The following is a 56022-nucleotide window of genomic DNA, read 5'->3' on the forward strand; positions in this document are numbered from 1 at the left end:
CGGCGTCCTCGTCGCCGACCAGGGCGGAGGCAGGCAGATCGAGGCCGGTCGGATTGGCGGTGCCGTCCACAAAGCCCAGGAGATCGCGCGCGTCGAAATAGCGAAAGCCCGCGACTTCGTCGACGACGGCCACGCCGTCACCCAGGCCGTTCAGCAAAATGCGCTCGAACTCGAAGCACATGTCGGGCCGTTCGGCGCGGATGTGGAAGAGCAGATCACCGGGCGTCGAGGGCGCCGAATGCGCCGAGCCCTTGATCGGCGCGAAGGGTTTCAACTCGAGCGGCCGCCGGTCGGGCGACAAGCGGTTCCAGAGATCGGCGCCGATGCCGGCGATGCAGGACAGCCGGCCCGACAGGTCGCGGAAGCCGACATTCTTGACGAGGTCGTCAAGTTGGCCGAGCACCGAGGCGACGTTCGAAAGCGCGGCCTTGTCGCCACTGACCGTCACGACAAGGAAAATCGCGGCCGTCGACAGCGGAGCGTCGACGCTCTGGGCGTCGATGGGCACCCTGTCCCAGTTCTTGGCTGACATCGGGAATGCTCCGTGCTCGGTTGAGATGGGCGGTCGGGGACATGACCGCTGGGGCAGGGGTGGTCTAAAAAAGATACCGCGACCGCAAGCGGTCGTGCAACAGCGGACATTGCCCGGGACTGCGCCCGCCACGAATGGAATTGCCTCTTTATCGACACGCGGATGCGGGTAGAGTGCGGCTGAATTTCAATCAACCTGTTCGGAGCTGATGCTCGCACGCCTGTTCGTGATCTTTGGTGGCCTGTTCGTGCTGGTGCTGTGTGCGGCGCTGGTGGGGCCGTACTTTATCGACTGGACCGGCTACCGCGCCGAGTTCGAGCGCGAGGCGAGCGCCATTCTCGGCCGCAAGGTGACCGTGCAAGGGGATGCCACGGCGCGGCTGTTGCCGTTTCCCTCGGTGACCTTCTCCAACGTCGCCGTTGCCGGCGGCCCCGGCGGCCAGCCGGCGATGACCGTAGAGACGTTTTCGATGGACGCTGAGCTGGCACCCTTCCTGCGCGGCGAGGTGCTTATCTTCGACATGCGGCTGGTGCGGCCGAAGGCGACCATCGACATCGCCGATGACGGCACAGTCGACTGGGCGATACGGCCGTCCTCGCCCTTCGACCTCAACCAGATCTCGATCGAGAAGCTGACGGTGACGGAAGGGCAGATCGAACTGCGCCATGCCGCCGGCGGGCGCAGCCATCTCATGTCAGAGATCAATTCGACCATCTCGGCCAAGTCGCTGGCCGGGCCATGGCGCATGGACGGCACATTACGGCTGGACGGGTTGCGCACCGCCATTGCCGCTTCCACCGGCAAGGCCGAAGGCAGCGGCCAGATGCGTCTTCGGCTGAAAGCCGATCCAGACGCCTATCCGCTGGTCATCGAGACCGACGGCAATGCCGGCATCGTCAACGGCGCTGCCGTCTATTCCGGCCAGTTCAAAATCTCCGGCGCCGACAAGAACAGCGCCGGCAGGAACAGCGCGGAGCTGCGCGGCACCGATGGCGAGACGGTGAAGGTCAGCGCCGGCAAGCCCGATCCGGGCTTTCGGCTGAACGGCAAGTTTTCGCTCGACCACCAGAAGCTCGGTGTCGATGAATTCCGTTTCGAGACGGGACCGCTGGACAATCCCTACACCGCCGATGGCAAGGCTTCGGTCGATCTCGGGCTGAAGCCGAGCTTCGCCATCGAGGCCAGTGGCGCACAGGTGCAGTTCGACGAGGCGGTGGGGGCCGAGGCCGGCGCCGGGCTGACACTGGATCAGCGCATTGCCGGGCTGGAGCAAGCCTTGCTCGACCTGCCGAAGCCGACCATACCCGGCACGGTCGAGGTCAAGCTGCCGGCAGTGGTGGCCGGCGACACCACGGTGCGCGACGTGCATCTTTCCGCCGAACCGACCGATGGCGGCTGGGCGGTGAAATCGCTGGCCGCGACCTTGCCCGGCCGAACCACGCTGGAAGCCAGTGGCATGCTCAGCGTCGAGGATCATTTCGGTTTCACCGGCTCGCTGCTGCTGGCGGTGGCACAACCTTCCGGCTTTGCAGCCTGGCTGTCGAAGGATGTCGACGAGGCGATCCGCCGTTTGCCCGCCGCCGGCTTCAAGGCCAAGGTCGATCTCTCGGAAAGGCGTCAGGCCTTCAGCGATCTCGAGTTGATCCTTGGCAAGGCGAAGTTCTCTGGCCGCATTGATTCCAGCCAGCCTGACGACGCCAAGCCGTCCGTGCTGATGCGGCTCGAAGGCGGCGAGCTCGATGTCGACGGGCTGGCGGCCTTCGCCTCGATCTTCGTCAGCGACAAGGGCACCAACCGTTTTTCCGACCGCGACCTCGACTTCCAGATCAAGGCCGGGCCGGTCAGCGCCGGCGGCCTGACCGCCGACACGGTCGACACGGCGCTCAGGCTGCGCGACGGGCTGCTCGAAATCGACAGGCTTTCGGTGGGCGGGCTGGCCGGTGCCTCGATCAGCGCTACGGGCAGGGTCAAGGATTTTCCGGCGAGCCCGACCGGCAAGCTCGATGCATCGGTGGTCGCCGTCGATCTGAAGCCGCTGATCGACGTGGCAGCCCAGCATTATCCCGACAATGCCGTGCTGAAGGGGCTGGCGAGCCGGGCTTCAGCCTATCCCGAGCTGTTCCAGGATTCGCGGATCGATCTCGTGGCGAGTGCCGCCGACAATGGCGACGGCACCACGGGCCTGGCGGTGAGTGGCCAGGGCAAGGCCGGCGGCTCGGCATTTTCGGCGTCGCTTTCGGGAAAGGGAGCGCTGGACGGGCTTCTCGATGCGCCGGTGACGCTGACCTTCAATGCCAGGAATCCTGATGCCACCGCGCTGCTGGCGCTCTACGGCCTGCCGGCGCTGCCGCTCGGCATGCTGGGTGAGGCAAGCACGGATATTTCGGCCAAAGGTACACTTGGCGGCGGCCTTGCGACGAGTTTCAGCCTCGCCGGCAACGACTTCAAGGCCGGTTTCGAGGGGACGATCGCCGATACGCCGCAAGGACCGACCGCCAAGGGCAAGCTCAGCCTCGATGCCGCCGACATCGAGCCGTGGCTGATGACAACCGGCATCGGCCTTCCCGGCATGGGGGCCGGCATGTCGACATCACTGACGGCACAGGGCGACTATGGCAACGGCCTGCTGGTGCTGGACGGCCTCAGCGGCGCCATCAACGAGGCGGCGGTGTCCGGCGACGTCAATGTCGACGTCAAGGATGGCGTGCCGCATCTTGCCGGCGCACTTGTGCTCGACGAACTCGACTTTGATCCGATGGCGGTGGCGCTGTTTGGCGACTCGGCTTTCCTCGTCGACAAGGGTGCCAAGGGTGGCGCGTGGCCGGCCGCCCCCTTCAGCCAGAAATCCAGCCTGCCGTTCACCGCCGAACTCGATCTGACGGCGGCGGCGCTTGCCGCCGGGCCGTTCGCCGCTGCCTACGATGCCGCGTTTTCGCTCAAGCTCGACCAGGAAGGCATCCGCGTTTCGGATCTGAAGGCGAAATTCCTTGGCGGTGCGCTGACCGGCCTGTTCGAACTGAAGAACACTGACGGCACCGGACTTTTCACCGGCCAGATGAAACTGGCGGGCGCCGATCTCGCGAACGTGCTGCCGGATGCCGGCATCAGCGGCAACGGTGATTTCTCGACGACGCTTTCGACCAGTGGCAAGTCGGTCGATGCGATGGTGGCGGCGTTGTCCGGCTCCGGCACGGCGACGCTGAAGAGTTTGCGAGTCGCCGGTGTCAATCCCGATGCGTTCAGCGCGTTCCTTGCCAAGGCGGATGCGATCGGGCGCGACATCGACGCGGCCAAGACAGCCGGCTTCGCGCCGCAGATCGCCGCCGATGGCAGCTTTGCCGCGAAGGATAGCGACGTTGCCTTCACGGTTGCCGGCGGCACGCTGAGGGTGCCGCCGATCAGCCTGGAGAATCCGGCGGCGACCTTGTCCGCCGACATCACGGCGGATCTCAACACCAGCACGGTTTCGGCCAAGGGAGCAGTCACTTATCGGCCCGGCGACGAGGCGCTGGTCGGCTCCGAGCCGATCGTGAATTTCACCGCCGAGGGGCCGATCGGCGCCGTGAAACGGCAGTTCGACAGCGAGCCGCTGGCGCAGTTCCTGACCCAGCGCGCGCTGGAAAAGGAGCAGCAGCGCGTCGAGGCGATGCAGGCCGCGCTGCTCGAAAAGCAGCGGCTGCGGCGCGAAGTGCGCTACTACGCGGCGCTGCAGGACGCGCGCGACAAGGCCGCCGAGGAACTGCGCAAGCAGGAGGAAGCAGCGCGCCTGAAAGCCGAAGCCGACGCCAAGGCCAAGGCTGAAGCGGACGCTCGGGCCCAGGCTGAAGCGGAGGCAAAGGCGAAGGCCGATGCGGAAGCCAAGGCCAAGGCGGACGCGGATGCCAAAGCAAAGGCGGATGCGGACGCGAAGGCCGCGGCCGAGCAACAGGCCGCCGACGAAGCGGCCAAGGCGCAGGCCGAGCAGGATCGCCAGAAGGCGGAAGAGGCGATGCGCACTGCGCAAGAAAAGGCAAGGCTCGAGGCCGAGCGCAAGGCCGCGGAACAGGCACCGAAGGTCGAGCGAGTGCCGCTGCCGGAGGCCAACGACAATCCGCCGCCGGCGAAGCCGAAGCCCAATCCGTTCACGATCGACAATCTGTTGAAGTCGTTGCAGTAGCGCGGACTGCTGCCATCGGGCAGAACAATCGCTTCACAGGATGGACATTTCGGCGCCGTCCGCGACGTAGCGGGCGTGTCGAAAATCGCGGATGGTCAAGAGCTTGCCGGCCTGCCATCCCAGCAGCAGGAAATAGGATGGCCGCGCCGCCGCATCGTCGCGATCGCGGACAAGGACCGCCGGCTTGGCTTCGACAAACCCCGGCACCAAACGCCAATCCTGGACCCTGGAATAATTGTGGAAGTAGGTGCCGACTTCCTTGCGCCCGGCGAGCCGCGTCCTGGCCACCAGTTCCAGTCGCACTTCGTCCGCCAGCATGTCGCGCACCGCGTCGAAATCGCGAGCGTTGAAGCGATCGACGTAGGCGTCGAGCATCTGACGTTCAGCCGCACTGAGCCTGGGAGGCGGACGGTCGTCGGGCTCATCGGCGAGCTGGCGCAGCCGGCCGCGGCCTCGGTGCAGCGCCGCCTTGATGGCCGGGATGCTGGTGTCGAGGACAGTGCCGATCTCCTGCAGCGAATAGCCCAGAACGTCCATCATGATGACGCTGCTTCGTTGCGTGACGGGAAGGCGCATGAAGGTATGCAGGCCGGCGGCCGCGGCCTGACGGTCGACGGTGGGGTTTGCCGGGTCGACGATCATGTCCGGATCCTCATCGGAAAAGGTCTTTTCACGGGCGCGACGGCGCAGGAAATCAAGAGCCGCATTGTGCGCGATGCTGAACAGCCAGCCTTCGGGATTGGCGATCGGGCCGGCGTCGGGTAAAGCCTCGACCGCCTTGGCCAGGGCCTCCTGCAACACGTCCTCGCCATCGACGACCGAGCCCGTCATGCGGGCGCAGTAGCGGTGCAATTTGGGGCGCATTTCGCCGAACAGGCGATCAAAGGGCTCGCGGATTTCGCCGGGGATGCTCATGCGCCTGCCGTTTTTTGATCCGCGACTACTCGTCCAACATCCGATAATGGCCCACCACGGTCATCTCCGCGCGATGCGGACGTTCGCTGCAGCGATCCCTGATACCGTTCTGAAAGGCCTCGAATGCCGCCAGCCCGGTGATGATGTCGGCATGGGCCTCGGTTTCCGTCTCGACCAGATGCACAAAAGTGCCGTCGTCGGATCGCCAGGTCATATAGCGAACGCCGTCCGGCGATTTGTCCCGCAGCTCCTGGAAGACGGCCTTGACCAGCCGCTCGTTCTCGTCGGCCCGCTCCGGCTTCGTCTTGTAGCGTATCAGGTGGTGTTTCATCTCGGTTGTTCCTTTGGGTGCCCTGCGCCTTGAAGGCTGCTCATCTTCGAGACGTTATCGTGAGGCCAAAGGATTCGGGCACCGGAAAATAATTCGTGTCACACCGCAAAGACGCTGGAGCGTCACTCGCTGACGAGCAGGCGCTTCAACATCGGTTCGATGCGTGAAAGCTCGTCGAGATGCGCGGCCGACAGCTCGGCCAGGCAATCGTCGGCGCGCTCGGTCAGCCGCAGCAGCACGCGGCGATGGTCGTCCTTGTCCTGATCCCGCGCGACCAGTCCTGCCTCGCTGAGACGGTTGACCAGCTCGACGGCGCTGTGATGGCGGATGCGCAGGCGCTCCGCCAGATCGCCAATCGCCACCGGTCCGCCGCCCGGGAAACCCTTGATCGCCAGCAGGGCCTGGTGCTGGCGTGGCGTCAGGCCGGCATCTTCCGCCTGCAACTGGCTGAATTCGAGGAAACGGCGGATCAGGTAGCGAAACTCGGACAGCCGCTGGTAGTCGGACTGCTTGATGGCGGGGCGTGGTTTCTGCGGCTGCGTCATACCCGACATTTGTTCGTTTTCGGCGAAAGCTCAAACGGATTTCGAGCGAAACCGGCTTGAATATTTATATCGTGTTACGATACATAGCCGCCGACAACCCGGCTGGCCGCTTCGGCCGTGCCGCATATCCAGATCCGGCCGCCGCCAGAAAGCCACCCCCATGAAGACCAATCACCCAAATCCCGGCCATCTCAGGGATTTCACCACCGATGCCAGGGTGCTGTTCATCGCGGCAATAGCCGTCGTGGTCGCCACGGCGGGCCTGTTTGCCGGCATCGGGCTTTTGAAGCTGATCCGTCTGGCCACCAACATTGCCTATTTCGGCCAGTTCTCGCTCGCCGATTTGAAGCTGCGGGACACGCCGCTCGGGCTTGCCGCCGTCATCGTCCCGGTGATCGGCGCGCTGATCATCGGCCTGATGGCGCGCTTCGGCAGCGAGAAGATACGCGGCCACGGCATTCCCGAGGCCATCGAGGCGATCCTGCTCGGGCGCTCCAAGCTCGACGCCAAGGTTGCGATCCTGAAGCCGCTGTCGTCGGCGATCTCGATCGGCTCCGGCGGCCCATTCGGCGCCGAGGGTCCGATCATCATGACCGGCGGGGCGATCGGCTCGCTGATCGCGCAGATGCTGCCGGTCAGCGACAATGAACGCAAGACGCTGCTGGTGGCGGGTGCGGCGGCGGGCATGACCACGGTGTTCGGGACACCGATCGCCGCCATCATGCTGGCGGTCGAACTGCTGCTCTTCGAATGGACGCCGCGCAGCTTCATTCCCGTGGCTGTGGCGGCAATCATTGCCGAGGTGGAGCGCACTATGCTGCACTTGCCTGGCCCCATCTTTCCGTTCCAGGGCGGTATGGAGGTCTCCTTTGTCGGCCTTGCCGGCTGGGCCTCGATCGGTGTCGCGGCCGGGCTGTTGTCGGGGCTGCTGACGCAGATGGTCTATGCCTGCGAGGACGGCTTCCAGAAGCTGCCCATCCACTGGATGTGGTGGCCAATGATTGGCGGTCTGGTGGTCGGCATAGGCGGGCTGATCGAACCGCAGGCGCTCGGCGTCGGTTATGACAACATCGCCGACATGCTGGATGGCCGCACTGTCGCCACCGCGGCGCTCATCCTCTTGGTGGTGAAGGCCATCATCTGGTCGGTTGCACTCGGCTCGGGAACATCCGGAGGCGTGCTGGCGCCGCTGCTGATCATGGGCGGTGCGATGGGGGCGGTGCTCGCCGGCGTTCTGCCGGCGGCGGATCCGGGCTTCTGGGCGCTTCTGGCGATGGCCGCCACGATGGGCGGTACGATGCGGGCGCCGCTGACCGCAACCTTCTTTGCCGTCGAACTGACCGGCAATACGCACATGCTGGTGCCGCTGATCGCGGCCTGTGCCGCGGCGCACGCGGTCACAGTGCTGCTGATGAAGCGTTCGATCCTGACCGAGAAGATCGCCAGAAGGGGACACCATCTGGTTCGCGAGTATCGCGTCGATCCTTTCGCCCTGACAAGGGTGCGCGAGGTGATGACCTCCGAGGTCGAGAGTGTGCCGGCGACGATGACGCTGCACGGCGCCGCGGCATTCCTGACCGCGCCGGAAACGCGGCATCCGAGCTTTCCGGTGGTCGACGAGAACGGCCATGTGCTCGGCCTCATCGACCCGCCGGCGATCCTGCGCTGGAGACGCGCCGGCACCCACCGCACCACGACGCTTGGCGAGTTGCTGGCCGGCAGCAAGGTCACGCTGGCCTATCCGGATGAGTATCTGGAAGGTCTCTCCGACAAATTGCTGATGGCCAATGTGTCCCATCTGCCCGTCGTCACCCGTGAAGGCTTGCAGCTGGTCGGCTATGTCGGCTGGAAGGATCTAATGCGCGTGCGGTCCAGGAAACAGGCCGAGGAGCGCGACCGCTCGGCCTTGCTTGGCTTCGGCACCAGACGCAGGAAAAAGGAAGAGGCGGCCGAGAGCCTCTAGCTCAAGGAGCTGGTTCCGCGCTTCGCCCACTCCAGGACATGGAGCCGGAGAGCCGAGGACAGGTTGGTGTCGCGGGGCCGCGTTTCGTCCACTTCGGCGACAAGGGCGGCGAGCGTCAGCTTTCTGGTCGCCGCGATCGCCACGAGATCGTCATAGAAGGGTTTCTCGAGCGAATAGCTGGTGCGGTGGCCGCGAATGGTCACCGAACGCTTTTCGACCGCGCTCACCGTTCGCTCGGTTCGCCGGGCTTTTCACGGCGGTGGCCGGCAACGAATTTGTCGCTCTTGTCGGCGATCAGGCGGTCGCGCTGCTTCTCTGCCTTGGAACGGCCATGCAATGCCCGGTTCTGTTCGGCGACTCGCACCTTCTCGTCCCGCGCCTTCTGCTTGCGGGCCTGGCGAAGATTGACGATGTCGGCCACAGCGCGAACCCGCGGGCCTATTTCTTGCGGAAGGCGTCGAGCGAGACCACATCGGCGCCCTTGGTGGCGGCGTCGGCGGCGGCCGGCTTCTTCTCCGGCTCGGCGGCGGCTTTCTTCTCGGCTTTCGGCTTTTTCTCGGAAACGATGGTCAGCGGCTCGGGCGGCGCTTGAGCGGCAGGCTCGTCGGCCGCCACGACATCGGTCTTGACGTCGAACTCGAGTTCGAAATTGACCGACGGATCGTAGAAACCGCGCACGGCCGAGAACGGGATTTCGAGTTTCTCAGGCACGTCGGAGAAGGACAGGCCGACTTCGAAGCCGGTGTCGGTCACCTTGAGGTCCCAATACTGGAACTGGATGACGATGGTCATCTGCTCCGGATAACGCTCGCGCAGCCGCGAAGACACGCGCACGCCCGGTGCACCGGTCAGAAAGGTGATGAAGAAGTGATGGTTGCCGGGGAGGCCGGTGCGCGCGACCTCGGCCAGGACCTTGCGCATGACGCCGCGCAACGCCTCCTGGGCCAGAATGTCGTAGCGGATGTGGTCGTCGGCCATGTGGCGGTCGGGTTCCGTTGAATCGTCCGCATAGCTGTAATCAAGCTTGAGGGCGGCGTAAACCTGATATAGATCGCCGTCGCGCCGAAGCGAGGACTATTGCCGACGATTTTGATCGCTCAGGCGCTGGCAAGAGCGCTTTGCTTTTCCACCGAGGCCACGGACCGGCGCTTGCCAAAGGCGCGCAGGAAGGTGCGCACGCCATTGGTCGCGGATTGCAGCACTTCATCCTCGCGCGGCGTGCCGCCGAGCATGAAGGTGGTCTGCAGTTCGGCATTGACGAGGCCGAGGAACTGGCGCGCCGCCACGTCTGGATCCTCGATCGCGAGGTACCCGCCATAGGCGAGGCGGGCGAAGCGGGCGGCGATTGCCGGCCATGTTCGACCTGGCCCCTGTTCGCGCCACTCGGCAAACAGTTCGGGATAGCGTTCGCCTTCCGTCTGGATCAGCTTGCGCAGGAATTTTCCATCGCGATTGCAGATGCAGTTCTGGTTCAGGCGCACGGCAAAGCCGATCAGATCAGCCTCGAGATCCTTCGGCTGGTCGGGGAAGGTGGCGATGGTGGCGAAGATGCCGGCATTGCAGCGCTCGGTGAGGTCGCGCACCACGGCAACGAACAGTTTTTCCTTGTCGCCGTGATGGTTGTAGATGGTCTGGCGCGAGACCCCGGCTTCGGCGGCGATCAGATCGATGTTGGCGCCGGCGAAGCCTTCGCGGCAGAACACCCCTGCGGCGGCATCGACGATCGACAGGCGCTTGGCCTCGTGGCCGCGTGGCGGGAAAGTGTCAGGAGAAACGCTCAGTCTCATGAAAAACTATATAGAGGTGATTGACGATTTAGACAAGAGTGTCTAATTTTGTGGACACGAAACAAAGAGATTTCGGCCCGGAGAGACGAATAGAATTCGCTCCTGGAGAGTCGGATTCTCGTGGGATGGAACGTCCTAGGGTTAGACGTCGCCTGGCGGCGGCAACCAGATTCGAAAGAAGCCTTTATCATGAGTCCCAAATTCCTCCGCATTGCGGTCGTGCTCGGCCTGTTGTCTGCCATCGGCCCATTCGCAATCGACATGTATCTTCCGGCATTGCCGTCGATCGGCGCGGATCTGCACGCCGGCACCGCTGCCGTGCAGATGAGCCTGTTGATCTTCTTCCTGTCGATGGGCTTCGGCCAGATCGTCGTCGGGCCGATCTCCGACATGGTCGGCCGCAAGCTGCCGCTCTATGGCGGTCTTGCGCTGTTCATGGCTGGCGGCATCGGTTCGGCAATGGCGCCGACCATCGAATGGCTGATCGCTTTCCGCTTCCTGCAAGGCCTTGGCGCCAGCGCCGGCATGGCCGTTCCGCGCGCGATCGTGCGTGATCTGCACACCGGCACCGAGGCCGCCAAGCTGATGTCGCTCTTGATGCTGGTGTTTTCGGTGTCGCCGATCCTGGCGCCGCTGACCGGAAGCCAGATCATCGAGAATTTCGGCTGGCGCGCCGTGTTCTGGACGGTGACGGGTGCGGCGGCACTGGCCACCATCCTTCTGGCGACCTCGCTCAAGGAGACGCGGCCCGTCGAGGACCGTGTCGGTTCCTCCTTCGGCACCGCGCTGTCCGGCTACCGCTTGCTGATGGGCGACCGCAACTTCCTCGGCCTGGTGGCGATCGCCGGTTTCGGCATTGCCAGCTTCTTCGTCTACCTGTCGAGCTCGTCCTTCATCCTGATCGACCATTACGGGCTGTCGCCTTCGGTCTACAGCGTGTTCTTCTCGATCAACGCGGTGGCCTTCATCGGCATGTCGCAGCTGACGGGACTGCTGGCCGAGCGGTTCGGGCTGCGGCGTGTGGTGCGCGTCGCGGTGACCGGCTACGCGACGACGATGGTGGTGCTGTTCGCGGTGATGGCGACCGGCGTTGACCGGCTCGATGTGATGGCGGCACTGCTGTTCATCGGCTACGGCTTCCTCGGTCTGGTCATTCCGACGACCTCGGTGCTGGCGATGGAAGAGCATGGCGAGATCGCCGGTACGGCTTCGGCGCTGATGGGCACGCTGCACTTTGCCATTGGCGCGGTCGCCATGGGCGTTGCCGGCCTCTTCTTCGATGGCACGCCGCTGCCGATGGTGGCAGGCATCACGCTCTGCGCGGTGATCTCGTTCACGCTGGCCAAGGTCACGCTCGGCCGTTCGCGCGAAGCCGTCGAGGCGCCGGCGGAGTAGGCAATCGCCCCTCGGATACCAAAAGGCCGGGCATGCCCGGCCTTTTTCATGCCTGGGCCGGTCCTGCCTGGGCCAGCACGAAGCGCAACCGTGCCTCGACCGGCGCCAATGGCAGCGGGACCAGTTCATATCCCAGCTCGGTGTAGACGTCGGCCAGCGCAAGGTAGGTGCGCTCGGCCTCGTCGAGTGTCTGTCTGCGCTCCTCATCCTGCGCGAAGATGTCAGGCCAGGGGTGGGCGACGAAGACGCGAGGGTTGTAGCGGAAACGCTTAGCGGCGGAGCTGACATGCTGGGGCGCCGGCAAGCCGCTCAGCCTGAGATAGCCAAGCGTGTCCGGCACGCCGCGGGAGGCACGCGGCGCAACGCCTTCGCTGCCCACGGGGATGCAAAGGTCTGGCCAGCGGGAGCTGCCGTTGCTTGACGGATATTGTGGATGGGGAGAAGTGGAGGTTTCTGTTGCCAGGTACCTCCGAACCCCGCCTAGAAGTGCGAACCTCTAGGGCTTGAATTGAAGCTATCGCACCGCTTACGCGGCGAGACGTGCTTCCGCATAGTTGTCATTTGCAACTACAGGTTTAGCCCGATGACGGTGGTACCATGCCGGGCAAAAGTACGATCTTTACACCTTCGTCGATCCTATTTCGCCCCCAGCAAAAACCGCTCTGTCGTGAACAGCGGCTTTTGGTGGAGGCGCCGGGTACCGCCCCCGGGTCCGAACGGCTTATTTCATCGCCCATTTATCGCCATAGTCGGTCAAGCCGACAAACCGAATATAGGGGGGCATCGCAAGAAATGAAAGGCCGCAATGGTACTTTCTCCCGGTGTCAAAACCGCAGCTCCGAAGGGTTGACTCGTGCGCGGTCTCAACCGAAGCTTTGTGGGCGGTGAGGAGTTATGACCTAGCGCACAAGTTGCAGCAGCGCGCCACAGCCCTCATCGATCGGATTCGTGGCGCCGACGAGGGGAATTTTGATGGCCGACTATCTTGCAGACGTGAAGAAATACGACGCCGCGGCAAGCGCCGACGTGGTCGACAAGATCGTGAAGCATCTGGGCATTGCGCTCAGGAACCGCGATTCCTCGCTGGTGTCCTGCACTGACCCTAAGGAACTCGAGCGCGTCAAGGCAGGCTGGGTATCGAAGAAGCTCGGCATATCAGACGACAAGAAGGCCGATGCGGCGATCGAGAAGGTCTGCAAGGTGATGGCCGCCGACAACACCAAGAACCGGGTGACTTTCTACTATCTGGTTGCCAAGGATCTGGGTAAGCTCGGCTCCCTCTGAGACCTCTGATAATTCTACTCTGGCGGCCGACTGGCGCGGTTTTCCGCGCTTCCTGTGGTCGCGTCCTTTAAGTGCGCTCCGCTCCGGTTATCGAAAACCACACCATTCGACTAGCCAGAGCGAATTCGGAAAAGGTCTCCACTCCCCGCCATGGTGGGAATGACTTCAGACAAGCGTGGCGTCGGCGCGCACATGCGCTATGATTGGTAAATCCCGAATCGAGCCCGAAACCGATGCGCCAATATCTCGACCTCTTGCAGCATGTGCTGGAAAACGGCGCCGATCGCGGCGACCGCACCGGGACCGGCACGCGCTCGGTGTTCGGCTACCAGATGCGTTTCGACCTTGGGCGCGGCTTTCCGGTCACCACCACCAAGAAGCTGCATCTCAAGTCGATCATCCATGAACTTCTGTGGTTCCTGGCCGGCGACACCAACATCAAATATCTCACCGACCATGGCGTTTCGATCTGGGACGAATGGGCGGACGAGAATGGCGATCTCGGTCCGGTCTATGGCAAGCAGTGGCGCTCCTGGCCCGATGGCCATGGCGGCTCGATCGATCAGATCGCAAATCTTCTCAAGGAGATACGCCGGAATCCTCAATCGCGGCGGCTTATCGTTTCGGCATGGAACCCGGCCGAGGTGGAAGCCATGGCGCTGCCGCCGTGCCACTGCCTGTTCCAGTTCTACGTCTCCGAGGGCCGGCTTTCGTGCCAGCTCTACCAGCGTTCGGCCGATATCTTCCTCGGCGTGCCATTCAACATTGCCTCCTACGCTTTGCTGACACTGATGGTGGCGCAAGTGACTGGACTGAAGCCCGGCGATTTTGTCCATACGCTTGGCGACGCACATCTCTACTCGAACCATTTCGAACAGGCGCGCGAACAGCTGCAACGCACGCCGAGGGCGCTGCCGACGATGTGGATCAATCCTCAGGTGAAGGACTTGTTCGCCTTCCGCTTCGAGGACTTCCGGCTGGAAAACTACGTCGCCGACGCATCGATCAAGGCGCCGATCGCCGTCTGAGCCCGCAGGGCTGGCTCATTCCTCGAAATCGGCCACCGATCAATCGATGCCCACCATCACGTCCGAGGCCTTGACCACGGCATAGGCCGGCTTGCCCTTTTCGAGCTTGAGGTCGGCGACGGCCTCGTTGGTGATCGAGGCGGTGACAACAGCGCCACCGATGTCGATCCTGACATGCGAGGTGGTGGCTCCCTTGACGATCTCGACGATGGTGCCTTTCAGGACATTGCGGGCGCTGATCTTCACTGGACGTTTCCTTTTGCTTTCGCTGTATCCAACCCGGTCCATCGTACGCCGTGACGGCATCCCCATACAATGCAGTTGCCGGGCAAAAAGCCTTCCCTTGTTATGTTCATACGGATATATCGGTCGGCAGGCTTCGAGCCGATCGGATTTCAAACCCAGGGAGAATTTCATGCTGATGCGCAAAGGTTTCGGATTGAGGGCGATTGCGATCGGTGGTCTTGCGGCGACGCTGATGGTCGCGATGCCGGCCGCGCATGCGCAAGACAAGGTGGTCGTGTTCGCCGCGGCCAGCCTCAAGGATGCGCTCGATGCGGTGAACAAGGCATGCAAGGCCGATGTCGGCGAGGCCGCGACCGTTTCCTACGCCGCGAGTTCGGCGCTGGCCAAGCAGATCGAGGGCGGGGCGCCGGCCGACGTCTTCATTTCGGCCGACCTCGACTGGATGAAATATCTCTCCGACAAGAAGCTGACCAAGCCGGACACCGAGGTGAAGCTGCTCGGCAACGAGATCGTGCTGGTGGCGCCGAAGGACTCGACAGTTGAAACCAAGATCGAGAAGGGCTTCGATCTGGCCAAGCTGATCGGCGACGGCAAGCTCGCCATGGGTGACTTCAAGGCGGTGCCGGCCGGCAAATACGGCAAGGCCGCGCTGGAATCGCTCGGCGTCTGGTCCTCGGTCGAGGGCAAGGTGGCGCAGGCCGAGAATGTGCGCGCGGCACTGAAGCTGGTTTCGACAGGCGAAGCGGCCCTCGGCATCGTCTACGCCACCGACGCGCATGCCGAAAAGGGCGTCAAGGTGGTCGGTACTTTTCCGGAGGATTCGCATCCGCCGATCATCTATCCGGTTGCCCAGACCGCCGATTCGAAGGAAAAGGATACGCTGGCCTTCCTGAAATGCCTGCAGTCGGCCAAGGCCGGTGCGCTGTTCAAGGATCAGGGTTTCACTGTGCTCACGCCAAGCAACTGAGTTCGAAAAGGGCCTGATTTCGCAATATGAACTGGCTGCTGGACCTCACTCCCGACGAATGGAATGCGGTCCGGCTGTCCATCAAGGTGGCAACGGTGGCGATGCTCGCCAGCCTGCCGCCAGGCATAATGATTGCGCTGCTGCTTGCCCGGGCAAAATTCTGGGGCAAGACGCTGCTCAATGGGCTGGTGCATCTGCCGCTGATTCTGCCGCCGGTGGTGACCGGTTATCTCTTGCTGCTCACCTTCGGCAAACGTGGCCCGGCCGGCGCCTTCCTGGCCGAGCATTTCGGCATCGTCTTCTCGTTTCGCTGGACAGGTGCCGCTCTCGCTTGCGGCGTCATGGGTTTTCCCCTGATGGTGCGGGCGATCCGGCTGTCGATCGAGGCGGTGGACCGCAGGATGGAGGCTGCGGCCGGAACGCTCGGCGCCAACCCGCTGTGGGTATTCGCCACCATCACGCTGCCGCTGATCCTGCCTGGCCTGATCGCCGGCGCCATCCTGTCCTTCGCCAAGGCGATGGGCGAGTTCGGGGCGACGATCACCTTCGTTTCCAACATCCCCAACGAGACGCAGACTTTGCCGTCGGCGATCTACACCTTCACGCAGGTGCCGGGCGGTGATGAAGGCGCGCTGCGGCTGACGCTGGTCTCCATTGTCATCTCGATGGCCGCACTGGTCGCCTCGGAAGTGCTGGCGCGGCGTGTCGGCCGGCGAATGGACATAGAATGACGGTCCTCGTCGACATCAGCCATCGCCTCGGCGACTTCAGCCTCGACGTTCGCTTCGAGAGCGCAGGGCGCCTGACAGCGCTGTTCGGGCCCTCGGGATCGGGCAAGACGACGCTGATCAACATGATCGCCGGGCTGATCCGGCCCGGCAAGGGCCGCATCGAGGCCGATGGCCGCGTGCTGGTCGACACCGGCGCGGGCATTTTCGTGCCGAAGCACAAGCGCCGCATCGGCATGGTGTTCCAGGATGCGCGCCTGTTTCCGCATATGAGCGTGGCCGGCAATCTGCGTTACGGTCGCTGGTTCACGCCGGCGGCGGAGCGCTACGCGGACATGGACGCCGTGGTCGAACTGCTCGGCATCGGCCCGCTGCTGGACAGGCGACCGGCAAAGCTGTCGGGCGGCGAGAGACAGCGCGTGGCCATCGGCCGGGCGCTGCTTGCCAGTCCTCGGCTTCTGCTGATGGACGAGCCACTGGCCTCGCTGGACGAGGCGCGCAAGGCCGAGATCCTGCCCTATATCGAGCGGCTGCGCGACGAGACAAAGATCCCGATCGTGTATGTGAGCCATTCGGTCGCCGAGGTGGCGCGGCTGGCGAGCGACGTGGTGATGCTGGCGCAAGGCAATGTCATCGCCAGCGGACCGACCGAGGCGGTGATGCAAAGGCTCGACCTGTTGCCGGCGGAGGAGCGCGGCGAGGGCGGCGCCGTGCTGGACACCAGGGTGCTGCGTCACGACGAGACTTTCGGCATGACCGTGCTCGGCTCGGCCGCCGGTGAGATCCGGGTGCCGCGGCTGGGGGCGCCGGCGGGAGCGCCGGTCCGCATCCGCATCCGCGCCCGCGACGTGATGATCGCCACCGAACAACCGGCGGGCCTCAGCGCGCTCAACATCCTGCCCGGCACCATTGTTGCGATCAGCCCAGGCGAGGGGCCGGCGGTCGACGTTAGCATCGACTGCCACGGTGCAATCGTGCTCGCCCGCATCACCGAACAATCGCAGCATGCGCTGAAGCTGCGACTCGGGGGGCATGTCTTCGCCGTGATCAAGACGGTGAGCTTCGACCGGGCGAATACCGGCGCCGGCCTGCCCGCCGAGGCGGATGGATGATCATCGCTATGTTTTTTTGGAATAGCGGTATTGCCGAGGAGCTTCTAGTATGGGGTCGGGCGTGACCGCGGAGGAGCAAGAATGCCGTCGCTGAGCTTGCGGATAAATCTCGATCCCGACGGGCGCATCGGACCGGGCAAGATCGAGCTGCTGGAGCAGATCGCGGCCTTCGGCTCGATCTCGGCCGCGGCGCGCGGCATGGAGATGTCCTACAAGCACGCCTGGGACCTGGTCGAGGACATGAACCGGGTGTTCGGCAAGCCGCTGGTCGCGGCGCGGACCGGCGGCCGCAAGGGCGGCGGCGCGCAACTAACGGCGGTCGGACTGGCGGTGGTCAGCCGTTTCAGGGCCATCGAGCGCGCGGCGGCCTCGGCAGCGGCGACGCATATGGAGGCTCTGCAGGCGGAAATCGATGCGGGCTGAGTTACCCAGCGGGAATAGGTGAGGGACGACCCGAAGGTCGCCCCTCATCAGCATCACTCCGAAAGGGTGAACGGAGCGGTGTATTTGTCGACATTGTCCTTGGTGATGAGCAGGCAGTCGAACAGCTGCTTTTCGGTCGCGGCACCGGTCTTGCCGGTCTTGATGAAGGAATCGGCCTGCTGCACGGCCTTGGCCGAGTAGACGGCTACCGGCTGCAGCACGGTGTATTGCAGGTCGCCGGCCTTGATGGCGGCGACAGCGTCCGGAGAGCCGTCGAAGCCGCCGACCTTGATGCTCGCCAGTTTTCCGGCTTCTTTCAGCGCCGCGATCGCGCCGAGCGCCATTTCGTCATTGCCGCTGGTCACGCCGATGATGTCGGGATGGGCTTGCAGCAGGCTCTGCATCTTGTCGTGGCCCTGGGTGCGGTCCCAGTTGGCGACTTCCGAGCCGACCTTCTTGAGGTCTGGATACTGGCTGATGACGGTCTCGTAGCCGTTTGACCGTGTCGCGGCGTTGTTGTCGGACGGAGCGCCCAACAGTTCAACATAGTTGCCCTTCTCGCCGATGGCCGTCACCCATTGCTGGCCACCGAGTGCGGCGCCCTGGGCGTTGTTCGAGACAAGCTGCGCCTTGGCGAGGCCCTCCTGGTTGATCTCGGCGTTGACGAGGAAGACTGGGATGTTGGCGGCGATCGCCTTCTTCACCGCGCCGATCGAGCCACTGGCATCGGCCGGATCAAGGATAATGGCCACGGATTTGTTGGTGATCGCCGTATCGATCAGCTTGCTCTCGGTGTTGGTGTCGGCCTTCGAGGCGCCGACGGTCGCGGTGTAGCCGAGCTTCTCGGCTTCGGCCTTGGCGACATTGCCTTCGGTCAGCCAGTAGGGATTGGCCGGATCGATGACGATGATCGAGATAAGGCCTTCGGCCGACGCCGCGGTTGCCGCGACGATCGGTGCGGCCAGGGCGAAGGCCGAGAGCATCAGAATTCTGGCACTGCGATACATAGAGTTCCTCCTTTGTTTAGCAATTGCGCCGGTCAACCGGCAGTCTTCTCGAGAGCGGGATCGGCCGTTGTGGCCTTGTCCTTTTGTGGAGAAGTCGGGGAGCCGCCGGCCGGGCTCGGAAGCTTGACGCGGCGGCGATACTGGATGGCGTTGAGCAGCACCGCCAACACGATGACCGCGCCGGTGAACACTGTTTGCCAATAGGCAGAGACGCCGATGATCACCAGACCATCGGACAGGAAGCCGATAACGAAAGCTCCGACCAGCGTGCCGCGGATATTGCCCCGGCCACCGGTCAGGGCGGCGCCGCCGATGACGACGGCGGCAATGGCGGTAAGCTCGTATGAGGTGCCGGCGGTCGGACCCGCCGAGGTCAGCTCGGAGGATAGGATGAGGCCGGCCACCGCGGCACAGATGCCGGAGAGCATGTAGACAGAGACCTGCACCTGCTTCACCGGCACACCGGAGAGTTCGGCAGCGCGCTCGTTGCCGCCGGAGGCGTAGAGCCAGCGGCCGAAGGCGGTGCGGTTGAGGATGATGCTGCCGATGATGGCGATGACGGCCATAACCAATACGCCGATCGGGATGTCGAGCAGGCGGTTGAAGCCCAGCCATTCAAAGCCGGTATTGCCGAGCTCCGGCTTGCCGCCGAGATCGTTGTAGGTCAGGCCGTTGGTCATCAGCAGTGCGGCGCCGCGCACGACGTAGAGCATGCCGAGCGTGGCGACGAAGGCAGGCACCTTCAGCCAGGCGATGAGCACGCCGTTGACCAGGCCGACCAGCGCGCCGAGCACGCAGACCAGCACCGCGACGACCCACACTGGCGGGTAGAGGATGACGCCGAACGTGGTCAACTGCACGCCCTGCATCAAGAAACCGGCGATCACGCCGGAGAAGCCGAGCGTCGAGCCGACCGACAGGTCGATGCCGCCATTGAGGATGACCAACAGCATGCCGACCGCCAGGATGCCGAAGATGGCGACATGCGAGGCCATGGTCAGGAAATTGCCGACCGAGAAGTAATAGGGAGACAGAAGCGAGAAGACGATGATGATCACGATCAGCGCGAAGAACGCGCGGCCCTCCAGCAAAAGCTTGGCCAGGCTGAAGCCATCGGCCGAAACCCTCGGACGGGAGCGGCTGCGATCGGGGCTAGCGTCGGTCACTTTGGTGGCTCCTGTGTTCCTCATGGTCGGAGACCACGGCCTCGCCGGAAGCGGCCATGATCTCCTCCTTCGTGGCATCGGCACCGAACTCGGCCGAAATCCTGCCGCGATGCATGACGATGATGCGGTGCGCGATGCTCAGGCACTCGGCGACTTCCGAGGTCGAGAAGACGACGGCGAGCCCACGTGCCGCCCGTTCGCTGAGCAGGCGGAACACCTCCGCCTTGGCGCCGATGTCGATGCCGCGGCTCGGCTCGTCGAGCAGCATGACCTTGGGATTGGTGATCAGCATCTTTCCGATGACGACCTTCTGCTGGTTGCCGCCGGACAGCGATCCGATGGGGGCGCTGCCGCCCGCCGTCTTGACGTGCACGTCGCGGATCGAGGCCTCGACCAGCGTCCGCTCCTGCGATCGCGACAACAGCATTCCCCTGACGAAGGAGCCGATGCTGGCGAGCGACAGGTTGGCGCCCACCGACATCGTCTGAACCAGGCCGTCGCGCTGGCGGTCCTCGGGCACCAGGACGAGCCCTCTGGCGATGCGCTCGGCGATGCTGAGGCGAGAAATGTCATTGCCGCCGAGCAAAATGCGTCCGCCCGACGGCTGCAGGCGCCCTGCGATGCATTCCAGCAATTCGGTGCGCCCGGCGCCCATCAGCCCGTAGATGCAGACGATCTCGCCGCTACGCACATCGAGCGAAAGCCTGTCGACGACTGACCGTTCCGAACTCGAGGCATCGGCGACGCTGACGTCCTCGATCGACAAGGCGACCTCGCCGAAGGCGTGTCCGGTGGGCGGCGAACCGAGGTCGAAGTTCTCGCCGACCATGTTGCGGACGATCCATTCGAGGTTGATGTGCCTGGCGCTGGCCGTCGCGGTGATCGCTCCGTCCCTGAGCACCACGGCATAATCGGTGATCTGCAGCGCCTCCTCGAGGTGGTGCGAGATGTAGACGATCGAGACGCCGCGGGCCGTCAGGTCGCGGATCACCCTGAACAGCACCTCCACCTCGGTCGCGCTCAGAGCCGAAGTCGGCTCATCCATGATCAGGATGCGTGAATCCACCGAGAGCGCGCGGGCGATCTCGACGATCTGCTGCTGCCCCAGGCGCAGGTCCTGGACCAGCGTCAGCGGATGGATGTCTTCCTCGAGATCGGCCATCAGCAGCCGCGTCTGGCGGGCCTCCTCGGCGAAATCGACGCCGGTCGCGCCGCGTAGTTCCCGGCCCATGAAGATGTTGTCGCGCACGCTCAGATTGGGGGCGAGGCTGAGCTCCTGATGGATGATCGAGATGCCGCGGTCGCGGGCGTCGGACGCGGAGGAGAAGCTGACGGCCTGGCCGTCGAGCTCGATGCTTCCCGATGTCGGCGTGGTCACGCCGGACAGAATCTTCATCAATGTCGACTTGCCGGCGCCGTTCTCGCCGAACAGCGTGGTGACCTTGCCGCGATGGATGTCGAAATTGACGCCCTTGAGGGCATGCGTGCCGCCATAGGTCTTTACGATGTGGCGGGCCGCGAGCACGGTGTCGTTGGCTGCCGGCTCGAATTCAGGCGCCGCATTCATTGGACGCTCAGCTTCACCGGCGTGACCAGCCAGCCTTTGGGATTGATCAGCTTGAAGACGCCGACCACCGAGATGGTCTTTCCGGTAAGCTGGGTGTTGTCGACGGCCGACAGCACCTGCTTCTTCATCTCGTTGTTCAGGGCGGATCCAGCGTTCTGGTATTCGATCTGGTTGGTGAACTGACCGAACGTGATCGCGCCGGTGGCGTCGCGCAGTTCGGTGCCGTTGATTGCCGGGCCGGTCTGAACGCGAACGACCAGCGCATCGGGGACGTCAGCGACCTTGATGGTGTAGATGCCGGACTTTCCCTCGCCGACGATGCCGGTGAACTTGACCGAGAATTCGGTGCCGACATTGGCCGGCACGCCATATTGTTTCTCCGCGGCCGCCTTGTCCTTGGCGATCGCCGCCGCCAGCGTCGGGGCATCGACGGCGCGCTGTTCCACGGCGGACTGCACGTTCGGAAATTCAGCCTTGCCGAACGCTTCCGGGGAAAACGCCGCCTTGCGGGTGTCCTCCGCCGAGCCGATGGTGACGACCTTGGTGTCGAGGATCATCGCGCCGAGCAGGACCAGGATCGCGACCGCGACGACCATCCAGCGGATGCCTGGTGATCCTCGCCGGTTCATCGTGGTGGTTGCTGGCTGCGAACTCATGCTGTGACGACCTGTGTAGTGGCAGCGATCAGGGGTGGCATTTCGTTTTGCCGCGCGAAGCGCCGCATAAGCGGCTGTGCGGGCGGTCCGCTTGCATCGACCCCTCCCGCAGCGTGCTCCTCCAGCGCAATCGACCATACATCGATGTGAAATTACCGTCAATGACTGTGATACTTCGCTGAGAATGTAACATTCATGTGACCGTATGGCCGATATAAATTGAGCGACGCAATTGATTTTGTTTGTTTTTTTTAAAATCTCCAATATCTCACAGACGTTGTGATACGCTTGCTTTCAAGACGGCAAGGAGGCCGTTCCGTGCTCAAGCCTGTTTGGCGCGATCGATCGCGGTTCGCGGGTGGCGTTCCGATTGCAGCCCCATCAAATTGGTGCCGTTGAGCTGCGTGACAACCGCATCGATCTCCTCGCCGGTCCTTTGCGGGTTCCAGCCGAGCGCCCGGCCTGCAACCATGGCGATCTGCTGCAAGTCGCTTGTCGTCAGTTCGCCGCTAATGGCCAGGGTCGTGCGCCGCATGACGATATCGGCCAAATGCTCGACGAATTCGTTGCGGACGATGTAGTCGATCTCCGACAGGCTGTAGTCATGCGAGTCCGGCAAGCGATCCTCGTTGCTCGACGGGCTCTGATGGCTGGCTATCCGCGATGCGCTGGTGCCATAGCGCGACAAGAGTTGGTCGAGGCGGGCCTCATCCATTCCTGACGCCGATGCGGCTTTGGCCAGCCAGCTTGACCGTGACTTCGTGTCGGCCGGAAAGTCCTTGCCGCCGCCGATCGGCATCGAACGCGTCGTCACCTTGCGGCCGCGACCGAGACGATCGAGCACGGTGTCGGCGACTTCCTCGGCGAAACCGCGAAACGTTGTCCATTTGCCGCCGATCAGCGAGATGATCGGGAAGGGGCGCGATGGCTCCGGCTCCGACACCGGCGCCGAATGGTCGCGGCTGATCAGGCCGGGGATAGCGGCGTCGGATGCGGGCAGGGGCCTGATGCCGCTATAGGCGTAGACGATCTGGTCGCGTTCGAAGCTCATGCCCGGCAACAGCGTGCGCACGCTTTCCAGCAGATAGTCGATTTCCCCCGGCTCGCAGCGAACCGTATCGGGGTTGTCGGCCGCAAGATCCGTCGAGCCGACGAGCACCTTGCCGAGATAGTCGTAGACGAGGCAGATGCGGCCGTCATCGGCTTCGAAATAGAGCATGCGCCCGGCCAGGCTTTGCACCAGCGCGTCGTGCTTCAGGAGGATGTGCGAGCCCTTGGTGCCGCCGATCATCTTGGACGGGGCGCCGAGCGCGGCGTTGACATGATCGATCCATGGGCCGGCGGCGTTGACGACCAGCTTCGGCCGCAGCGAGAACTCGCGGCCACCGTTCTCCCGCCTGAAGGCCAGCACTCCGTCCGAGGCAGAGACCAGCGCGGTGTAGTTGGCCGCGCTGGAACTGGTGTTGGCCGCGAGGCCATCTGCGATCAGTTCGAGCACCAGCCGCTCGGGATGGCTGATCTTGGCGTCGTAGTAGGTGCCGGTGGCGACGATCGACCCGGTCAGCGCCGGCATGTCGCGCAGTGCCTGGCGTCGCCCGACGAGGCGGTGGCGCGGCATCACCCGGTGCCGCGAGCCGTAGAAATCGTAGATCATCAGGCCGATCTTGATGAGGATGGCGCCTCGGCTGCGCGGCGCGCTGGTCGAGCCCAGGAGCGTGCGCAGCGCGGCCCACATGCCCTTGCCCCAGGAGAAGATCGGGATGACCGTCGGCAGCGGGCTGACATAATGCGGTGCGTTCTTCAGGAGCAGGTTGCGCTCCAGCGTCGACTGCGCCACCAGCCCGAACTCACCGGTCTCCAGATACTTCAGCCCGCCATGGATCAGGCGCGAGGGGGCCGCACTCGTGCCGGAGCCGAAATCCGCTTGGTCGACGATGCAGCAGCTGACGCCTTGCGCGCTGAGATCGCGAAACAGACCAGCTCCATTGATGCCGGCGCCGAGGATGACGACATCGACATCGCCGTCCCGGGGGACACCGGCGCCCGGCTCGGAACCGTGATGGCTTTCGGCGGTTGGCGTCATGGCCTCGCCGTCTTTACGACGCGCAACTGTACCCCGGCCTGCTCAAGCTTTTGCGCATGCTTGTCGCTAATGCCGTCGGTGACCAGGACCGCCTCGAAACTGACCAGGTCGTCGAGCACGTGCAAGGCCACTTTGTCGAATTTGGAATGATCGACCAGAAGCACGCGCTTGATCGCCGCCGCCATCATCGCCTGCTTGACCCGCACCACATGCTGGTCCTGGATGAAGGCCGTGGTGCCGCTGATCGCGGATGCCGAGCAGATCAGCAGATTGGCGCGCAAACGCGAGATCGCGTTCTCGCAAACGATGCCGATATAGGCGTTGTAAGTGCGATGGTACTGGCCACCGAGGCAAATGAAGTCGATGTCGTCGACATTGGTCAGCAATGCCGCGGTCGACACGCTGTTGGTGATGACGGTCAGCGGCGTGACCTCGAGCAGCAGCGGCGCAACGGCATTCGCGGTGGTCGAATCGTCCAGGATCACCGCCTGGCCGGGCTCGACATAATCCATAGCGGCACGGGCCAGCGCGTCCTTCTCCGCTCGCCCGACCGTCACCCGGTAGCGGAAGGCACTTTCGTAGAGGCCGGATGGCTGCACTGTGACGGCGCCATGCAGCTTGCGCAGCACGCCTTGATGCGCCAGCTGGTCGATATGGCGGTGGATGGTCATTCGCGACACGCCGAAATGCTCGACCAGATCGTCGATGCGCACCTGGCCGAGTTTTATTACGTACTCGGCGATTTCTTCGCGCCGTTCATTGGCCTTGATCATGCCGCGCCCCCCATTTCTTGCCCTGCAAGGCTTTCGATTTCCGTCCATTTCGGCCTGAGTTGCTCGGCGACGCGGCCATAGATGGAATAGCGCTCGTCAAAGACGGCGCTACGCGCCGGGTCCGGCCGGTATTGGCGGCTCACGCTGCAGGTGGCGCGCGCGCCCTCTTGCGGCGATGCGAACAGGCCGACCGCCGCGCCAGCGCACAGAGCGGCGCCGTAGGCGGCCGCTTCGTCGGTCGAGGTGACGATGACCGGCACGTTGAGCACGTCGGCGAACATCTGCGCGAAGGCCGGATTGCGGGAGCCGCCGCCGGTCAGCCGCACCTCGCGAACGGCAAAGCCGTCGCGCAGGGCTTCGACATGGGTGCGGTGGTTGAAGGCAATGCCTTCCAGCACCGCCTTCAGCATATCGCCGCGGTCATGCCAGCCGCGCAAGCCGACGAAGCTGGCGCTCGCGGCATTGCCGTAGGGGGAACCGAACAGATAGGGGTGGAAGAGCAAGGTCGACGGCTTCTTCAGCGCGGTGTCGATCTCCGCCGCCAGCATCTCGTGGATCGAGCCACCGGTCTTCTTGGCTTCTTCCTGCTCGGCGCCGCAAAGCGTGTCGAGGAACCAGTCGTAATTCGCCGTCGAGGCCGGCGAGATCGACATGTTGTTCCAGCGGCCGAGGTCGATGGCGTTGCGGCAGAACCAGCGCGGGTCGGTACGCGGCTCGGTGGAGACCACTTCATTGATCGAGTAGGTGCCGGCGACGATGCTGACCACGCCATCCCGGTGGCCGCCGATGCCCAGCGCCGAAGCGGTGACGTCATGCAGGCCACAAGCGACCGGCGTACCTTCCGCAAGCCCGGTCAGTGCGGCTGCTTCTGCCGTGGTGTAGCCGACGATGTCGGCCGAATGCCCGACCAGAGGCAAGGCCGCGAACAACTCCTCCAGCCCGAAGATGCGCATCGCCTCCGGCGTGTAGGCTTGTGTGCGTACATCGGTGAATGAGGTGCTCGCCTCGGTCAAATCGGTGCCGATGGTGCCCGTCAGGCAAAAGCGCAGCCAGTCCTTGCAGCCGACTATATGGCCGATCTGGCTGAAGCGTTCCGGGGCATGCTTTTTCAACCAGGCGAGTATCGCCGATGGCGCCGAAGCATGCGGAACCTGTCCGGTTAGGGCGAGAGCCTCGGCAAAAACCGAATCCTTTGCCCATTCATCGACGATCTCGCCGGCGCGGCTGTCGAGCGACAATATGCCAGGGCCGAGCGGCCGGCGGTTCCTGTCGAGCAGATACAGCCCGTCACCATGCGCGGTCGCCGCCACTGCCTTGATGTCGCGGGCCGGCCTGTCGCTCAAAGCGATGGCTTCCCTGATTGCCTCGGCGGTCGCCTGCCAGAGGCCCAGCATGTCGCGTTCGACCCAGCGCGGATGCGGCATCGATTGGGGCACCCGGCGCCTGGCCACCGCCAGTTGCGAGCCGTCGGCATCGAAGATCACTGCCTTCGTCACCGTCAGGCCATTGTCGATCCCAAGCAGGCTGGACATGGAATTTACCCTCGCCGGGTAGCGTCCCATGAACTCATGGGCAATGAAGTGAAACGGCGGCCAAACGAAAACTGCGATGCGCGTACCAAGCCACGCAATCAACCATACAATGGTGTGATTTTAACGTCAATATGTGTGATATCTATCCGACCTTGCGCAACCAGGAAGGCGGCAATGGTCGCTAAAGTTAGTTAACTTACTGGTTTTGTTGTGGTCTTCAAGGTGTTTTTCTATCTCGTCGAATGTGTGATTCGTTCGCCATGAAGTCGTTCGTGCGCCGCCTGACGATTCAGAATTCAACCGTAGCCATACATCGCCCAGCCTGCTTGCCATCGCTCCTGGTCCTGGCAGCCGGTACAACGCGATTCGCACCGGTGTAGAGGCTCTAACTGTCCTGTGGCTCGCCGGGCTTGCGCAGCAGATAGGTGTCCATGATCCAGCCCTTGTTTCGACGGGCTTCCTCGCGGACCTTTGCGATCTCGGCGCCGACATCGCCCAGGCGGCCGGAGATGATGATCTCGTCAGGCGTGCCGAGATAGGCGCCCCAATGGATGACGACATCCTTGTCATCCAGCGTGTTGAAGGCGCATTTGCCATCCAGCATGACGACTGTACTGCCGGCATTTCCAGCCAAACCCTCCTCGGCAAGCCTGCGGCCGGTGGTGATCAGGATGGAATCGCCGATGCGGTTCAGCGCCATTTTGTGGCTGGCGGCAAGCGCCTGGACAGCGGTGATGCCGGGGATCACTTCAAGCTCGAAGGCGACATTGCCTCGCAGGCGCACGCGCTCGAGGATACGCAGCGCGCTGTCGTAAAGCGAAGGATCGCCCCAGATCAGGAAGGCGCCGCAGCCATCCTCCCCAATCTCGTCGCGGATCAGGCTCTCATAGATGGCGGCGATCGCGTCGTGCCAGTCGTCGACCGTCGAGCGGTAGGAGGGCGCCGGCTCGGTGCGCACCGGCACGTCGAATTCGACGCGGCGTGATTTCGGGTTGGTGACGAAGCGGTCGCAGATCTGGCGGCGCAGTTCGGCAAGATCGTTCTTCTTCGCGCCCTTGTCGGGGATGAACAGCACGTCGGCACGGTTCAGGCCTGATATGGCCTGCACGGTCATGTGGTCGGGATTGCCGGCGCCGATGCCGATGACGAGAAGCTTGCGCATGCGCGGACTCCTGCCCGATCGGAACGTCGGTGTCCAGACAAGCGCGGCATGTGGGCAAGCGTTGAGGCGCGTGTGGAAGGGCTTTGAAACGTCACATTGAAACCGCTAGGGTCATGCCGGTATTATAGCCGAGGGGGCTTCCATGTTCCGACACGTCCTGATTGCCGCGTTGACGCTGTGCGCCGCACCCGCGCTTGCCAATGATTCGATAGCGGAACTCGGCACCGGCGGCCTGATCCTGTCGCGCAGTGATGCCGTGGCGATGCAAAGCGAGGATCTCACCATTTCGCCGGACAAGGTGACGGTCGACTACGTCTTCCACAACAACACCGACAAGGATGTCGACGCGATCGTCGCCTTCCCGATGCCCGACATCTCGGGCGATCCCGAAGAGATGCCGGCGATCCCTGAAAACCAGAGCGACAATTTCCTCGGCTTCGAGGTGACGATCGACGGTGTCGCGGCCAAGCCGCAGCTCGAGCAGAAGGTGTTCGCGCTCGGCATCGACATCGGCGCCGATCTGAAGGCGCAGAATGTGCCGTTCAACCCGTTCGGCGACGCGGCCAAGGCGGCACTGGCGAAGCTGCCGCAGGCGGTGGCAGACGACTGGGTCAACCGCGGCATCATCATCGAGGACACCGCCGATGACGGCAGCGGCATGAAATCCACCTATGTGCCGTTTTGGCAATTGCGCTCGACCTATTGGTGGCGCTCGACCTTTCCTGCCAACAAGGACGTTCACGTCTCCCACCGCTACAAGCCCAGTGTCGGCGGCACTTCATCGGTCAGCTTCTTCTATGACGGCCAGTTCCAGGGCCAGTATGCCGCCTACAAGACCCGCTACTGCATGGACGGCACGTTCGAGAATGCGGTGCGCAAGGCGGCGAAGGACAATCCCGACGGCTATCCCAAATATTATGAAAGCCGGATCGCCTATATCCTGACCACCGGTGGCAACTGGGCGGCGGGCAGCATCGGCAAGTTCAGGCTGACCGTCGACAAGGGCAATCCGAAGGCCCTGGTCTCGTTCTGCGGCGACAATGTCAAGAAGGTCGGGCCGACGACCTTCGAGATGACCGCGGACGATTTCTATCCCGAGCACGACATCGACATCCTGATCCTCGATCCGTCGGACAATGGCGGGGACGCGAACTGATGCATGTCGCGATCTATGTCGCCATCGCCGAGAACGGCGTCATAGGGCGGGACGGCGGGCTGCCCTGGCGCTTGTCCACCGACCTCAAGCGGTTCAAGGCCGACACCATGGGCAAGCCCATCATCATGGGCCGCAAGACCTATGAAGGCATTGGCCGGCCGCTGCCGGGCAGGCTGAACATCGTCGTCACCCGCGACAAGGGCTGGCGTGCCGAGGGTATCGAGGTCGCTCATACGCTCGAAGCCGCGATCCAGCTCGCGACGGTGCGCGGACGCTGCATGGTTGGCGTGGACGAGGTCTGTGTCGTCGGCGGCGGCGAGATTTACGCCCAGGCGCTGCCGCTGGCCGACCGGCTGCATGTCACCCACGTGCTGGCCACGGTCGACGGCGATGCGCATTTCCCGCCGATCGATCCGAATTCCTGGCGCGTCGTCAGTTCACAGGAGGTTCCGGCCGGGGAGAAGGACAGCCACGCCACGCGCTATTCGGTTTACGAGCGACGCCGCGACGTGCATTGAAGGAAGACAAAGGGTCGCGACCGGACCAAATCGGACGAAGTCGGTAACGCATCGCGTTGAAAGCGCCTCGTGGCGTCCCTATAGAAGAACAACACTGGATTTTTGCGCCGTAATACCGGCGCTTGAGGGAATTCCAAGCGAAAGGACATTCATGCCCTGGAACGACAAAAGCGGCGGCGGCGGCCCATGGGGCGGCGGCGGCAACAATCAGGGACCCTGGGGGCAGGGACCAAAGGGACCGAGCGGTCCGCAGGGCTCGCCTCCCGATCTCGAAGATATCATCCGTCGCGGCCAGGATCGGCTGCGGCGCGCTCTGCCGGGCGGTGGCGGCGCCAGCCCGGCCGTGTTCGGGTTGATCGCGGCAGCCCTTGTCGTGCTGTGGGCGTTCCAGGCGGTTTATACCGTGCAACCAGACGAAGTCGCGGTTGAACTGCGCTTCGGCAAGCCGAAGCCGGAGCTGTCGCAGCCCGGCCTGCATTTCCATTGGTGGCCGCTTGAGACCGTTGAGACGGCCAAGATTTCCGAGCAGCTCGTCGACATTGGCGGTGGCAACACCAGCGGCAACGGCCTGATGCTTTCGGGCGACCAGAACATCGTCAACGTCCAGTTCTCGGTGGCCTATCAGGTCTCCGACCCCAGGGCCTATCTGTTCGACGTGTCCGATCCCGACGGTATGCTGCGGCAGGTTGCCGAAAGCGCCATGCGCGAAGCCGTCGGCCGCCGGCCGGCGCAGGACATCTTCCGCGATGACCGCCAGGGCATCGCGGCTTCGGTTCGCGAAATCATCCAGACGACGCTGGACGGCTACAAGGCCGGCCTCAACGTCAACGCCGTCTCGATCGAGGACGCGGCACCGCCGCGCGAAGTGGCCGACGCGTTCGACGAGGTGCAGCGCGCCGAGCAGGACGAGGACAAGTTCGTCGAGCAGGCCAACCAGTATTCCAACCAGAAGCTCGGCCAGGCACGCGGCGAGGCCGCACAGGTCCGCGAGGACGCGGCCGCCTACAAGAACCGGGTCGTGCAGGAAGCCGAAGGTGAGGCCCAGCGCTTCATCTCCGTCTATGACGAATATGCCAAGGCGCCTGATGTGACTCGTAAGCGCCTCTATCTGGAAACCATGGAGAAAGTTCTGAAGGACTCGAGCAAGGTCATCGTCGAACAGGGCAACGGACAAGGTGTCGTTCCCTATCTGCCGCTGCCGGCATTGCAGGCGAAACCGCCGGCACCGGCCGCGCCTGCCGCGAACACGGGAGGTACCCAGTGATGGCCAACCGTCTTCCCATCTTCGTCGTCGTCGCGGCGGTCATCCTGTTCCTGATCTATTCCTCGGTCTTCGTGGTCAATGCCCGCCAGCAGGCGTTGGTGTTGAGGTTCGGCGAGATCGTCGACGTCAAGAGCGAGCCCGGCATCTATTTCAAGGCGCCGTTCTCGTTCTTCGACGCCGACACGGTGCAACTGATCGAGAACAGGGTGCTGCGCTTCGACCTCGACAACATCCGCGTCCAGGTGTCGGGCGGCAAGTTCTATGAGGTAGACGCCTTCATCGCCTATCGCATCTCCGATCCGCGCGTCTTCCGCGCCGCCGTGTCCGGTCAGATCGAACTGGCCGAAGCGCGGCTGAGGACACGTCTCGACGCTGCCTTGCGCCGCGTCTACGGTCTGCGCGACTTCGAGGCCGCACTCTCGGAACAGCGTGCCGTGATGATGCGTGAGGTGCGCGATCAACTGCGGCCCGACGCCACCTCGCTCGGCCTGCAGATCGAGGATGTCCGCATCCGCCGCACCGACCTGACGGCCGAGGTTTCGCAGCAGACCTACGACCGCATGAAGGCGGAACGCTTGGCCGAAGCCGCTCGGCTGCGGGCACGCGGCAACGAAGCGGCACAACGCATCACGGCACGCGCCGATCGTGAAGTGGTCGAGATCGTTGCCGAAGCGCAGAAGGAATCCGAAATCCTGCGCGGCGAGGGCGAAGCCCAGCGCAGCGCCACCTTCGCCGACGCTTACAAACGCGACCCGTCCTTCTTCGACTTCTACCGGTCGATGAATGCCTATGGCACGGCGCTGGACAACACCGGGACGACAATGGTGCTGTCGCCGAATTCGGAGTTCTTCCGTTTCTTCCGCGATCCCGACGGCAAGGAGGGGCCGGCAAAGCCGGCTTCGCCGCCGACGGCACCTGCCGCGCCGGCGGCACAGCCCAGCACCGGCCAGTAACGGCCGGTGCAGGATTTTTTCGCCGCCATGGGCCTCGTCCTCGTGATAGAAGGTCTGGTCTATGGCGGCTTTCCCGGCCTTGCCAGGAAGTTGGCCACCGAAGTGCTGTCGATGCCCGAGAGCGCGTTGCGGATCGCCGGGCTGGCGGCGATCGCCATCGGGGTCGGCATCGTCTGGCTGGTGCGAGGCGGATGAAGGCGGCCGGCTTCGATCCCCGGGATAACGGATGATTTATCCTCGACCGATGGTCATAGCCGCAAACGTGCCGTATTTTTTGCCAACATGGCGCGACGCGACGTTTTCGTCGAAGCGCGTTTCTCTTTCAGAAATACCGGGAGGCTTCTCGATGACATCCAATACCCTTTTGCGCGCGGCTCGGCGGACGTTCATCGCCGGCGCCGCGGCGCTTCTTGTCGGCGCCGTCGCTGTCCCGTCCTTCGTGACGCCGACAATTGCTGCTGACGGGCCTGCTTCGGTCGCCGATCTGGCGGAAGGCCTGCTCGGCGCGGTGGTCAACATCTCGACCTCGCAGACGGTCAAGGGCACGGAAGGTCCGGGCGCGGTGCCGATGCCGCAGTTGCCAGAAGGCTCGCCCTTCCAGGATTTCTTCGACGATTTCTTCAAGAACCGTGGTGGCGACAAGGACAATGGCGCGCAGAAAGTGCAGTCGCTGGGATCCGGCTTCGTCATCGACGCCGAGCAAGGTATCGTCGTCACCAACAACCACGTCATCGCCGACGCCGACGACATCGAGGTCAATTTCTCCGATGGCGTCACATTGAAGGCGACGCTTGTCGGCACCGACACCAAGACCGACGTTGCCGTGCTCAAGGTCGATCCGAAGGGTCACAAGCTGACGGCGGTGAAGTTCGGCGATTCCACCAAGATGCGTGTCGGCGACTGGGTGATGGCGATCGGCAATCCATTCGGCCTCGGCGGCACGGTGACGGTCGGCATCGTCTCGGCTCGCAACCGCGACATCAATTCCGGCCCCTACGACGATTTCATCCAGACCGATGCCGCGATCAACCGCGGCAATTCCGGTGGTCCGCTGTTCAACAGCTCAGGCGAGGTCATCGGCATCAACACCGCGATCATTTCACCGTCCGGCGGCTCGATCGGCATCGGCTTCTCCATTCCCTCGCAGCTCGCCTCGGGCGTCGTCGACCAGTTGCGCCAGTTCGGCGAGACGCGGCGCGGCTGGCTCGGCGTGCGCATCCAGCCAGTGACGGACGACATCGCCGAGAGCCTCGGCATGGCGACCGCCAAGGGCGCGCTGGTCGCCGGCGTCATCAAGGGCGGTCCTGTCGACAATGGCACCATCCAGGCGGGCGACGTCATCCTCAAGTTCGACGGCAAGGATATCCACGAAATGCGCGACCTGCCGCGTGTCGTCGCCGAAAGCCCGGTCGGCAAGGCGGTCGATGTGCTGATCGTGCGCAAGGGCGTCGAACAGACGGTGAAGGTGACGCTCGGCCGGCTCGAGGATGGCGAGAAGCTCGCCAGCGGCGAAGAGGGTGGCAACACGGACCAGGACAAGGGTGACAAGGCTCCGGCCGTTTCGACCGCTTCGGTGCTCGGCATGACCGTCGGCGAACTCAACGACGAGACACGCAAGAAGTTCAGCATCGCCGCCGATGTTTCCGGCGTCGTCATCACCGACGTCACCAAGGACTCGGCCGCCGCCGAACGCGGCATTCAGCCCGGCGAGGTGATCACGGAGATCGCGCAGGAATCGGTCGCCACGCCAAAGGACGTCATGGACCGGATCGGCGCTCTGAAAGAGCAGGGGCGCAAGAACGCGCTTTTGATGCTGGCGTCGAAGACCGGCGAGTTGAGGTTCGTTACGATCCGGATGGACTGAAGTCATCCCGGCGACAACTCTGATCTGAAAGAAAAAGGGGCGGCTAACGAGCCGCCCTTTTTTGTTGTTCCCAGTCGGCGCGCCAGAGCCTGTAGAAGACGTGCCGCTTGAGCGCGGCATGGCTGTCTGGAATGCCGGGGTGATCGAAGTCGGCTGATGGGTCGGCGGTCATGCCGAGGCGTTCCATGACGGCAGTGGAGCGTCGGTTGTTCTCGACGGCAAAGGAGACGATCTCGCCAAGGCCGAGTGTTTCAAAGCCGAAGGCCAGCCAGGCTTCCGAGGCTTCGGTGACATAGCCTTTGCCCCAGAATTCGGGCGCCAGCCTCCAGCCGATCTCGACGGTGCCGGCCGGCAGGAACGGCATATGGTCGGTTCGCGTGATGCCGACAAAGCCGATGCACTGGCCGGTGGCGGCGATTTCGGCCGCCGCAAAGCCGAAGCCGTCGCGGTCGATCACGCCTCGCAACTCGTCCATCTTGGCATCCGCCTGGACGCGGTCGCGGCGGAACGGGAAGAACTCCATCACCCGTTCGTCGGAATTGATCCGGTGGAACAGCTCGCGGTCGCGATCCTCCCAGTTGCGCAGGATCAGGCGCTCGGTACGCATTGTTTTCATTGCGCAAACTCTTCCTGCCGGTAGCCCTGCAAATAGAGCAATGCGGTCAGGTCGCCATGGTCGATGCGAACCTTTGCCTGCGCCGCCACGGTCGGCTTGGCATGAAGCGCGACACCTGTCCCGGCCAAGCGGATCATGTCGAGATCATTGGCGCCGTCGCCAACCGCGATGGCGTCAGCGGGCGTCAGGCCGAGGCGTGCTGAAATTTCGATCAAGGCGTCGGCCTTGGCGGCGCGGCCGAGGATTGGTTCGCCGACCAGCCCGGTGAACCGGCCGTCCTGCTCGAGCAGGCGGTTGGCGCGGTTCTCCTGAAAGCCAAGCATGGCCGCGATGCGTGTGGTGAAGACTTCGAACCCACCGGACACCAGTGCCGTGCAGGCGCCATTGGCCCGCATGGTCTGAACCAAGGCGCGGCCGCCGGAGGCCAAGGTCAGGCGATTGGCGACGATGCGGTCGACCACTGCGGCGTCGAGACCTTTCAGCAGCGCCACCCTCTCGCGCAAGGCCGGCTCGAAGGCGATCTCGCCGTTCATCGAACGCGCGGTAATGACGGCAACGCGATCCTTGAGGCCGATCTCGTCGGCCAGTTCGTCAATGCATTCCTGGTCGATCATGGTTGAATCCATGTCGGCGATGAGGATCTTCTTGCGGCGCGTTTCAGCCTGCTGGACGATCACGTCGACCGGTTCGCCGGCAAGTGCGGCGCGCAAGGCGGCTGTCGCATCGGCGGCGTCGGCCTGGCTCGGCAGGACAAGATCGCAGGCAATCCCTTCGGCCAGCCAGACAACAGCGCTTGCGCCGACCGACCGTGACGCCATATTCGCAAGCGACAGCGACAGAGCGCGGTCGGCGGGACGGGAAACAAGCGTGGCGACGAGCGGCATGGAACATTCCGACGGACAAGCGGGCGAGGGCCGCGTGAAGAACGCGATCCTGATAGCCGGGCCGACCGCAAGCGGCAAGTCGGCCTTCGCGCTCGATCTGGCCGAGCGCAAGGGCGGCGTCATCGTCAACACCGATTCCATGCAGGGCTATTCAGTACTCGACGTGCTGACGGCCCGGCCAGGGGCAGCCGACCTGGCCCGCGCCCCGCATTTCCTCTACGGGCACGTCCACCCGGCCACCGCCTATTCCACCGGCGCCTGGCTGCGCGACGTGATGAAGCTGATCGACGACGGCACGCTCTCAGCGCGGGCGGACGGCACGCCCTCCGCGCGGCCAGTGATTTTCGTCGGTGGCACCGGGCTCTACTTTCGCGCGCTTGCCGAGGGCATCTCGGAAATACCCGATATTCCACAGCGGATCCGTGACCGCTGGCGCTACGAATTGAAGGAGCAGGGCGCCGTCAAGCTGCACAGCCTGCTGCTGCGCGAGGATTCGGCGGCCGCCATGACGCTGAAGCCGACCGACAGCCAACGCATCGTGCGGGCGCTGGAGGTGCTGGACGCGTCGGGCCGCTCGATCCTGGAATGGCAAGCGCAACGCGGCTGGCCGCTCATCGACAGGGAGAGCGCGCGTTTCTTCGTGATCGAGCCGGACCGGGCAGCTTTGGTCGGCCGCATCGAAGCGCGCTTTGACCGGATGCTGGACATGGGTGCGCTGGATGAGGTCAAGCGACTTGTGGCGCTCAACCTCAATCCAGACTTGCCGGCGATGAAAGCGATCGGCGTTCGCGAACTGCAGGCGGCGATGGCAGGAAAGGTCGGCTTTCCCGAGGCGATCGAGCTCGCCAAGATCGCGACCCGGCAATATGCCAAGCGGCAAGCGACCTGGTTCAGGAATCAACTGGGGCCGGAATGGCAAAGATTACGTCCCGGTGACGATCTGGAAACCACGATCCGACAGCTTGTTTCCATTACAACCTGAAAAGTTGACCTGCAACGAAAGGTTCCCGTTGCGGTTGTCCAAATTAACCCTCCGTAAGGCCCGCCATGCCATAAGGTCAGTGGGCATTTTTCCAACGGGGAGCAGATGCGTTTCCACAAGGCGGAATCAGCATTTTTCGTCTTTATTTTCGTGATCCTGGCCGCTGGTCTGGTGACGCTGCATGCCTATGGGCTTTTGCAAGCCTTCGCCACCGAGCTGCATACGGCTTCCGGCCAAGAGAAGATCATCTACCTCAACAAGCTCTTGTTCGCGACGGGCGTGCTTCTGGCCACGGCGTTGTTTTTCGGCATCTTCTTCATCTACCCGCTGATCCGAAAACAGGCGACGGAAGAAGGCAAGCTGCGCGCCATGACGGTTTCGCTCAGCGCCCGGTCGGAAACGCTCGAGCATGCCGCCCTGACCGATGGTCTGACCGGCATGCAGAACCGGCGCTATTTCGACGATGCGCTGAAAGAATATCTCGAAGAGTTCAGGCGCATCGAAAAGCCCGTCGGGCTGATGATCCTCGACCTCGACCATTTCAAGCAGGTCAACGACACCCATGGCCACGATGTCGGCGACGAGGTGCTCAAGGCCGTCGCCAATTGCCTCAAGGACATGACGCGCTATCACGACGTGGTGGCGCGGTTGGGCGGCGAGGAGTTCGCCGTGGTCACACCCAACATGGACGCCGCACTTCTGGGCAAGTTTGCCGAGCGCATCCGCAAGGCGATCGCCAACATGTCGGTCCTCTCCGGCAATGTCCGCCTGAAGATCACCACCAGCGTCGGGCTTGCCGTCTGGGACCGCAAGGAAACAGCGGAGGAGTTTTACCGCCGCGCCGACCGCCAACTCTATGAGGCGAAGAGGCAAGGCCGCAACCGCGTCTGCGCCTAAAATCCCGAAGAAGAATTCATGAGGCCGGTTGCCTGACGCGGCTTTCTCGACTTCCGGTGCTCACGGACTAGATGTCCGCTCCGCTCCGGCTTCTCGAAAGCCACGTCATTCAATCCGGCCTGATGAATTCCCTTTCGGGATTTATCCAAGCGGGCCAACGAAGCAGATCTTGGATACTTGACGCGGCTTCTCAACCGGTCAGCAGAACGCCAAAAAAGGCTGCAGGATCGGCCTGCAGGCTCAATCGTTCTGGGGGCGCAGGCCGAAGGTCGCGGGCTTGAGGCCGTAGCGCATGTCGAAATCGTCGTCCGATTGAACGCGGGTGGCTGGCGGTTTGCGGTAGTCCGGGTCGCCGGCCTGGCGGCCCGAGTCGACGACTTCGGCGAAGGCCATCGCCTGCTGCTGAGGTTTCGGCACGTTGCGCAGCCGCTCGACAATCGCCACCAGATCGACATCATCGCCGGTTTTCGACGACATGGCGTCTTCGCGCTTGGCCGTGCCGGGGATCAATTCCGCGGGCAGTTTTTCGAACTTCAGTCGCATGGTCGTCGCCACGCCTTCGCCAAAGGCAATGGCTTCGCGCTGGCCCATGGACGACAGGAAGGCAAGTGTCGATGCCGAGGAGTCGGCAATTGCCGAGCGGATGATCGCCTGGTCCTGCTCGTTGGCAAGCCGCATGGCAAAGAAGGTCGAGCATTGCGACAGAATGGTCGGATCGAGCTCGCCCGGGCGCTGGGTGACGACGCCGAGATAGCAGCCATACTTGCGGCCCTCCTTGGCGATGCGCGACAGCGCGTGCCTGGTCGGGGCGAAGCCGAGACGCGGATCGGCCGGCATATAGCGATGCGCTTCTTCGCACAGCAACAGAAGTTGCAGCTTGCCCTCGCTCCACAATGCGAGGTCGAAGGCCAGGCGCGCCAGCACCGAACAGACGGAATTGACCACTTCGGACGGCATGCCGGCCATCTCGAAGCAGGTTACCGGGCGGCCGTGATGCGGCACGCGGAAGATGTTGCCGATCGTCTCGTGGATGGTGTCCTCGATCAGGCGCGAGTTGAACATGAAACGGTAACGCGGATCGGCGGCCGCCGATTCGATGCGCGTCTTCAACGACTTGAGCGTCGGGCGATCGGTCTTGCTTTCGAGCATGCCCATGCGCTCGTCGATCTGCTTGATCAGGTCGGCGATGCGGTAAGGCACCGGTGTGTCGGCGGTCAGCGCATCGCTGCCGCGCCGCAGATAGGTGCCCGAATTTGGGTTGCGGTACAGATTTTTGGCGGCCGGAATGAGGTCGCGCAAGGCGTCGATCTCTTCCGGCACGGTCTCGCGCCCGCGGAACAGCACCTCGGCGAATTCCTCAAGCCGGAACATCCAGAATGGAAGATCGAGCGTCTTGGAATCGACCCTGACGCAATATTCGGGCAGCGACGCCGCGAACTCGTTGTGCGGGTCGAGGATCAGGATGCGCAGGTCGGGCCGCGCCGCGATCGACTTGCGCAGCAGCAGCGAGACGGCGGTGGATTTGCCGACGCCGGTGGTACCGACAATGGCGAAGTGGCGCGCCAGCGTATCGTCGATGGCGATGTTGGCGGCGATCGACTCGTCCTGCGAGAGCGTGCCGATGGTGATCGAATGACGCCCGGCGAGATCATAGACCGCCTGCAGGTCACGGGTGCGGATGCGGTGGGCGATGGCGCCGATATGCGGATAGGTGGTGATGCCGCGATCGAAGATCGGCTTGGCGTTGGGGTCAGCTCCGTCACGCACTTCGCCGATCAGCTCGATGCTGACCTCGATCGGGTTCTGGCCCTCGTTGCTCCAGGCGCGATCCGACTTGCCGATCCCATAGACCAGGCCGACGGTTCGCGTGGATCCGAGATTGATGGAAATCATCTTGCCGACCGTCCACAGGCCGGTCACCGCGCCGTCGATGTCGTCCGCGTAGGCGCTGATGGTGGCGCGCGCGCCGTCGCATTGCACGACATTGCCCAGGACGCGCCTGTCGTTCTGCTCTGCGTTGCGGCGCTCCTGCGATGTCGGTTCTCCGCCGGAAGCTTCGCGTTCGACAAACATGGACAGGCCAATCCCAATTTCCCTGAAGCATCGACCCTACAGGAATGGGGTTAAGGCGTGATGAGGTCGGATGGTGTAGAGAGGATTAAGCGGTCCGTGCAAATTGTTGCGAGACGGCTCTTCTCCAGTCTCGATATTTCGCTATAATGAACATATGGATGATATAGCGAACGATATTTCCTCGACCATCGGCAGAAGGATTCACGCCGAGAGGATCATTCGGGACTGGTCGCTGGCCGAGCTGGCGGAGCGGTCTGGTGTGTCGAAAGCGATGCTGAGCACGATCGAGCGCGGCAAGACCAGCCCGACGGCGGCCCTTCTGGTGCGGATCGCGTCGGCCTTCGGCATGACGCTGTCGACCCTCATCGCGCGCGCCGAATTGCAAGGCGGCGGGTTGCTGCGCGAGAGCGACCAACCGGTGTGGCGCGATCCCGGTACCGGCTATGTCAGGCGGCATCTCTCGCCATCTTGCGACATGCCGCTCGAACTGATCAGGGTGCAACTGCCGGCGGGCGCCAAGGTCAGTTTCCCCGCCGCTTCCTACGCCTTCATCAAGCAACAGATATGGCTGATCTCAGGGCGGCTCGAATTCGTCGAAGGCGATGTGGTGCACAGGCTCGAGCCCGGCGACTGCCTGGCGCTTGGTGCGCCCGCGGACTGCACCTTCCATGCCTTGGGGCCGGGCGCCGACTATCTCGTCGCGCTGGTCAGGGGCTGACATCATGGCAAGACGACCAAAGCGATCCCACAATGGGGGGCCGCCTCTTGATGAGTACAAAGGGCCGCCATGGGGCAAGGGTGATCCCTACATCTTTCTTGCTTGGCAGGCGGCCCACGCCAAGGCGTGGAAGGCCCCGAGCCGCGAGGTCATGCTGCTGCGCATGGACAAGGCCGAACGGCTGGGCCTGACCTATGAGGAGTACACGCTCGAGATTCTGGAGCGGGGGCGGCATCTTCGGGAAGAAGACACCGAACGGATTGCCGCGATCAAGGCGGCACGCAAGCGACGCCGCGCGCGCCACCTCGATTGACGGCGGCGAGCCCGCATCGACCCACTTCACTGCAATCAGGACGCACGGATGAGTTTCCTCGAAATCAGAGCCCTGACCGCGACGATGGAAACGCGGAATATGCTGGCCGATCTGCTGATCGAAACGGTCGCTGCCGGCGGTTCGGTCAGCTTCATGCATCCGCTGGCGCCGGAAGCGGCAAGCGCATTTTGGGAGAAGTCGCTGGCTGCGGCGGCAAGAGGGGAAAGAGCGGTGCTTGGCGCCTGGGACGGCGAGGTTCTGGTCGGCACCGTGACGCTGCTGCTCGACTGCCCGCCCAACCAGCCGCACCGGGCCGAGATCGCCAAGCTGATGACAGGCGTCGCCCGTCGGGGCAGGGGCGTTGGTACGCACCTGATGCGCGCCGCCGAAAGCCTTGCCGTTGAGAAGGGGCGCACGCTGCTGGTTCTGGATACGGCAACGGAGGAGGGCGCTTCAGGCCTCTACGAAAAACTCGGTTTCACGCTGGCCGGCGAAATACCGGACTATGCTTTCAAGCCGCATGGCGGGCTGACCGGTACGCTGATCTACTGGAAGCGTATCGGCACGCCATTCCGGTAACTCATGCCGCTCCCGGTCCCGTCGGAGGCGCACCGGAGAGGCGCGACAGCAGCCAGTCGCGGAAGTCCTGCTCGGCGCCGGTCAGGCGCGCGGTGGTCGCCCTGGTCAGAAAATGCCCCGAGGTGCTGGAAAGTTCGAAATCTGAAAGCCTGACCAGCGCCTTGCTGTCGAGCGCCGCATCAATGAGCGGCCGCGAGCCCAGCAGCACGCCGGCGCCGGCGCTCGCCGCCTCCATGGCGGCGACGAAACTGTCGAAGCGGTGCGATCGCCTGGGATGGCCGGCCAAGCCCGCGGCGGTGAACCATTCCGCCCACATCTCGCGCGCGCCGGCAACCAGAAGCAACGGCAGGGATGTCCAGTCGGCGCCACCGGCCAGCGCTGGAGCCGCCACCGGCACCAGCCGCTCGGCGGTCAGCCTCTCGGCTTCGCGGGCGGGAAAGGATCCGTTGCCGAAACGGATGTCGAGCACCGAGCCCGGCAAGTCGTAGTCGGTGGGGCGATGGATCGTCACCAGGTCGAGCTGGACGCGCGGCAGCGCCTTCGCAAGATCGGGCAACGCCGGAACCAGCATCAGCAGGGCAAAGGAGATCGGCGCCCGGATGGAGACAGTCTGGACGGCGCGCGGCTCGAACAATTCCGCGGTGCTGTTGCCGATGGTGGCGAAGGCCGACTGGATGTGCGGCAAGTAGGCCGCGCCCTCCGGCGACAGCGCGACGCCGCGCGCCAGCCGCAAGAACAGACGGGTCTTCAGCCGCTCCTCGAGAAGCCGGATATGCTGGCTGACGGCCGCCTGGGTCAGGCCAAGCTCGGCTGCCGCCGCGGTGAAATTCGACAGCCGCGCCGCGGCCTCGAAACTGCGGAGCCAGTCGAGGGGAGGCAAGGCCGGGATGGTTCTTCGAGCCATTAGTTGAATGTGGTCATTGGCCAAAAAATGATAATTTGAGTTATGCCTTTCGCGCCGTCAACATGCAATCGAAACCCTGCGGATCGGGCCGCGGAGGCGTAGAGGACAGGAACGGATTTCGATGCTTACCCACGCGCTGATTGGCGACGAAGGCAGAACAATCGAACTTGGCTGGAAGGACGGGACGCGCACCCGCTTTCATGCGGTGTGGCTGCGCGACAACGCGCTGGACGACAAGACGCGTAGCGCCGGCAACGGTCAGCGGCTCATCACCATCCTAGACATTCCGGCCGCGACGCGGATCAGTACCGCACTGATCAAGGGAAGCGCCCTCGAGATCAGCTTCGTGCCCGAGCAGAAGACGGTCCGCTTTCCGGCCGCATGGCTGAGCGCCAACGCCTATGATCGTGTCGAGGCGCGCCAACCCGGCTGGACGGATGTCGGGATCAAGCGTTGGACCGGGGCAGCGATGCAGGGTTCCGTGCCGCGCGCCGACTATGCAACCGCCAGCCGCGACCGCGGCGCCCTCCGGCAGTGGCTGTCGGCGGTGCGAGCCTATGGCTTTGCCGTGATGGATGGCTTGCCAGCCGAGTCCGGGGCCCTGTGCAAAGTGTCGGACCTGTTCGGCTATATCAGGGAAACCAATTACGGCCGTTGGTTCGAGGTGCGCGCCGAGGTCAATCCGAGCAATCTCGCCTACACCAATCTCGGCCTCCAGGCGCACACCGACAATCCCTATCGCGATCCGGTGCCGACGCTGCAGATCCTGTCCTGCATCGAGAATACGGTGGAGGGTGGCGAGTCGAGCGTCGTCGACGGTTTTGCCGTCGCGGCAGCGCTGCAGGCCGAAAACCCCGAAGGCTTCCGGCTCCTGAGTTCATGGCCGGCACGTTTCGAATATGCCGGCTCGTCGGGTGTGCGACTTCAGGCGAAGCGGCCGATGATCGAACTCGGCCCCGATGGCGAGCTGATCTGCATCCGCTTCAACAACCGCTCGCTGGCGCCAACGGTCGACGTGCCGTTCGCCGACATGGACGCCTACTACGCCGCCTATCGCCGGTTCGCCGAACTGATCGAGGATCCCTCCTTCGAAGTCACGTTCAAGCTCGAAGCGGGCCAGGCCTTCATTGTCGACAACACGCGCGTCATGCATGCGCGCAAGGCGTTTTCCGGTACCGGGAAGCGCTGGCTGCAGGGTTGCTATGCCGACAAGGACGGCCTGCTGTCGACGCTGGCGGCGATCGAACACGGGTTCAAGGAGGCGGCGGAATGAGCGGCCAGGACTTGAACGCGGACAACATCGTCGAATTCATCGCTGACATCTTTGAACGCCGGGGCGCGGAATCCTATCTCGGGGAACCCGTCACCATGTCCGAGCACATGCTGCAGGGCGCGTGGTTCGCCGAGCAGGACGGCGCGCCGGACGAGCTGGTGGCGGCGGCCCTGCTGCACGACATCGGCCACTATACCAGCGAGTTCGGCACCTATTCGCCCGACGATGTCGAGGACAAGCACCATGACGAGGCCGGCGGCGAGGTGCTGGCGCCGTTCTTTCCGCCCGTCATCGTCGAATGCGTCAGGCTGCATGTCGCGGCCAAGCGCTATCTCTGCGCCACCGACCCGACCTATTTCGGCAAGCTTTCGCCGGCCTCGGTCCACACGCTTTCACTTCAGGGTGGACCGATGAGCGCCGAGGAGGTGGCGGAGTTTCACAAAAATCCCTTCCACGAGGAAGCGGTCCGGGTCCGCATCTGGGATGAGAGTGGCAAGATCGCCAACATGAAGACACGAGCATTTCGCGACTATGTCCCGTTGCTGCAGCAAGTGGTGGCCAAGTTCGCGGCCGGCAAGGCGGCGTAGCCGTTCGCGATAGAACAAGAGGGAGGCACGGCCGGCACCGTGCCTCCCTCTTCTTGGCTTCCGCCGGATGGCCTTACGACTATCCCTTGTGATAGACCTGCTGCAGCCCGTAGACCGGCGTCGGCAGGCCGACCTGCCGGGCCTTCAATTGCAGCGCCAGGAACTGCGAGTAGTGGCGCGACTGGTGCAGATTGCCGCCATGGAACCACAACGCCTCCTGCTGCGTCGGTTTCCACATGTTGCGCTGTTCGCCTTCCCAGGGGCCGGGATCCTTGGTGGTGTTCGAGCCGAGACCCCAGCATTTGCCGACCTTGTCGGCGACCTCTTTCGAGATCAGCTCCGCCGCCCAGCCATTCATCGAGCCGTAGCCGGTGGCGTAGACGATGACATCGGCCGGCAGTTCGGTGCCGTCGCTGAGCAGGATGGAATGTTCCTTGATCTCCTTCACGTCGACACCACTCTTCAGCTTGATGGCGCCGTCGATGATCAGCTGCGAGGCGCCGATATCGATGTAGTAGCCGGAGCCGCGCCTGAGATACTTCATGAACAGGCCCGAACCGTCATCGCCCCAGTCGAGCATGAAGCCAGCCTTTTCCAGCCCCTTGTAGAAGTCGGCATCGCGCTTCTTCATCTTTTCGTAGAGCGGGATCTGGAACTCGTGCAGGATCTTGTAGGGCAGGGAGGCGAAGATGAGGTCGGCCTTGGCCGTGGTCATGCCGTTCTGCACCGCCTGTTCCGAATAAAGCGCGCCAAGGCCGATATCCATCAGCGTGTCGGACTTGACGATGTGTGTGGTGGAGCGCTGGACCATGGTGACGTCAACGCCAGCTTCCCACAGCGCTGCGCAGATGTCGTGGGCGGAATTGTTCGAACCGATGACGACCACTTTCTTGCCGACATATTTATCGGGACCAGGATGTTTCGAGGAATGGTGCTGCTCGCCCTTGAAGTTCTCCATGCCCTTGAACTTGGGCAGATTGGGTCGACCCGACATGCCCGTGGCCAGCACCAGCTGCTTCGGCTTCAGCGTGATGTCCTTGCCGTCGCGGTGCACGACGACGGTCCACTCCTTCGTCTTGTCGTCATAAGAGGCGCTCTTGGCCTCGGTCGAGGACCAGTAGTTCAGTTCCATGACCTTGGTGTACATTTCCAGCCAGTCGCCGATCTTGTCCTTGGGCGAGAAGACCGGCCAGTTCTTCGGGAAATCGATATAGGGCAGATGGTCGTACCAGACGGGATCGTGCAGGCAGAGCGACTTGTAGCGCTTGCGCCAGCTGTCGCCGGCCCTCTCGTTCTTCTCGATGATGATGGTGGGCACGCCGAGCTGCCGCAGTCGCGCGCCGAGCGCGATGCCGCCCTGGCCGCCACCGATGATCACCGTGTAGGGCTGCGTCTTGAAGCCGAGTTCGGCGGCTTCCTTTTCGCGTTCCTCCTTCCATGTCAGGCGGTTCTTGCCCGAACCATGCTTGGCGCCCATTGGCCGCGCGAAGCCCGCCGGCTCCTCGTGGCCTTTCAATTCGACCATGGTGGTCAGCAGCGTCCAGATCTTGCCGTCCTTCAGCCTGATATGGCCAAAGCCGCGCGCCACCCCGGTCTCGAAACTGATCCAGCTGTCGATCAGCCCACCGCTTTCTGTCGCGTCCTCACCCTTGGCGATGGCAAAGTGTGACGGCTTGATCTTCGACAGCTGGCTTTTCAGCATGTCGCGGACCTGATCGCGGCCTTCCATGGTCTTGATATTCCAGGTGAAGGTGACGAGGTCGCGCCAATAACAATCCTCCTGAAAGCAGCTGACGGCCTTCTCAATGTCGTTGGCGGCAAGGGCGGCGCCGAATTGATCGAGCAGGTCGGACAGTTTCTTGTTTGGGGCCTTGTCGAGCATCAGCATTCCTCCCGTAAAATCCAAATCGTCATGGTGGCTCCTCCCGACTTGCAAGCCGGACGATCAAGTATCGGCAGAGATGGCGGCCTTCGTCACGCCCCACCATAGTTTCCAGTGATTTCAACGGCTTGCCCAAAACAAGTCGAAGGTGAGCCGTTCACCGTCCGTCGGCAACGATGCAGGCGAAGAAGATTCCAAATGCGATCCGCACGTTTCCCGCTGCAAGGTGCCGGGCCGCTTGGCCGGGGCCAGGCAACGCACCTGCGCGCCGGCTGCCGGCTCTATTTTTCCCGTTGACAGGCTGCCTTTCCCGCCCTTAGTGTCCGCCACCATGAAAACGGCACTCATTCTCGTAGGAAGGCGCGTGGGCAAGGCGGTGTAACCGCCGGGCGAAAACCTCCCATGCGCAACACACAGGCTCCCTCGGGGGCCTTTTTTATTGCCTGAAACACGACTAAACGACCAGCAACGCCCAAATGGCGACAGTACGGGACCAGACCGATGAGCAACGGACAGAGTGAGCGGCGCGAAATGACAGGCGCCGAAATGGTGGTGCAGGCGCTGAAGGACAATGGCGTCAAGCATGTCTTCGGCTATCCGGGCGGCGCCGTCCTTCCGATCTACGACGAGATCTTCCAGCAGGACGAGGTCGAGCACATCCTGGTGCGCCACGAGCAGGGCGCCGGCCACGCAGCCGAGGGCTATGCGCGCTCGACCGGCAAGGCCGGCGTCATGCTGGTGACCTCAGGCCCGGGCGCCACCAACGCGGTGACGCCGTTGCAGGACGCGCTGATGGATTCTATCCCGCTGGTCTGCCTGACCGGGCAGGTGCCGACCTCGCTGATCGGTTCGGATGCGTTCCAGGAATGCGATACGGTCGGCATCACGCGCCCCTGCACCAAGCACAACTGGCTGGTGAAGGACGTCAACGAGCTCGCCGCGACGATTCACGAGGCCTTCCATGTCGCGACGACCGGTCGGCCCGGTCCGGTGGTCGTCGACATCCCCAAGGACGTGCAGTTTGCAAAGGGCTTCTACGTCCCGCCACAGATGGCGCCGCGCACCAGCTACCAGCCCAAAGTCCAGGGCGATCTGGAAAGGATCAAGGCGGCGGTCGAGCTGATGGCCAGCGCCAAGAAGCCGATCATCTACAGCGGCGGCGGGGTGATCAATTCCGGCCCGGAGGCGAGCCATCTGCTGCGCGAACTGGTCGATCTCACCGGCTTCCCGATCACCTCGACGCTGATGGGGCTCGGCGCCTATCCGGCATCGGGCAAGAACTGGCTGGGCATGCTCGGCATGCACGGCACCTACGAAGCCAACATGGCCATGCATGATTGCGACGTGATGATCTGCATCGGCGCGCGCTTCGACGACCGCATCACCGGCAGGCTGACCGCCTTCTCGCCGAACTCGAAGAAGATCCACATCGACATCGACCCGTCTTCGATCAACAAGAACGTTCACACCGAGGTGCCGATCATCGGCGATGTCGGCCGGGTGCTGGAGGATATGGTGCGGCTGTGGCGGGCGACCGCCAAGACCGACAAGAAGGCGCTCTATCCCTGGTGGGAGCAGATCGCCAAATGGCGCGCGCGCGACTCGCTCGCCTACAAGATGAACAACGACGTGATCATGCCGCAATATGCCATCCAGCGGCTCTACGAACTGACCAAGGGCATGGACACCTACATCACCACCGAGGTCGGCCAGCACCAGATGTGGGCCGCGCAGCACTATCATTTCGAGAAGCCGAACCGCTGGATGACCTCAGGCGGGCTGGGCACGATGGGCTACGGCCTGCCGGCGGCACTCGGCGTGCAGATCGCGCATCCCGACGCGCTGGTCGTCGACATCGCCGGCGACGCTTCGGTGCAGATGACGATGCAGGAGATGAGCGCTGCCGTGCAGCACGACGCGCCGATCAAGATCTTCATCCTGAACAACCAGTATATGGGCATGGTGCGGCAGTGGCAGCAGCTGCTGCACGGCAACCGGCTGTCGCATTCCTATACCGAAGCGATGCCCGATTTCGTCAAGCTGGCGGAAGCCTATGGCGGCCACGGAATTCGTTGCGAGAAGCCGGACGAGCTGGACGACGCGATCAAGGAGATGATCTCGGTCAGGAAGCCGGTGCTGTTCGACTGTCGCGTCGCAACGCTCGCCAACTGCTTCCCGATGATCCCGTCTGGCAAGGCGCACAACGAGATGCTGCTGCCCGACGAGGCGACCGACGAGGCGGTGGCCAACGCCATCGACGCCAAAGGCAGGGAACTGGTGTAGTGCGGCCGAGCCGAGGCAGGGCTGTCGCGAGAAGCCGTGCGCAAACAGAGAATTAGATCAAGAGTTTGAAATCGAGATTCATGTCATGAACGCACAGCTACAACCGACTGGCTCCGCCTACTTCATCGCCAAGGAAACGGAAAAGCCGGAGAACCACACGCTCTCCGTGCTGGTCGACAACGAGCCGGGCGTGCTTGCCCGGGTCATCGGCCTGTTTTCCGGGCGCGGCTACAACATCGAGAGCCTGACCGTCTCCGAGACCGAGCACGAGAAACATCTGTCGCGCATCACCATCGTGACGCGCGGCACGCCGCATGTGCTGGAGCAGATCAAGCATCAGCTCGAGCGCATCGTGCCGGTCCACCGCGTGGTCGATCTCACCGTGCGCTCGCATGAGTTCGGGCAGGAGCGGCCGCTGGAGCGGGAACTGGCTCTGGTCAAGGTTGCCGGCACCGGCGAGGCCCGCGTCGAGGCGCTGCGGCTCGCCGATGCCTTCCGCGCCAGCGTGATCGACGCCAACACCGAGCATTTCATCTTCGAGATCACCGGCAAGGGCTCCAAGATCGACCAGTTCATTGCCATCATGAAGCCGCTCGGCCTGGTCGAAATCTGCCGCACCGGCGTGGCGGCACTGAACCGTGGCCCGCAGGGCATGTAGGGCCGGCCAAGCCGATCCAGATATTCCAAAGGCGCAAAATCTGGCTCGGCCATGGGCCGCGACTGGCCTTTGTGCGGCCGCCTGAAAGAGACAATAATGCTGACGTATCTGGGAGGGTATCATGTCGCTTGACGCATTCCTCGCCTTGTTGGTCTACGCCTTCGTGACTTCGATCACGCCGGGGCCGAACAACCTCATGCTCCTGGCATCGGGGGTGAATTTCGGCATCGTCAGGACCGTGCCGCACATGTTCGGCATCAGCATCGGTTTCCTGGTGCTGCTGGTGGCCGTCGGGCTTGGCCTTGGCGCGGTGCTGACGGCGTTTCCGGCACTGCACACCGCACTCAAGATCGCCGGCGGCGCCTATCTGCTCTACCTTGCCTGGAAGATCGCCATGTCGCGTTCGCTTGCCGGCAAGGGCGAGGCGAAGGGCCAACCGATGCGCTTCATCGATGCGGCCGCGTTCCAGTGGGTCAACCCCAAGGCCTGGGTGATGGCGATCACCGCCATGGCCGTCTATACCAATCCGCAGCATCCGTTCCTGTCGGTGGTGTTGATCTCGATCGCCTTCACCATCGTCAATTTGCCGAGCGTCTCGGTGTGGGCGGGTTTCGGCACCGCGCTGCGCGGTTTCCTGTCGAACCCGGTGCGGCTCAAGTGGTTCAACATCGCCATGGGCGTGCTGCTGGCGGCGACGCTTTGGCCGATGCTCCGTTAGGTCGCTGGCTGTCCTGTTGGGAATGAAGGCCGGGGTGCACAGCTATTGTGCAGTGCACATTAAATCTTCGTAATGCCGTGTTTTGGCCCTTTTCCGCCCAAGGCGTGTCCTATCTATTCGGCGAAATCGCGGCAAGAGGCCGTGATTTGCGCTAAAATAAGACCATCAGGCCACGGCGTGTCGGATGGAGAGGGCCTTTTGACCATGCGTGGAAAAGTCATCCTTTCGCTGCTTGTGGCCTGCGCAGGCGCTGCCTGGCTTTACCTTTCGCCCGACACGATGGGCAAGGTTCAGCAGATCATCGGCGGAAAGCCGGTCGCGGCGTCGGACAAGGCTGCCGGCAAGCAGGCCGGCGGCGGCAATGGCGCCCGCTCGGCCTCGATCGTTTCCGCGACAGCTACGACGGCTGATTTCCCGATCCGGCGTTACGCGATCGGCTTCGTCTCCTCTCCGGCCGTGGTCAACATCAATGCGCGCGTATCCAGCCAGATCGTGTCGATCGACGTCAAGGACGGGCAGATGGTGAAGGCCGGCGATCTTCTGCTCTCGCTCGATGACCGCGCGCTGAAGGCGCAGCTCGCCAAGGACCAGGCGACCCTCGCCAAGGACCAGGCGCTGCTCGACGGCTCGCAGTCCGATCTTCAGCGCGCCAAGGACCTGGTCGCCAAGCAGGCCGGCACGCAGCAAACCTACGATCAGGCGATGGCGGCACAAAAGGCCGCGGCGGCGACCGTCGATGCCGACAAGGCGACGATCGACGCCGACAACGTCCAGCTTGGCTTTGCGGCGATCAGGGCGCCGATTTCCGGCAGGCTGGGCGCCGTCAATGTCGCGGTCGGCGATCTCGTCACCACCAGCAATGGCAACAGCAGCACGGCGACCCCACTGGTGACGATCACTCAGATGGATCCGCTGCAGGTCAACTTCAATCTTCCCGAAAGCAATCTGGCCCTCCTGCACAAGGCGTTGGCGACGCCGCGGCAAGGTGCCGTGACGCTGATCAAGGACGGCGATCCGACGCCGGTCGGCAAGGGCACGCTCGATTTCGTCGATTCCAGCGTCGATACCGCTTCCGGCACGATCGCGACGCGGGCGAGCGTGCCGAACTCCGATCTCTCCTTGTGGCCTGGGCAATATGTCAACGTCGTGCTCGATGCCGGCATCATGCCGCAAATGACATCGGTTCCCACGGTCGCGGTGCAGCCTAGCCAGAAGGGGCCGTTCGTCTATGTGGTCAAGCCGGACAACACGGTCGAGATGCGGCCGGTGCAGGTGGCGCTGACCGAGGGTGAAAACAGTGCCATCAGCGAAGGTCTGAAAAGTGGCGAGAAAGTTGTCGTCGAAGGCCAGACAAGGCTGAAGGAGGGGGCCGCGGTGCATGAAGGCAAGGCTTCAGCCGGCGCCGATGGCCAGGCCGCTCCCAAGGTGGCCGAGGCCGACAAGGCCGGCGAGGCACGCCAATGATTTCCGAATTCTGCATCCGCAGGCCGGTTGCCACACTGCTCATGTCGTTCGCCCTCGTGCTGGGCGGGCTTTTTGCCTACAAATTCCTGCCGGTGGCCGCGCTGCCGAGCGCCGAGTTTCCGGTGGTCAATGTCTCGGCTTCGCTGCCGGGCGCTTCGCCGGAGACCATGGCGACCTCGGTGGCGACGCCGCTGATCAAGCAATTCGCCACCATTGCCGGCATCGACTCGATCTCGACGACCAACTCGCTCGGCTCGACCTCCATCGCCATCCAGTTCGTGCTCAACCGGGATATCGACGCGGCAGCGGCCGACGTGCAGGCGGCGATCGCGCGCACGCAGCGCCAATTGCCGCCGGAGATGACGGCGCCGCCGAGCTACCGCAAAGTCAATCCGGCCGACGCGCCGATCCTGTTGATGTCCCTGGTCAGCGACACGGTTCCGCTGACCGATCTCGATGCCTTTGCCGAGAATGTCATCTCGCCGTCGCTGTCGACAATCGACGGCGTGGCGCAGGTCTCGATCTTCGGCCAGCAGAAATACGCCGTGCGCGTCCAGATCGATCCGACGGCGCTTGCCGCGCGTGGCATCTCGATCGACCAGTTGCAGACGGCGATTGCCTCGGCCAACAGCAACACGCCGCTCGGCGTGCTGCAGAACGACAAGCAGCAGCTGACCATCACCGCCAACACGCAGCTGACCAATGCGGCGGGATTCTCCGATCTCATCATCGCCACCAAGAACGGGCATCCAGTACGGCTGGGGGAGGTGACCCGCGTCATCGACTCGGTCGAGACCTCGACGACGGCAAGCTGGTATGACGGCACGCGCGCCATCATACTGGCGGTGCAGCGTCAACCCGACGCCAACACCGTCGACGTCGTCGACCGCGTCAAGGCGATGCTGCCGTCCTTCCAGGACCAGATGCCGGCGGCGGCCAGCATCAAGCTGCTCAACGACCGCTCGACCTCGATCCGCGCCGCCGTCGACGACGTCCAGTTTACCCTGCTGCTCACCATCGCCCTGGTGATCATGGTGATCTTCCTGTTCCTGCGCCGGGTGACGGCGACGATCATCCCGGCGGTAGCGGTGCCGATCTCGCTGATCGCCACGCTCGGCGTGATGTTCCTGTTCGGCTTCTCCATCGACAACATCTCGCTGATGGGCCTGACGCTGGCGGTCGGCCTCGTCGTCGACGACGCCATCGTCATGCTGGAAAACATCTTCCGCCACATGGAGGAGGACGGGCTTTCGGCCTTCGAGGCATCGCTGAAAGGCGCGCGCGAGATCGGCTTCACGATCATCTCGATCTCGATCTCGCTGGTCGCCGTGTTCATCCCCGTGCTCTTGATGGGTGGCGTCATCGGACGCATCTTCAACGAGTTCGCGGTGGTGGTCACGGTCGCCATCCTGGCGTCGATGTTCGTGTCGCTGACGCTCACTCCGATGCTTTGCTCCAGGCTGCTGTCGGTGTCGACGGCCGAGCGGGAAGCCGCGCACAGCGAGGGTCAGAAGCATAATTTCTTCATGCGCGGCTATGATTGGCTGCTGACCTTCTGCCTGCGCCACACATTCCTGGTTTTCCTGGTCTTCATCGGAACGGCGGCGGCGTCGGTCTGGCTGATCCAGATTTCGCCGAAGGGCTTCTTTCCGCAGGAGGACATCGGCCAGGTCTCGGTGACGACCATTGCGCGCCAGGACATCTCATTCGATGCGATGGTGAAGCTGCAGGGGCAAGTGGCAAATGTCTTTTCCCACTCGCCCTATGTCTCGCATGTCGCCTATTCGGCGGGCGGCGGCGGCAATGCGCTGAACCAGGGCCGGCTCTATGTCCAGCTGAAGGACAAGAGCCAGCGCCCCGACATCGACAAGGTGCTGTCGGACCTGCGCAAGCAACTGGCCAATGTGCCAGGCATCGAGACCTATATGCAGCCGGTGCAGAACCTCAGGCTCGGCTCGCGCTCTTCGGCAAGCGCCTATCAGCTGGTGGTGCAGGGCCTCGATACGGGCCAGACCGACCTCTGGGCGCAGAAGCTGAACGACGCCATGGCGGCCGATCACACGACCTTCACCGACGTCACCGACGATCTGCAGAACAATGCCCTGCAGGCGACGCTGGTGGTCGATCGCGACAAGGCGGCTACGCTCGGCATCGATACCGACACGCTGCGTTCGAGCCTCTATGGCGGTTTCGGCACCCAGCAGGTCTCGACCATCTTCGGCTCGGCCGACAGCTACGAGGTCGTCATGGAGCTCGATCCGAAGATCGAGTGGTCGCCCGAGCGGATGCTGGCCATCCAGGTGAGGACGGCCAGTGGCAGCCTGGTGCCGCTCGGCGCCTTCGCCCGTGTCGACCGAACCGCCGGCGCCTTGACCGTCAATCAGCTTGGCCAGCTTCCGGCGGTGACGATCTCCTACAACCTGCCGCAAGGTGTGGCGCTCGGCGATAGCGTGACCCGCATCGACGCGCTGAAAGAACAGATCGGCATGCCGAAGGCGATCTCGACCACCTTCGCCGGCACGGCCAAGACATTCCAGGATTCACTCGCAAACCAGGGCCTGCTGATCGGCGGTGCGATCCTCACCATCTATATCGTGCTCGGCATCCTCTACGAAAGCTTCATCCATCCGCTCACCATCCTGACCGGCCTGCCTTCGGCGGTGCTGGGCGCACTGGTTGCGCTCAGGCTCGCGGGGATGGACCTGTCAGTGATTGCCGTCATCGGCATCCTGATGCTGATCGGCATCGTCAAGAAGAACGGCATCATGATGATCGACGTCGCGCTCGAATTGCGACGAGAAGGCATGTCGCCGGTCGAGTCCATCCACAAGGCCTGCATCATGCGCTTCCGCCCGATCATGATGACGACGCTGGCGGCGCTGATGGGCACTATCCCGATCGCGCTCGGCACCGGCGCCAGCGCCGAACTGCGCCAGCCACTCGGCGTGGCGGTTGTCGGCGGCCTCGTCGCCTCGCAGGCGCTGACCCTGTTCGTGACGCCGGTCATCTATGTCTACATGGAGCGTTTCTCCGGCTGGCTTATCGGGCTGTGGCCGAAGCGCGAGGACGAACCGCGCCCAACCGAAGCGCCTGCCCAGCCGTCACTGTTCGATGTCGATGAGGAGCCGCTGGTCGAGCCGCAGAAGGCGGCGGCCGAATAGCGCCGACCGGTCGCGAACGCGCTGGCCCAAGCCGTTGCGCTTGCGGCCTTGTGTCTGCGATCGTAATTTGCCGTCATGTCGCACGATCATGACCACCACGACAACGAACTCGATCCTTTTGCCGCGCGCGTGCGCGCGCTGGAGACGATCCTCACCCGCAAGGGGCTGATCGACCCGGCCGCGATCGACGTCATCGTCGACACCTACGAGACCAAGGTCGGCCCGCGTAACGGCGCCAGGGTGGTGGCCAAGGCGTGGGCGGACCCGGAATTCGCGGCGTGGCTGAAGCGCGACGCGACGGCGGCGATCGGCTCGCTCGGCTATACCGGCCGTCAGGGCGAACACATGCAGGCGGTGTTCAACACGAAGGACACCCACAACCTCGTCGTCTGCACCTTGTGCTCCTGCTACCCGTGGTCGGTGCTCGGCCTGCCGCCGGTCTGGTACAAGGCGCCGCCCTATCGTTCGCGCGCGGTCATCGATCCGCGCGGGGTGCTGGAGGAATTCGGGCTGACGCTGCCTACGACCAAGAAGATCCGCGTCTGGGATTCGACCGCCGAACTGCGTTATCTCGTGGTGCCGATGCGGCCCGAGGGCGCCGAGGGCTGGAGCGAGGAGCGGCTGGCCGACCTGGTGACACGCGATGCGATGATCGGCACTGCCCTGGCGCGGGAGCCGGCATGAACGGGCCGCAGGATCTCGGCGGGCAGATGGGCTTCGGGCCGGTGGCGCCGGAAAAGGACGAGCCGTATTTTCATGCCGAATGGGAAAGGCGGGCGCTCGGCGTGACCTTGTGCGCCGGTGCCATGGGGGCCTGGACTATAGACGAGAGCCGGCATGCGCGGGAATCGCTGCATCCGGCGGACTATTATGCCTCCAGCTATTATCAGATCTGGATCAAGGCGCTGGAGGTGCTGCTCAAGCGCCATGGCTTCGTCAGCGAGCGCGATCTGGCGGCAGGTACGGCGGTTGATCCGGCGGCAACCCCCAAAAGGGTGCTGAAAGCGGAGAACGTGCCGGCGGTGCTGGCCAAGGGCGGTCCCTGCGACCGGCCGGTTGCCACGCCGGCGCGGTTCGAGGCGGGCGACCTCGTGCGGACCAAGAACTTCAACCCGACCGGCCACACGCGGCTGCCGCGCTACGCACGCGGCAAGCATGGAACGATCGAGGCGGTGCGCGACGGCTTCGTGTTTCCCGACAGCAACGCGCATGGCCACGGCGAGAATCCGCAATGGGTCTACACCGTGGTTTTCGAAGGGGCTGAGATCTGGGGCGAGGGGGCCGACCCGACGCTGACCGTGTCGATCGACGCCTGGGAGAGCTATCTTGAGCCGGCATGAGGCAAACGAACACGCCGCCGGTTTGCCGGCGGGCGTCGATGCGCCGGTCTTTGCCGAGCCTTGGCAGGCGCAAGCCTTCGCGATGACGGTCGCGCTGCACGACAAGGGCCTGTTTTCGTGGAGTGATTGGGCAGAAGCGCTGTCGACCGAGGTGAAGAAGCCGGGCGCTGCGACCGATGGCCATGATTATTATGAGCATTGGCTGGCGGCGCTGGAAGGCTTGCTTGCGTCCAAGGGGCTGGCCGGAAAGTCCGATGTTGACGCGATGGCTGAGGCCTGGGAGCGCGCGGCACACGCGACCCCACACGGCAAGCCGATCCTGCTGGAGAACGATCCGGGGCCGACCGAATAGGTGATGGCGGCTCGACCCACCTGTTCCCTATGTTCACTTTACGTTCCAGCTTGGGCCTGATAGTCTGACCCTTGCCGCCAAGGATTGATCGTGGTGGCGGCCGAGCTTGTCTTTCCCTCGCGAATCCGGTCTGTCGCACTGATGGAATTCTCTCCCCAACAGGACGAGGCGCTGCAAGCGGTCGCCCGCTGGCTCAAGACTGGCAAGCCGCAGCTGTTCCGGCTGTTCGGTTATGCCGGCACCGGCAAGACGACGCTGGCCCGCTATTTCGCCGAACATGTCGACGGCCAGGTTCAGTTCGCCGCCTTCACCGGCAAGGCCGCGCAGGTGCTGCGCTCGAAGGGCGCGGTCAACGCCCGCACCATCCATTCGCTGATCTACCGACCAAAGGGCGAGGAATCGGTTGCCGACGAGGTCACCGGCAAGACCTCGATGTCGCCGACCTTTTCGCTCAACCGGCAGAGCCCGATCTCGCGCGCCAAGCTCGTCGTCATCGACGAGTGCTCAATGGTCGACGAGCAGCTTGGCCGCGACCTGATGAGCTTCGGCACGCCGATCCTGGTGCTCGGCGACCCCGGCCAGCTGCCGCCGATCTCGGGCGGCGGCTTCTTCACCGACCATGAGCCGGATTTCCTGCTCACGGAAATCCACCGGCAGGCGCGCGACAATCCGATCCTGCGGCTGGCGCTCGATGTCCGCGAGGGCCGCGAATTCATGCGTGGCGATTACGGGACGGCGCAGGTGATCGGCAAGGAAGACGTCACCCAGGAGTTGGTGCTGAAGGCCGATCAGGTGCTGGTCGGCACCAACCGCACGCGTCGCCGTTACAACCAGCGCCTGCGCGAACTGAAAGGCTTCAACGCCGACTACCCGCAAGCCGGCGACAAGCTGGTCTGCCTGCGCAACGATCCGGCCAAGGGGCTGCTCAACGGTTCGCTGTGGAAGGTGATGACCTCGTCGCGCGAGACGGTGAAGCCGGGCATCAACCTCCTGGTCTCCCCGGAAGAGGACGATCCCGATCGCGGCGTCGCCAAGATCAAACTGCTCAAGGCGGCATTCGAGGATCCGGACGCCGATATTCCCTGGCAGCAGAAGAAACGCTTTGATGATTTCGACTATGGCTACGCGCTGACCGTGCATAAGGCGCAGGGCTCGCAGTGGAACGAGATCGTGCTGTTCGACGAGAGCTGGGCCTTCAAGGAAACCCGCCAGCGCTGGCTCTATA

The 56022-nt window shown here is 63.6% G+C and carries 54 protein-coding genes and 1 other RNA gene (2 of these 55 cut by a window edge); 31 read left to right on the forward strand and 24 right to left on the reverse strand.

Annotation, left to right across the window (positions count from 1 at the left end):
• Positions 1–532, reverse strand: the 5' portion of a protein-coding gene (locus tag BLS48_RS18905) for a Dyp-type peroxidase (protein ID WP_091580443.1). The gene continues 437 nt to the left of window position 1, outside the view; only the first 532 of its 969 coding nucleotides appear in the window; the start codon lies at positions 530–532; the stop codon falls past the left edge of the window.
• A 208-nt stretch (positions 533–740) separates the two neighbouring features.
• Here BLS48_RS18905 and BLS48_RS18910 point away from each other — a divergent pair, with 208 nt between their 5' ends.
• Entirely contained in the window at positions 741–4688 is a 3948-nt protein-coding gene (locus tag BLS48_RS18910) for an AsmA family protein (protein ID WP_091580446.1), read from the forward strand.
• A gap of 33 nt (positions 4689–4721) precedes the next feature.
• Here BLS48_RS18910 and BLS48_RS18915 read toward each other — a convergent pair whose 3' ends face one another.
• The 3 genes from BLS48_RS18915 to BLS48_RS18925 all read right to left on the reverse strand — a co-directional run bounded on the left by BLS48_RS18915 (position 4722) and on the right by BLS48_RS18925 (position 6488).
• Positions 4722–5603 carry a sigma-70 family RNA polymerase sigma factor gene (locus BLS48_RS18915; RefSeq protein WP_091580449.1) on the reverse strand — a complete coding sequence of 294 codons (882 nt, stop codon included), beginning with the start codon at positions 5601–5603 and terminating at the stop codon, positions 4722–4724.
• 25 nt (positions 5604–5628) lie between these two features.
• Positions 5629–5934: a hypothetical protein gene (locus tag BLS48_RS18920; RefSeq protein ID WP_091580452.1), complete on the reverse strand. Its 306-nt coding sequence runs from the start codon at positions 5932–5934 to the stop codon at positions 5629–5631.
• 122 nt (positions 5935–6056) lie between these two features.
• Positions 6057–6488, reverse strand: coding sequence for a MarR family winged helix-turn-helix transcriptional regulator (locus tag BLS48_RS18925; protein ID WP_091580454.1), 432 nt, complete (start codon positions 6486–6488; stop codon positions 6057–6059).
• 151 nt (positions 6489–6639) lie between these two features.
• Between BLS48_RS18925 and BLS48_RS18930 the strand changes: the two genes are divergently transcribed.
• Positions 6640–8442 (forward strand): chloride channel protein, encoded by a 1803-nt coding sequence (locus tag BLS48_RS18930; protein ID WP_091580458.1) that lies wholly within the window; start codon positions 6640–6642, stop codon positions 8440–8442.
• Here BLS48_RS18930 and BLS48_RS18935 read toward each other — a convergent pair.
• From BLS48_RS18935 to BLS48_RS18950, 4 genes are all read right to left on the reverse strand, one after another.
• Positions 8439–8669 (reverse strand): ribbon-helix-helix domain-containing protein, encoded by a 231-nt coding sequence (locus BLS48_RS18935; RefSeq protein WP_091580461.1) that lies wholly within the window; start codon positions 8667–8669, stop codon positions 8439–8441. The two genes, BLS48_RS18930 and BLS48_RS18935, sit on opposite strands and share 4 nt — an antisense overlap.
• Positions 8666–8863 carry a DUF4169 family protein gene (locus tag BLS48_RS18940; RefSeq protein WP_091580464.1) on the reverse strand — a complete coding sequence of 66 codons (198 nt, stop codon included), beginning with the start codon at positions 8861–8863 and terminating at the stop codon, positions 8666–8668. The genes BLS48_RS18935 and BLS48_RS18940 overlap by 4 nt, the downstream gene beginning before the upstream one ends.
• Before the next feature lie 17 nt (positions 8864–8880).
• Positions 8881–9420 (reverse strand): SspB family protein, encoded by a 540-nt coding sequence (locus BLS48_RS18945; protein WP_091580466.1) that lies wholly within the window; start codon positions 9418–9420, stop codon positions 8881–8883.
• A gap of 119 nt (positions 9421–9539) precedes the next feature.
• Positions 9540–10229: a TetR/AcrR family transcriptional regulator gene (locus BLS48_RS18950; RefSeq protein ID WP_091580469.1), complete on the reverse strand. Its 690-nt coding sequence runs from the start codon at positions 10227–10229 to the stop codon at positions 9540–9542.
• A gap of 189 nt (positions 10230–10418) precedes the next feature.
• Between BLS48_RS18950 and BLS48_RS18955 the strand changes: the two genes are divergently transcribed.
• A complete protein-coding gene (locus tag BLS48_RS18955; RefSeq protein WP_091580472.1) occupies positions 10419–11624 on the forward strand; it encodes a multidrug effflux MFS transporter in 1206 nt (401 codons plus the stop codon).
• Between the two features lie 46 nt (positions 11625–11670).
• On the opposite strand, the gene BLS48_RS18960 is transcribed toward BLS48_RS18955, so the two are convergent.
• Together BLS48_RS18960 and ssrA are read right to left on the reverse strand one after the other, a co-directional pair.
• Positions 11671–11964 (reverse strand): AAA family ATPase, encoded by a 294-nt coding sequence (locus BLS48_RS18960; RefSeq protein WP_244529698.1) that lies wholly within the window; start codon positions 11962–11964, stop codon positions 11671–11673.
• A gap of 102 nt (positions 11965–12066) precedes the next feature.
• Positions 12067–12426: a transfer-messenger RNA gene (gene ssrA / locus BLS48_RS18965) on the reverse strand.
• Positions 12427–12596: 170 nt separating this feature from the next.
• Between ssrA and BLS48_RS18970 the strand changes: the two genes are divergently transcribed.
• Both BLS48_RS18970 and BLS48_RS18975 read left to right on the forward strand, forming a co-directional pair.
• Positions 12597–12908, forward strand: a complete 312-nt coding sequence (locus BLS48_RS18970) for a DUF2853 family protein (protein ID WP_091580474.1) — start codon at positions 12597–12599, stop codon at positions 12906–12908.
• Positions 12909–13141: 233 nt separating this feature from the next.
• Entirely contained in the window at positions 13142–13936 is a 795-nt protein-coding gene (locus BLS48_RS18975) for a thymidylate synthase (RefSeq protein ID WP_091580477.1), read from the forward strand.
• Between the two features lie 39 nt (positions 13937–13975).
• Here the strand turns inward: BLS48_RS18975 and BLS48_RS18980 are convergent, their stop codons facing one another.
• Positions 13976–14182: a TOBE domain-containing protein gene (locus tag BLS48_RS18980; RefSeq protein ID WP_091580610.1), complete on the reverse strand. Its 207-nt coding sequence runs from the start codon at positions 14180–14182 to the stop codon at positions 13976–13978.
• Between the two features lie 169 nt (positions 14183–14351).
• On the opposite strand from BLS48_RS18980, the gene modA reads away from it, so the two are divergent.
• The 4 genes from modA to BLS48_RS19000 all read left to right on the forward strand — a co-directional run bounded on the left by modA (position 14352) and on the right by BLS48_RS19000 (position 17412).
• Complete coding sequence (gene modA / locus BLS48_RS18985) at positions 14352–15149, forward strand: molybdate ABC transporter substrate-binding protein (protein ID WP_244529700.1); 798 nt, start codon at positions 14352–14354, stop codon at positions 15147–15149.
• Between the two features lie 26 nt (positions 15150–15175).
• Positions 15176–15880 carry a molybdate ABC transporter permease subunit gene (gene modB / locus BLS48_RS18990; RefSeq protein WP_091580480.1) on the forward strand — a complete coding sequence of 235 codons (705 nt, stop codon included), beginning with the start codon at positions 15176–15178 and terminating at the stop codon, positions 15878–15880.
• Positions 15877–16989, forward strand: a complete 1113-nt coding sequence (gene modC / locus BLS48_RS18995) for a molybdenum ABC transporter ATP-binding protein (RefSeq protein WP_091580482.1) — start codon at positions 15877–15879, stop codon at positions 16987–16989. The genes modB and modC overlap by 4 nt, the downstream gene beginning before the upstream one ends.
• An 81-nt stretch (positions 16990–17070) precedes the next feature.
• Complete coding sequence (locus BLS48_RS19000) at positions 17071–17412, forward strand: winged helix-turn-helix domain-containing protein (protein ID WP_091580484.1); 342 nt, start codon at positions 17071–17073, stop codon at positions 17410–17412.
• Between the two features lie 53 nt (positions 17413–17465).
• Here the strand turns inward: BLS48_RS19000 and BLS48_RS19005 are convergent, their stop codons facing one another.
• The 8 genes from BLS48_RS19005 to cobF form a co-directional block, all read right to left on the reverse strand.
• On the reverse strand, positions 17466–18419 hold the full coding sequence (locus BLS48_RS19005) for a D-ribose ABC transporter substrate-binding protein (protein ID WP_091580486.1): 954 nt from the start codon (positions 18417–18419) through the stop codon (positions 17466–17468).
• A gap of 32 nt (positions 18420–18451) precedes the next feature.
• Positions 18452–19609 carry an ABC transporter permease gene (locus tag BLS48_RS19010; protein WP_167365145.1) on the reverse strand — a complete coding sequence of 386 codons (1158 nt, stop codon included), beginning with the start codon at positions 19607–19609 and terminating at the stop codon, positions 18452–18454.
• Positions 19572–21152: a sugar ABC transporter ATP-binding protein gene (locus BLS48_RS19015; RefSeq protein WP_091580491.1), complete on the reverse strand. Its 1581-nt coding sequence runs from the start codon at positions 21150–21152 to the stop codon at positions 19572–19574. Before BLS48_RS19015 ends, BLS48_RS19010 begins: the two co-directional genes overlap by 38 nt.
• On the reverse strand, positions 21149–21808 hold the full coding sequence (locus tag BLS48_RS19020; RefSeq protein ID WP_091580494.1) for a DUF2291 family protein: 660 nt from the start codon (positions 21806–21808) through the stop codon (positions 21149–21151). The genes BLS48_RS19015 and BLS48_RS19020 overlap by 4 nt, the downstream gene beginning before the upstream one ends.
• Positions 21809–22130: 322 nt before the next feature.
• Complete coding sequence (locus BLS48_RS19025; RefSeq protein ID WP_091580497.1) at positions 22131–23891, reverse strand: glycerol-3-phosphate dehydrogenase/oxidase; 1761 nt, start codon at positions 23889–23891, stop codon at positions 22131–22133.
• Positions 23888–24664 carry a DeoR/GlpR family DNA-binding transcription regulator gene (locus BLS48_RS19030; RefSeq protein ID WP_091580500.1) on the reverse strand — a complete coding sequence of 259 codons (777 nt, stop codon included), beginning with the start codon at positions 24662–24664 and terminating at the stop codon, positions 23888–23890. Before BLS48_RS19030 ends, BLS48_RS19025 begins: the two co-directional genes overlap by 4 nt.
• Positions 24661–26196, reverse strand: coding sequence for an FGGY-family carbohydrate kinase (locus BLS48_RS19035; protein WP_091580502.1), 1536 nt, complete (start codon positions 26194–26196; stop codon positions 24661–24663). The genes BLS48_RS19030 and BLS48_RS19035 overlap by 4 nt, the downstream gene beginning before the upstream one ends.
• A gap of 385 nt (positions 26197–26581) precedes the next feature.
• Positions 26582–27358 (reverse strand): precorrin-6A synthase (deacetylating), encoded by a 777-nt coding sequence (cobF, locus tag BLS48_RS19040; RefSeq protein ID WP_091580505.1) that lies wholly within the window; start codon positions 27356–27358, stop codon positions 26582–26584.
• Between the two features lie 142 nt (positions 27359–27500).
• On the opposite strand from cobF, the gene BLS48_RS19045 reads away from it, so the two are divergent.
• The 6 genes from BLS48_RS19045 (at position 27501) to BLS48_RS19070 (ending at position 33113) form a co-directional block, all read left to right on the forward strand.
• Entirely contained in the window at positions 27501–28514 is a 1014-nt protein-coding gene (locus tag BLS48_RS19045; RefSeq protein ID WP_091580507.1) for a DUF4424 domain-containing protein, read from the forward strand.
• Positions 28514–29032 carry a dihydrofolate reductase gene (locus BLS48_RS19050; RefSeq protein ID WP_091580510.1) on the forward strand — a complete coding sequence of 173 codons (519 nt, stop codon included), beginning with the start codon at positions 28514–28516 and terminating at the stop codon, positions 29030–29032. Before BLS48_RS19045 ends, BLS48_RS19050 begins: the two co-directional genes overlap by 1 nt.
• A 151-nt stretch (positions 29033–29183) precedes the next feature.
• A complete protein-coding gene (hflK, locus tag BLS48_RS19055; protein ID WP_091580513.1) occupies positions 29184–30296 on the forward strand; it encodes an FtsH protease activity modulator HflK in 1113 nt (370 codons plus the stop codon).
• Complete coding sequence (gene hflC / locus BLS48_RS19060) at positions 30296–31249, forward strand: protease modulator HflC (RefSeq protein ID WP_091580516.1); 954 nt, start codon at positions 30296–30298, stop codon at positions 31247–31249. Before hflK ends, hflC begins: the two co-directional genes overlap by 1 nt.
• A gap of 6 nt (positions 31250–31255) precedes the next feature.
• Complete coding sequence (locus BLS48_RS19065) at positions 31256–31444, forward strand: DUF2065 domain-containing protein (protein WP_091580519.1); 189 nt, start codon at positions 31256–31258, stop codon at positions 31442–31444.
• 151 nt (positions 31445–31595) lie between these two features.
• Positions 31596–33113 (forward strand): DegQ family serine endoprotease, encoded by a 1518-nt coding sequence (locus tag BLS48_RS19070; RefSeq protein ID WP_091580521.1) that lies wholly within the window; start codon positions 31596–31598, stop codon positions 33111–33113.
• Positions 33114–33156: 43 nt separating this feature from the next.
• On the opposite strand, the gene BLS48_RS19075 is transcribed toward BLS48_RS19070, so the two are convergent.
• Together BLS48_RS19075 and serB are read right to left on the reverse strand one after the other, a co-directional pair.
• The gene (locus tag BLS48_RS19075; RefSeq protein WP_091580524.1) at positions 33157–33729 is read right to left on the reverse strand and encodes a GNAT family N-acetyltransferase; all 573 of its coding nucleotides are present in this window, start codon (positions 33727–33729) and stop codon (positions 33157–33159) included.
• A complete protein-coding gene (serB, locus tag BLS48_RS19080) occupies positions 33726–34613 on the reverse strand; it encodes a phosphoserine phosphatase SerB (RefSeq protein WP_091580526.1) in 888 nt (295 codons plus the stop codon). Before serB ends, BLS48_RS19075 begins: the two co-directional genes overlap by 4 nt.
• Here serB and miaA point away from each other — a divergent pair.
• Together miaA and BLS48_RS19090 are read left to right on the forward strand one after the other, a co-directional pair.
• Complete coding sequence (miaA, locus tag BLS48_RS19085; RefSeq protein ID WP_091580529.1) at positions 34612–35595, forward strand: tRNA (adenosine(37)-N6)-dimethylallyltransferase MiaA; 984 nt, start codon at positions 34612–34614, stop codon at positions 35593–35595. The genes serB and miaA overlap by 2 nt on opposite strands.
• Positions 35596–35700: 105 nt before the next feature.
• Positions 35701–36492: a GGDEF domain-containing protein gene (locus BLS48_RS19090; protein ID WP_091580531.1), complete on the forward strand. Its 792-nt coding sequence runs from the start codon at positions 35701–35703 to the stop codon at positions 36490–36492.
• A gap of 240 nt (positions 36493–36732) precedes the next feature.
• Here BLS48_RS19090 and BLS48_RS19095 read toward each other — a convergent pair whose 3' ends face one another.
• Complete coding sequence (locus tag BLS48_RS19095; RefSeq protein WP_091580534.1) at positions 36733–38565, reverse strand: ATP-binding protein; 1833 nt, start codon at positions 38563–38565, stop codon at positions 36733–36735.
• 154 nt (positions 38566–38719) lie between these two features.
• Here BLS48_RS19095 and BLS48_RS19100 point away from each other — a divergent pair, with 154 nt between their 5' ends.
• From BLS48_RS19100 to BLS48_RS19110, 3 genes are read left to right on the forward strand one after another with little or no spacing between them, the layout of a single operon-like run.
• Positions 38720–39283 (forward strand): helix-turn-helix domain-containing protein, encoded by a 564-nt coding sequence (locus BLS48_RS19100; RefSeq protein WP_091580537.1) that lies wholly within the window; start codon positions 38720–38722, stop codon positions 39281–39283.
• Between the two features lie 4 nt (positions 39284–39287).
• Positions 39288–39596 (forward strand): hypothetical protein, encoded by a 309-nt coding sequence (locus BLS48_RS19105; protein ID WP_091580539.1) that lies wholly within the window; start codon positions 39288–39290, stop codon positions 39594–39596.
• Positions 39597–39644: 48 nt separating this feature from the next.
• Positions 39645–40175: a GNAT family N-acetyltransferase gene (locus BLS48_RS19110; RefSeq protein WP_091580542.1), complete on the forward strand. Its 531-nt coding sequence runs from the start codon at positions 39645–39647 to the stop codon at positions 40173–40175.
• Between the two features lies 1 nt (position 40176).
• On the opposite strand, the gene BLS48_RS19115 is transcribed toward BLS48_RS19110, so the two are convergent.
• Positions 40177–41079 (reverse strand): LysR family transcriptional regulator, encoded by a 903-nt coding sequence (locus tag BLS48_RS19115; protein ID WP_091580545.1) that lies wholly within the window; start codon positions 41077–41079, stop codon positions 40177–40179.
• Between the two features lie 121 nt (positions 41080–41200).
• Here BLS48_RS19115 and tmpA point away from each other — a divergent pair, with 121 nt between their 5' ends.
• Both tmpA and tmpB read left to right on the forward strand, forming a co-directional pair.
• The gene (tmpA, locus tag BLS48_RS19120) at positions 41201–42352 is read left to right on the forward strand and encodes a 2-trimethylaminoethylphosphonate dioxygenase (protein ID WP_091580547.1); all 1152 of its coding nucleotides are present in this window, start codon (positions 41201–41203) and stop codon (positions 42350–42352) included.
• Positions 42349–42939 (forward strand): (R)-1-hydroxy-2-trimethylaminoethylphosphonate oxygenase, encoded by a 591-nt coding sequence (tmpB, locus tag BLS48_RS19125; RefSeq protein ID WP_091580550.1) that lies wholly within the window; start codon positions 42349–42351, stop codon positions 42937–42939. Before tmpA ends, tmpB begins: the two co-directional genes overlap by 4 nt.
• A 79-nt stretch (positions 42940–43018) precedes the next feature.
• Here the strand turns inward: tmpB and BLS48_RS19130 are convergent, their stop codons facing one another.
• Positions 43019–44821, reverse strand: a complete 1803-nt coding sequence (locus tag BLS48_RS19130) for an NAD(P)/FAD-dependent oxidoreductase (RefSeq protein ID WP_091580615.1) — start codon at positions 44819–44821, stop codon at positions 43019–43021.
• 501 nt (positions 44822–45322) lie between these two features.
• On the opposite strand from BLS48_RS19130, the gene BLS48_RS19135 reads away from it, so the two are divergent.
• From BLS48_RS19135 to BLS48_RS19175, 9 genes are all read left to right on the forward strand, one after another.
• On the forward strand, positions 45323–47104 hold the full coding sequence (locus tag BLS48_RS19135) for an acetolactate synthase 3 large subunit (protein ID WP_091580552.1): 1782 nt from the start codon (positions 45323–45325) through the stop codon (positions 47102–47104).
• 85 nt (positions 47105–47189) lie between these two features.
• Positions 47190–47762 (forward strand): acetolactate synthase small subunit, encoded by a 573-nt coding sequence (gene ilvN, locus BLS48_RS19140; protein ID WP_091580555.1) that lies wholly within the window; start codon positions 47190–47192, stop codon positions 47760–47762.
• A gap of 121 nt (positions 47763–47883) precedes the next feature.
• A complete protein-coding gene (locus BLS48_RS19145) occupies positions 47884–48480 on the forward strand; it encodes a LysE family translocator (protein ID WP_091580558.1) in 597 nt (198 codons plus the stop codon).
• Between the two features lie 204 nt (positions 48481–48684).
• A complete protein-coding gene (locus BLS48_RS19150) occupies positions 48685–49944 on the forward strand; it encodes an efflux RND transporter periplasmic adaptor subunit (RefSeq protein WP_091580560.1) in 1260 nt (419 codons plus the stop codon).
• On the forward strand, positions 49941–53105 hold the full coding sequence (locus BLS48_RS19155) for an efflux RND transporter permease subunit (protein ID WP_091580563.1): 3165 nt from the start codon (positions 49941–49943) through the stop codon (positions 53103–53105). Before BLS48_RS19150 ends, BLS48_RS19155 begins: the two co-directional genes overlap by 4 nt.
• Before the next feature lie 75 nt (positions 53106–53180).
• Positions 53181–53789 (forward strand): nitrile hydratase subunit alpha, encoded by a 609-nt coding sequence (gene nthA / locus BLS48_RS19160; protein ID WP_091580565.1) that lies wholly within the window; start codon positions 53181–53183, stop codon positions 53787–53789.
• Entirely contained in the window at positions 53786–54445 is a 660-nt protein-coding gene (gene nthB, locus BLS48_RS19165) for a nitrile hydratase subunit beta (RefSeq protein ID WP_091580568.1), read from the forward strand. The genes nthA and nthB overlap by 4 nt, the downstream gene beginning before the upstream one ends.
• Positions 54432–54797 (forward strand): nitrile hydratase accessory protein, encoded by a 366-nt coding sequence (locus BLS48_RS19170; RefSeq protein ID WP_167365146.1) that lies wholly within the window; start codon positions 54432–54434, stop codon positions 54795–54797. Before nthB ends, BLS48_RS19170 begins: the two co-directional genes overlap by 14 nt.
• Before the next feature lie 141 nt (positions 54798–54938).
• Positions 54939–56022, forward strand: the 5' portion of a protein-coding gene (locus BLS48_RS19175) for an ATP-dependent DNA helicase (RefSeq protein WP_091580570.1). 44 nt of this gene lie beyond the right edge of the window; 1084 of the gene's 1128 nt are visible here — the first part of the coding sequence; the start codon lies at positions 54939–54941; its stop codon lies off the right edge, out of view.

The organism is Mesorhizobium qingshengii (assembly GCF_900103325.1).
Taxonomy (GTDB): Bacteria; Pseudomonadota; Alphaproteobacteria; order Rhizobiales; family Rhizobiaceae; genus Mesorhizobium; species Mesorhizobium qingshengii.

Bases quoted from the DNA above. Each gene is read 5' to 3' on its own strand.
- BLS48_RS18910 (WP_091580446.1), top strand. From the start codon at position 741: ATGCTCGCACGCCTGTTCGTGATCTTTGGTGGCCTGTTCGTGCTGGTG.
- BLS48_RS18915 (WP_091580449.1), bottom strand. From the start codon at position 5,603: ATGAGCATCCCCGGCGAAATCCGCGAGCCCTTTGATCGCCTGTTCGGC.
- BLS48_RS18920 (WP_091580452.1), bottom strand. From the start codon at position 5,934: ATGAAACACCACCTGATACGCTACAAGACGAAGCCGGAGCGGGCCGAC.
- BLS48_RS18925 (WP_091580454.1), bottom strand. From the start codon at position 6,488: ATGTCGGGTATGACGCAGCCGCAGAAACCACGCCCCGCCATCAAGCAG.
- BLS48_RS18930 (WP_091580458.1), top strand. From the start codon at position 6,640: ATGAAGACCAATCACCCAAATCCCGGCCATCTCAGGGATTTCACCACC.
- BLS48_RS18945 (WP_091580466.1), bottom strand. From the start codon at position 9,420: ATGGCCGACGACCACATCCGCTACGACATTCTGGCCCAGGAGGCGTTG.
- BLS48_RS18950 (WP_091580469.1), bottom strand. From the start codon at position 10,229: ATGAGACTGAGCGTTTCTCCTGACACTTTCCCGCCACGCGGCCACGAG.
- BLS48_RS18955 (WP_091580472.1), top strand. From the start codon at position 10,419: ATGAGTCCCAAATTCCTCCGCATTGCGGTCGTGCTCGGCCTGTTGTCT.
- BLS48_RS18970 (WP_091580474.1), top strand. From the start codon at position 12,597: ATGGCCGACTATCTTGCAGACGTGAAGAAATACGACGCCGCGGCAAGC.
- BLS48_RS18975 (WP_091580477.1), top strand. From the start codon at position 13,142: ATGCGCCAATATCTCGACCTCTTGCAGCATGTGCTGGAAAACGGCGCC.
- modA (WP_244529700.1), top strand. From the start codon at position 14,352: ATGCTGATGCGCAAAGGTTTCGGATTGAGGGCGATTGCGATCGGTGGT.
- modB (WP_091580480.1), top strand. From the start codon at position 15,176: ATGAACTGGCTGCTGGACCTCACTCCCGACGAATGGAATGCGGTCCGG.
- modC (WP_091580482.1), top strand. From the start codon at position 15,877: ATGACGGTCCTCGTCGACATCAGCCATCGCCTCGGCGACTTCAGCCTC.
- BLS48_RS19000 (WP_091580484.1), top strand. From the start codon at position 17,071: ATGCCGTCGCTGAGCTTGCGGATAAATCTCGATCCCGACGGGCGCATC.
- BLS48_RS19005 (WP_091580486.1), bottom strand. From the start codon at position 18,419: ATGTATCGCAGTGCCAGAATTCTGATGCTCTCGGCCTTCGCCCTGGCC.
- BLS48_RS19010 (WP_167365145.1), bottom strand. From the start codon at position 19,609: ATGAGGAACACAGGAGCCACCAAAGTGACCGACGCTAGCCCCGATCGC.
- BLS48_RS19015 (WP_091580491.1), bottom strand. From the start codon at position 21,152: ATGAATGCGGCGCCTGAATTCGAGCCGGCAGCCAACGACACCGTGCTC.
- BLS48_RS19020 (WP_091580494.1), bottom strand. From the start codon at position 21,808: ATGAGTTCGCAGCCAGCAACCACCACGATGAACCGGCGAGGATCACCA.
- BLS48_RS19025 (WP_091580497.1), bottom strand. From the start codon at position 23,891: ATGACGCCAACCGCCGAAAGCCATCACGGTTCCGAGCCGGGCGCCGGT.
- BLS48_RS19030 (WP_091580500.1), bottom strand. From the start codon at position 24,664: ATGATCAAGGCCAATGAACGGCGCGAAGAAATCGCCGAGTACGTAATA.
- BLS48_RS19035 (WP_091580502.1), bottom strand. From the start codon at position 26,196: ATGTCCAGCCTGCTTGGGATCGACAATGGCCTGACGGTGACGAAGGCA.
- cobF (WP_091580505.1), bottom strand. From the start codon at position 27,358: ATGCGCAAGCTTCTCGTCATCGGCATCGGCGCCGGCAATCCCGACCAC.
- BLS48_RS19045 (WP_091580507.1), top strand. From the start codon at position 27,501: ATGTTCCGACACGTCCTGATTGCCGCGTTGACGCTGTGCGCCGCACCC.
- BLS48_RS19050 (WP_091580510.1), top strand. From the start codon at position 28,514: ATGCATGTCGCGATCTATGTCGCCATCGCCGAGAACGGCGTCATAGGG.
- hflK (WP_091580513.1), top strand. From the start codon at position 29,184: ATGCCCTGGAACGACAAAAGCGGCGGCGGCGGCCCATGGGGCGGCGGC.
- hflC (WP_091580516.1), top strand. From the start codon at position 30,296: ATGGCCAACCGTCTTCCCATCTTCGTCGTCGTCGCGGCGGTCATCCTG.
- BLS48_RS19070 (WP_091580521.1), top strand. From the start codon at position 31,596: ATGACATCCAATACCCTTTTGCGCGCGGCTCGGCGGACGTTCATCGCC.
- BLS48_RS19075 (WP_091580524.1), bottom strand. From the start codon at position 33,729: ATGAAAACAATGCGTACCGAGCGCCTGATCCTGCGCAACTGGGAGGAT.
- miaA (WP_091580529.1), top strand. From the start codon at position 34,612: ATGGAACATTCCGACGGACAAGCGGGCGAGGGCCGCGTGAAGAACGCG.
- serB (WP_091580526.1), bottom strand. From the start codon at position 34,613: ATGCCGCTCGTCGCCACGCTTGTTTCCCGTCCCGCCGACCGCGCTCTG.
- BLS48_RS19090 (WP_091580531.1), top strand. From the start codon at position 35,701: ATGCGTTTCCACAAGGCGGAATCAGCATTTTTCGTCTTTATTTTCGTG.
- BLS48_RS19095 (WP_091580534.1), bottom strand. From the start codon at position 38,565: ATGTTTGTCGAACGCGAAGCTTCCGGCGGAGAACCGACATCGCAGGAG.
- BLS48_RS19100 (WP_091580537.1), top strand. From the start codon at position 38,720: ATGGATGATATAGCGAACGATATTTCCTCGACCATCGGCAGAAGGATT.
- BLS48_RS19105 (WP_091580539.1), top strand. From the start codon at position 39,288: ATGGCAAGACGACCAAAGCGATCCCACAATGGGGGGCCGCCTCTTGAT.
- BLS48_RS19110 (WP_091580542.1), top strand. From the start codon at position 39,645: ATGAGTTTCCTCGAAATCAGAGCCCTGACCGCGACGATGGAAACGCGG.
- BLS48_RS19115 (WP_091580545.1), bottom strand. From the start codon at position 41,079: ATGGCTCGAAGAACCATCCCGGCCTTGCCTCCCCTCGACTGGCTCCGC.
- tmpA (WP_091580547.1), top strand. From the start codon at position 41,201: ATGCTTACCCACGCGCTGATTGGCGACGAAGGCAGAACAATCGAACTT.
- tmpB (WP_091580550.1), top strand. From the start codon at position 42,349: ATGAGCGGCCAGGACTTGAACGCGGACAACATCGTCGAATTCATCGCT.
- BLS48_RS19130 (WP_091580615.1), bottom strand. From the start codon at position 44,821: ATGCTCGACAAGGCCCCAAACAAGAAACTGTCCGACCTGCTCGATCAA.
- BLS48_RS19135 (WP_091580552.1), top strand. From the start codon at position 45,323: ATGAGCAACGGACAGAGTGAGCGGCGCGAAATGACAGGCGCCGAAATG.
- ilvN (WP_091580555.1), top strand. From the start codon at position 47,190: ATGAACGCACAGCTACAACCGACTGGCTCCGCCTACTTCATCGCCAAG.
- BLS48_RS19145 (WP_091580558.1), top strand. From the start codon at position 47,884: ATGTCGCTTGACGCATTCCTCGCCTTGTTGGTCTACGCCTTCGTGACT.
- BLS48_RS19150 (WP_091580560.1), top strand. From the start codon at position 48,685: ATGCGTGGAAAAGTCATCCTTTCGCTGCTTGTGGCCTGCGCAGGCGCT.
- BLS48_RS19155 (WP_091580563.1), top strand. From the start codon at position 49,941: ATGATTTCCGAATTCTGCATCCGCAGGCCGGTTGCCACACTGCTCATG.
- nthA (WP_091580565.1), top strand. From the start codon at position 53,181: ATGTCGCACGATCATGACCACCACGACAACGAACTCGATCCTTTTGCC.
- nthB (WP_091580568.1), top strand. From the start codon at position 53,786: ATGAACGGGCCGCAGGATCTCGGCGGGCAGATGGGCTTCGGGCCGGTG.